The sequence below is a fragment of the Neobacillus niacini genome (assembly GCF_019749295.1).
Classification (GTDB): domain Bacteria; phylum Bacillota; class Bacilli; order Bacillales; family Cytobacillaceae; genus Neobacillus; species Neobacillus niacini_D.
The window spans coordinates 147,084-204,754 of sequence record NZ_JACWFG010000002.1; the positions used below are offsets into that span (position 1 = coordinate 147,084).

55 protein-coding genes and 2 pseudogenes (1 of these 57 only partly in view) are annotated in these 57,671 nt (G+C 34.9%); 11 read left to right on the top strand and 46 right to left on the bottom strand.

What is annotated here, in order from left to right; translation table 11 throughout:
• Window positions 1-240, bottom strand: a pseudogene (locus tag H0184_RS04370) (hypothetical protein); the annotation flags it as partial.
• A gap of 2 nt (window positions 241-242) precedes the next feature.
• Window positions 243-1,885: pseudogene (locus H0184_RS28070) on the bottom strand (SpoIID/LytB domain-containing protein); the annotation flags it as partial.
• 376 nt (window positions 1,886-2,261) lie between these two features.
• Between H0184_RS28070 and H0184_RS04380 the strand changes: the two are divergent.
• Window positions 2,262-2,684 (top strand): hypothetical protein, encoded by a 423-nt coding sequence (locus tag H0184_RS04380; protein WP_221821758.1) that lies wholly within the window; start codon window positions 2,262-2,264, stop codon window positions 2,682-2,684.
• Window positions 2,685-2,872: 188 nt separating this feature from the next.
• Here the strand turns inward: H0184_RS04380 and H0184_RS04385 are convergent, their stop codons facing one another.
• A complete protein-coding gene (locus H0184_RS04385) occupies window positions 2,873-5,683 on the bottom strand; it encodes a S8 family serine peptidase (protein WP_221821760.1) in 2,811 nt (936 codons plus the stop codon).
• 454 nt (window positions 5,684-6,137) lie between these two features.
• Here H0184_RS04385 and H0184_RS04390 point away from each other — a divergent pair, with 454 nt between their 5' ends.
• Complete coding sequence (locus tag H0184_RS04390) at window positions 6,138-6,410, top strand: hypothetical protein (protein ID WP_221821762.1); 273 nt, start codon at window positions 6,138-6,140, stop codon at window positions 6,408-6,410.
• A gap of 176 nt (window positions 6,411-6,586) precedes the next feature.
• Here the strand turns inward: H0184_RS04390 and H0184_RS04395 are convergent, their stop codons facing one another.
• On the bottom strand, window positions 6,587-6,760 hold the full coding sequence (locus H0184_RS04395; RefSeq protein ID WP_260631427.1) for a hypothetical protein: 174 nt from the start codon (window positions 6,758-6,760) through the stop codon (window positions 6,587-6,589).
• A 320-nt stretch (window positions 6,761-7,080) separates the two neighbouring features.
• Between H0184_RS04395 and H0184_RS04400 the strand changes: the two genes are divergently transcribed.
• Both H0184_RS04400 and H0184_RS04405 read left to right on the top strand, forming a co-directional pair.
• Complete coding sequence (locus tag H0184_RS04400) at window positions 7,081-7,350, top strand: helix-turn-helix domain-containing protein (RefSeq protein ID WP_221821781.1); 270 nt, start codon at window positions 7,081-7,083, stop codon at window positions 7,348-7,350.
• Window positions 7,351-7,432: 82 nt separating this feature from the next.
• On the top strand, window positions 7,433-7,684 hold the full coding sequence (locus H0184_RS04405) for a hypothetical protein (RefSeq protein ID WP_221821784.1): 252 nt from the start codon (window positions 7,433-7,435) through the stop codon (window positions 7,682-7,684).
• On the opposite strand, the gene H0184_RS04410 is transcribed toward H0184_RS04405, so the two are convergent.
• The 3 genes from H0184_RS04410 to H0184_RS04420 form a co-directional block, all read right to left on the bottom strand.
• Complete coding sequence (locus H0184_RS04410; protein WP_221821786.1) at window positions 7,681-8,040, bottom strand: hypothetical protein; 360 nt, start codon at window positions 8,038-8,040, stop codon at window positions 7,681-7,683. The genes H0184_RS04405 and H0184_RS04410 overlap by 4 nt on opposite strands.
• A gap of 327 nt (window positions 8,041-8,367) precedes the next feature.
• Window positions 8,368-8,757 carry a YkvA family protein gene (locus H0184_RS04415; protein ID WP_260631448.1) on the bottom strand — a complete coding sequence of 130 codons (390 nt, stop codon included), beginning with the start codon at window positions 8,755-8,757 and terminating at the stop codon, window positions 8,368-8,370.
• A gap of 544 nt (window positions 8,758-9,301) precedes the next feature.
• Window positions 9,302-10,099 (bottom strand): lipid II flippase family protein, encoded by a 798-nt coding sequence (locus tag H0184_RS04420; protein WP_221822441.1) that lies wholly within the window; start codon window positions 10,097-10,099, stop codon window positions 9,302-9,304.
• 666 nt (window positions 10,100-10,765) lie between these two features.
• Between H0184_RS04420 and H0184_RS04425 the strand changes: the two genes are divergently transcribed.
• Window positions 10,766-10,987, top strand: a complete 222-nt coding sequence (locus H0184_RS04425; RefSeq protein WP_221821788.1) for a hypothetical protein — start codon at window positions 10,766-10,768, stop codon at window positions 10,985-10,987.
• A gap of 640 nt (window positions 10,988-11,627) precedes the next feature.
• On the opposite strand, the gene H0184_RS04430 is transcribed toward H0184_RS04425, so the two are convergent.
• The 4 genes from H0184_RS04430 to H0184_RS04445 form a co-directional block, all read right to left on the bottom strand.
• Window positions 11,628-12,143: a type 1 glutamine amidotransferase domain-containing protein gene (locus H0184_RS04430; protein WP_221821790.1), complete on the bottom strand. Its 516-nt coding sequence runs from the start codon at window positions 12,141-12,143 to the stop codon at window positions 11,628-11,630.
• 246 nt (window positions 12,144-12,389) lie between these two features.
• Window positions 12,390-12,935, bottom strand: a complete 546-nt coding sequence (locus H0184_RS04435) for an REP-associated tyrosine transposase (RefSeq protein ID WP_221821793.1) — start codon at window positions 12,933-12,935, stop codon at window positions 12,390-12,392.
• Window positions 12,936-12,961: 26 nt separating this feature from the next.
• A complete protein-coding gene (locus H0184_RS04440) occupies window positions 12,962-14,470 on the bottom strand; it encodes a YifB family Mg chelatase-like AAA ATPase (protein WP_221821795.1) in 1,509 nt (502 codons plus the stop codon).
• A gap of 790 nt (window positions 14,471-15,260) precedes the next feature.
• A complete protein-coding gene (locus H0184_RS04445; RefSeq protein ID WP_221821797.1) occupies window positions 15,261-15,407 on the bottom strand; it encodes a hypothetical protein in 147 nt (48 codons plus the stop codon).
• A gap of 1,155 nt (window positions 15,408-16,562) precedes the next feature.
• On the opposite strand from H0184_RS04445, the gene H0184_RS04450 reads away from it, so the two are divergent.
• Window positions 16,563-17,015, top strand: coding sequence for a hypothetical protein (locus H0184_RS04450; RefSeq protein ID WP_221821798.1), 453 nt, complete (start codon window positions 16,563-16,565; stop codon window positions 17,013-17,015).
• Window positions 17,012-17,752, top strand: coding sequence for a hypothetical protein (locus H0184_RS04455; protein ID WP_221821807.1), 741 nt, complete (start codon window positions 17,012-17,014; stop codon window positions 17,750-17,752). The genes H0184_RS04450 and H0184_RS04455 overlap by 4 nt, the downstream gene beginning before the upstream one ends.
• Window positions 17,753-18,344: 592 nt before the next feature.
• Here the strand turns inward: H0184_RS04455 and H0184_RS04460 are convergent.
• The 5 genes from H0184_RS04460 to istA all read right to left on the bottom strand — a co-directional run bounded on the left by H0184_RS04460 (window position 18,345) and on the right by istA (window position 22,884).
• Window positions 18,345-18,665 (bottom strand): hypothetical protein, encoded by a 321-nt coding sequence (locus tag H0184_RS04460; protein WP_221821833.1) that lies wholly within the window; start codon window positions 18,663-18,665, stop codon window positions 18,345-18,347.
• A gap of 137 nt (window positions 18,666-18,802) precedes the next feature.
• Entirely contained in the window at window positions 18,803-19,210 is a 408-nt protein-coding gene (locus tag H0184_RS04465; protein WP_221821835.1) for a hypothetical protein, read from the bottom strand.
• A 20-nt stretch (window positions 19,211-19,230) separates the two neighbouring features.
• Entirely contained in the window at window positions 19,231-20,307 is a 1,077-nt protein-coding gene (locus H0184_RS04470; RefSeq protein ID WP_221821837.1) for a hypothetical protein, read from the bottom strand.
• A 274-nt stretch (window positions 20,308-20,581) separates the two neighbouring features.
• Window positions 20,582-21,355 carry an IS21-like element helper ATPase IstB gene (gene istB, locus H0184_RS04475; RefSeq protein ID WP_221821839.1) on the bottom strand — a complete coding sequence of 258 codons (774 nt, stop codon included), beginning with the start codon at window positions 21,353-21,355 and terminating at the stop codon, window positions 20,582-20,584.
• Window positions 21,352-22,884: an IS21 family transposase gene (istA, locus tag H0184_RS04480; protein WP_221822443.1), complete on the bottom strand. Its 1,533-nt coding sequence runs from the start codon at window positions 22,882-22,884 to the stop codon at window positions 21,352-21,354. The genes istB and istA overlap by 4 nt, the downstream gene beginning before the upstream one ends.
• Window positions 22,885-23,468: 584 nt before the next feature.
• Here istA and H0184_RS04485 point away from each other — a divergent pair.
• Complete coding sequence (locus H0184_RS04485; protein WP_221821841.1) at window positions 23,469-23,702, top strand: helix-turn-helix domain-containing protein; 234 nt, start codon at window positions 23,469-23,471, stop codon at window positions 23,700-23,702.
• 42 nt (window positions 23,703-23,744) lie between these two features.
• Window positions 23,745-23,984, top strand: coding sequence for a hypothetical protein (locus tag H0184_RS04490; protein WP_221821849.1), 240 nt, complete (start codon window positions 23,745-23,747; stop codon window positions 23,982-23,984).
• Window positions 23,985-24,463: 479 nt separating this feature from the next.
• Here H0184_RS04490 and H0184_RS04495 read toward each other — a convergent pair whose 3' ends face one another.
• From H0184_RS04495 to H0184_RS04610, 24 genes are all read right to left on the bottom strand, one after another.
• A complete protein-coding gene (locus H0184_RS04495) occupies window positions 24,464-25,249 on the bottom strand; it encodes a hypothetical protein (protein ID WP_221821851.1) in 786 nt (261 codons plus the stop codon).
• Window positions 25,250-25,447: 198 nt separating this feature from the next.
• Entirely contained in the window at window positions 25,448-25,894 is a 447-nt protein-coding gene (locus tag H0184_RS04500; protein WP_221821853.1) for a VanZ family protein, read from the bottom strand.
• A gap of 24 nt (window positions 25,895-25,918) precedes the next feature.
• Window positions 25,919-26,992, bottom strand: a complete 1,074-nt coding sequence (locus H0184_RS27960) for a glycosyltransferase (RefSeq protein WP_221821855.1) — start codon at window positions 26,990-26,992, stop codon at window positions 25,919-25,921.
• Window positions 26,993-27,049: 57 nt separating this feature from the next.
• Window positions 27,050-28,438 (bottom strand): sugar phosphate nucleotidyltransferase, encoded by a 1,389-nt coding sequence (locus H0184_RS04510; protein ID WP_221821857.1) that lies wholly within the window; start codon window positions 28,436-28,438, stop codon window positions 27,050-27,052.
• Between the two features lie 71 nt (window positions 28,439-28,509).
• Window positions 28,510-29,829 (bottom strand): UDP-glucose dehydrogenase family protein, encoded by a 1,320-nt coding sequence (locus tag H0184_RS04515; protein ID WP_221821859.1) that lies wholly within the window; start codon window positions 29,827-29,829, stop codon window positions 28,510-28,512.
• Window positions 29,830-30,211: 382 nt separating this feature from the next.
• Entirely contained in the window at window positions 30,212-30,748 is a 537-nt protein-coding gene (locus H0184_RS04520; RefSeq protein WP_221821869.1) for an acyltransferase, read from the bottom strand.
• A 91-nt stretch (window positions 30,749-30,839) separates the two neighbouring features.
• Window positions 30,840-32,606 (bottom strand): asparagine synthetase B family protein, encoded by a 1,767-nt coding sequence (locus H0184_RS04525; RefSeq protein WP_221821872.1) that lies wholly within the window; start codon window positions 32,604-32,606, stop codon window positions 30,840-30,842.
• A gap of 3 nt (window positions 32,607-32,609) precedes the next feature.
• Window positions 32,610-33,752 carry a CapA family protein gene (locus H0184_RS04530; protein ID WP_221821882.1) on the bottom strand — a complete coding sequence of 381 codons (1,143 nt, stop codon included), beginning with the start codon at window positions 33,750-33,752 and terminating at the stop codon, window positions 32,610-32,612.
• A gap of 13 nt (window positions 33,753-33,765) precedes the next feature.
• Window positions 33,766-35,052: a lipopolysaccharide biosynthesis protein gene (locus tag H0184_RS04535; protein ID WP_221821885.1), complete on the bottom strand. Its 1,287-nt coding sequence runs from the start codon at window positions 35,050-35,052 to the stop codon at window positions 33,766-33,768.
• A gap of 350 nt (window positions 35,053-35,402) precedes the next feature.
• Window positions 35,403-35,990 carry a glycosyltransferase gene (locus H0184_RS04540; RefSeq protein ID WP_221821887.1) on the bottom strand — a complete coding sequence of 196 codons (588 nt, stop codon included), beginning with the start codon at window positions 35,988-35,990 and terminating at the stop codon, window positions 35,403-35,405.
• 540 nt (window positions 35,991-36,530) lie between these two features.
• On the bottom strand, window positions 36,531-37,610 hold the full coding sequence (locus H0184_RS04545) for a glycosyltransferase family 4 protein (RefSeq protein WP_221821890.1): 1,080 nt from the start codon (window positions 37,608-37,610) through the stop codon (window positions 36,531-36,533).
• Window positions 37,611-37,777: 167 nt separating this feature from the next.
• The gene (locus H0184_RS04550) at window positions 37,778-38,704 is read right to left on the bottom strand and encodes a glycosyltransferase family 2 protein (protein WP_221821892.1); all 927 of its coding nucleotides are present in this window, start codon (window positions 38,702-38,704) and stop codon (window positions 37,778-37,780) included.
• 35 nt (window positions 38,705-38,739) lie between these two features.
• Window positions 38,740-39,960, bottom strand: a complete 1,221-nt coding sequence (locus H0184_RS04555) for a hypothetical protein (protein ID WP_221821895.1) — start codon at window positions 39,958-39,960, stop codon at window positions 38,740-38,742.
• A 14-nt stretch (window positions 39,961-39,974) separates the two neighbouring features.
• Complete coding sequence (locus tag H0184_RS04560; protein WP_221821903.1) at window positions 39,975-40,517, bottom strand: acyltransferase; 543 nt, start codon at window positions 40,515-40,517, stop codon at window positions 39,975-39,977.
• 27 nt (window positions 40,518-40,544) lie between these two features.
• Window positions 40,545-41,417 (bottom strand): glycosyltransferase family A protein, encoded by an 873-nt coding sequence (locus tag H0184_RS04565; protein WP_221821905.1) that lies wholly within the window; start codon window positions 41,415-41,417, stop codon window positions 40,545-40,547.
• 18 nt (window positions 41,418-41,435) lie between these two features.
• Window positions 41,436-42,071: a glycosyltransferase gene (locus tag H0184_RS04570; RefSeq protein WP_221821907.1), complete on the bottom strand. Its 636-nt coding sequence runs from the start codon at window positions 42,069-42,071 to the stop codon at window positions 41,436-41,438.
• Window positions 42,072-42,073: 2 nt separating this feature from the next.
• The gene (locus H0184_RS04575) at window positions 42,074-42,883 is read right to left on the bottom strand and encodes a WecB/TagA/CpsF family glycosyltransferase (protein WP_221821909.1); all 810 of its coding nucleotides are present in this window, start codon (window positions 42,881-42,883) and stop codon (window positions 42,074-42,076) included.
• Between the two features lie 118 nt (window positions 42,884-43,001).
• Window positions 43,002-44,081 carry a GDP-mannose 4,6-dehydratase gene (gene gmd / locus H0184_RS04580; RefSeq protein WP_221821918.1) on the bottom strand — a complete coding sequence of 360 codons (1,080 nt, stop codon included), beginning with the start codon at window positions 44,079-44,081 and terminating at the stop codon, window positions 43,002-43,004.
• 19 nt (window positions 44,082-44,100) lie between these two features.
• Window positions 44,101-45,042: a GDP-L-fucose synthase gene (gene fcl / locus H0184_RS04585; protein WP_221822445.1), complete on the bottom strand. Its 942-nt coding sequence runs from the start codon at window positions 45,040-45,042 to the stop codon at window positions 44,101-44,103.
• A gap of 19 nt (window positions 45,043-45,061) precedes the next feature.
• On the bottom strand, window positions 45,062-45,700 hold the full coding sequence (locus H0184_RS04590; RefSeq protein WP_313771719.1) for a sugar transferase: 639 nt from the start codon (window positions 45,698-45,700) through the stop codon (window positions 45,062-45,064).
• Window positions 45,701-45,751: 51 nt separating this feature from the next.
• Window positions 45,752-46,645: a UTP--glucose-1-phosphate uridylyltransferase GalU gene (gene galU / locus H0184_RS04595; RefSeq protein WP_221821922.1), complete on the bottom strand. Its 894-nt coding sequence runs from the start codon at window positions 46,643-46,645 to the stop codon at window positions 45,752-45,754.
• Between the two features lie 311 nt (window positions 46,646-46,956).
• On the bottom strand, window positions 46,957-47,721 hold the full coding sequence (locus H0184_RS04600; protein WP_221821925.1) for a tyrosine-protein phosphatase: 765 nt from the start codon (window positions 47,719-47,721) through the stop codon (window positions 46,957-46,959).
• 105 nt (window positions 47,722-47,826) lie between these two features.
• The gene (locus tag H0184_RS04605; protein WP_221821927.1) at window positions 47,827-48,531 is read right to left on the bottom strand and encodes a CpsD/CapB family tyrosine-protein kinase; all 705 of its coding nucleotides are present in this window, start codon (window positions 48,529-48,531) and stop codon (window positions 47,827-47,829) included.
• Window positions 48,521-49,276: a YveK family protein gene (locus H0184_RS04610; RefSeq protein WP_221821929.1), complete on the bottom strand. Its 756-nt coding sequence runs from the start codon at window positions 49,274-49,276 to the stop codon at window positions 48,521-48,523. The genes H0184_RS04605 and H0184_RS04610 overlap by 11 nt, the downstream gene beginning before the upstream one ends.
• Window positions 49,277-49,587: 311 nt before the next feature.
• Here H0184_RS04610 and H0184_RS04615 point away from each other — a divergent pair, with 311 nt between their 5' ends.
• Complete coding sequence (locus tag H0184_RS04615) at window positions 49,588-50,343, top strand: SGNH/GDSL hydrolase family protein (protein WP_221821931.1); 756 nt, start codon at window positions 49,588-49,590, stop codon at window positions 50,341-50,343.
• A gap of 94 nt (window positions 50,344-50,437) precedes the next feature.
• Here the strand turns inward: H0184_RS04615 and H0184_RS04620 are convergent, their stop codons facing one another.
• Window positions 50,438-51,169: a DUF6270 domain-containing protein gene (locus H0184_RS04620; RefSeq protein ID WP_221821933.1), complete on the bottom strand. Its 732-nt coding sequence runs from the start codon at window positions 51,167-51,169 to the stop codon at window positions 50,438-50,440.
• A 213-nt stretch (window positions 51,170-51,382) separates the two neighbouring features.
• A complete protein-coding gene (locus H0184_RS04625) occupies window positions 51,383-51,535 on the bottom strand; it encodes a hypothetical protein (RefSeq protein WP_221821936.1) in 153 nt (50 codons plus the stop codon).
• Window positions 51,536-51,799: 264 nt separating this feature from the next.
• Between H0184_RS04625 and tagU the strand changes: the two genes are divergently transcribed.
• The gene (tagU, locus tag H0184_RS04630) at window positions 51,800-52,741 is read left to right on the top strand and encodes a polyisoprenyl-teichoic acid--peptidoglycan teichoic acid transferase TagU (RefSeq protein ID WP_221821938.1); all 942 of its coding nucleotides are present in this window, start codon (window positions 51,800-51,802) and stop codon (window positions 52,739-52,741) included.
• Window positions 52,742-52,769: 28 nt separating this feature from the next.
• Here tagU and H0184_RS04635 read toward each other — a convergent pair whose 3' ends face one another.
• The 4 genes from H0184_RS04635 to H0184_RS04650 form a co-directional block, all read right to left on the bottom strand.
• On the bottom strand, window positions 52,770-53,048 hold the full coding sequence (locus tag H0184_RS04635; protein ID WP_221821940.1) for a hypothetical protein: 279 nt from the start codon (window positions 53,046-53,048) through the stop codon (window positions 52,770-52,772).
• A 178-nt stretch (window positions 53,049-53,226) separates the two neighbouring features.
• Window positions 53,227-55,620, bottom strand: coding sequence for an N-acetylglucosaminidase (locus H0184_RS27965; protein ID WP_221821942.1), 2,394 nt, complete (start codon window positions 55,618-55,620; stop codon window positions 53,227-53,229).
• 186 nt (window positions 55,621-55,806) lie between these two features.
• A complete protein-coding gene (locus H0184_RS04645) occupies window positions 55,807-57,204 on the bottom strand; it encodes a right-handed parallel beta-helix repeat-containing protein (RefSeq protein ID WP_221821944.1) in 1,398 nt (465 codons plus the stop codon).
• A gap of 102 nt (window positions 57,205-57,306) precedes the next feature.
• Window positions 57,307-57,671: the final stretch of an ABC transporter ATP-binding protein gene (locus tag H0184_RS04650; protein ID WP_221821955.1), read on the bottom strand. Its footprint extends 1,255 nt past the window's final position; only the last 365 of its 1,620 coding nucleotides appear in the window; its start codon lies off the right edge, out of view; the stop codon is at window positions 57,307-57,309.

A 57,671-nucleotide genomic window follows, 5' to 3' on the forward strand; every position in this document is an offset into this window, starting at 1 on the left:
ATAGGTTGCGCCGTCTAAGGCGTGCCCGCCATAAGCAAAGTCAATCCCATTTAACTGAATTTTGACAGGATTGGAGTAGTTAAAGTTGTAGCCGCCTGGTATTTTCACTGCCGTGATTTTCTTCGGTGATAGTAAGCTCCACTTTATATACCAATCTCCACTAATTGCTACGGCCTGGACGGTTCGGCCCTCAATTACAAATACTCCATTTCCTTTATCACTATATGGAATCTTCAATGTNNCAATTGATATAGGTTGCGCCGTCTAAGGCGTGACCGCCATTAGCGAAGTCAATACCATTCAACTGAATTTTGACAGGATTGGAGTAGTTAAAATTGTAGCCGCCTGGTATTTTCACTGCTGTGATTTTCTTCGGTGATAGCGAGCTCCACTTAATATACCAATCTCCGTTTACAGTTACAGCCTGGACGGTTCGTCCCTCTATAACAAATACTCCATTTCCTTTATCACTATATGAAATCTTCAATGTCTTTAATGCATTCCAATTTACATATGTGTGACCGCTTATAGAGTATCCCGTGCTAAAATCAAACCCATTTAATTGGACTTTAACAGGTGAATAAACAGGTGCCTCTTGGTGTACCTCATATTGCTTGACTAATTTTGTACCCGGATAATAAAAAGCTAAAATATCACGGTAGTTATGCCCAGCATTAACTCGATTATTCGCACCATGTTGACTCAACCCGACACCATGGCCGAAACCTAATCCGGAAAAGGAAAAGGCAGTGCTCGTTTCGTTCACTTCCGTAATTAGGGTGCTCTTCATTTCAGTCGTTCCAATGTAAGAACGGATCCTATCTGCAATAACATTGGTCATAGCTCCATTCAGAAGCTCGAGTTTACCAGTCGAATCAAACTTATCCTTTACAAGGAATTGGAAATCCAGATCTCCTCGTTGAACGCGACCACTTTCAGTTTCGTCATAGAATGATAGATCTGAGATGCTAATGATCTTTATTAGTTTATTAGAATAACCATTTTGGTTAAGCCATGATTTAATGTTGTCTGTAAAGTTACTATCCTTCTCACTTGTACTATTCCACCATAAATCAGGTTTTTGAAGGTCTAGCCCAGTTAAATTAATTTGCTGCTTTTGTATACTGGTCTCCCAAGCTAGCTTTTTATCATAATCATCTCTTTGAATAGGAAAATAAGGTAATGCCGGACTGCCGAATTCGTTATAGTTATTTTCTGACATGCCTCCATTTGATGAAGAAAATAACGCATCAATCGCACGTCCATTGTAGGTAACAATCTCACCTGTGGTCTCTTCTACAGCTTCTGAGGAATTTTCATATAGCATATCTGCCCCACCATATACTTGGTAAGAAGTTGTATCATTAATTACCTGGCCTAAACGGTAATAAGCATAGGTTCTCGCCGCAACAGCCTGCACCTTTAGAGCCTCTTTGTTCCATGAGGGATACATTTCTGCAGGAACCACTGATTTTAAGTATTCCTCTAAATAAATATTGTTAATCGGTCTTACGTAACCACTTTCAACAATAAAGTTAAAACTGCCATAATATTCCCGACTATTAATAAAGGCCGTATATTGTTCTCTCTCAGGCGTAATGGAGATATCCTCAGCTGTAATCAGTTTGATGCTTCCATCATAAAGGCTTATCTTTGACTGCTCAGCCTTTACACTATAGGTCTTGCCACTTGTAAGTTTGGTCGATGTACCGTCTAAAGTGTAATTTCCAGAAACACGTAAAGAAATACTCTTTTGGTTCCCTAAATAATTCACTAGTTTTACCTGTATCTTTGGTTCTACTATACTAGCACTAGCTTCCATTCTCATTGGCAATAAACCAAGTAAGAGAATTCCAATTAAAAAAATAGTTCCCAGTTTCTTCATTAATGACTCCCCTCTAAATCTATAGTCCTATTAATATTCTAATCTATAGATACAAAAAAAGACAGTCCTACCCATTATTTGACAACAAACTCTTACTAATCAAACGTTTGATTAAATAGCCAAAGAACTCTTTGTTAAGAGCATTATTGCTTTGTGTTAAGTGAGGAACTTATCGAAATATACTGTTCATTTTTACTCTTTCTACTCAAAAAGGACAATAGAAACTAGTAAAATACATAACCAGATAAAATTCTACTATAAATTTACCAACCAAACGTTTGATTAGAACTAGGAAGAATCCTTTTGAAATATGAACTTTAAGTGATTTTCATGAAAATTTATTGCCGACTAAAAATATAAGAATGGAGTGAGGTTGATGAAAAAGGAAACAATGGTATGTACTGATTTTTGGAGTGATTCTGAAGGTGTGATGATGACCCCGCAGGATAAGTATTTTTATTTATATCTTCTTTCGAATTCAAGAACAAATCATATAGGAGTCTATAAAATTACGAAAAAACAAATGGCTTTTGATTTAGGCTATACGATTGAGACGGTTCACTTGTTAATGGAACGATTCATTCAGCACCACAACCTGATACGTTACAACCTTGAATCAAGAGTAATTGGTATCAAAAACTGGGGAAAACATAACCCTTATGACAATTTTAAACACGTATTGGATTGTATGTACTCCGAATTAAAGAATGTATGTGATACCTCACTGATTTCATATGTTTCACAGTCCATTCAAGGTCAGGAGATTCGCAGCCTGTATGAATCTTTTTGTAATAATTAGAAATGATAGCCTTCGGAGAAACAGTGTGGAAGGAGTTCAAAAGATAATTTAATAAGTTTTGGTCCCTATCTGGAAAGAATAAATCCCGCCTATGTAAACAATATGTTTTTTCATACTGTCTACATAGGCGGGAAAATATCTATTTCTATTTAGCAGAAGTAAGCTTTTTTGCCGTTTTCCGGCTGCGTTTACTGAACTTTAATCACTGCTGAATTCTTTGATACCGTTTTTCCACCACTATCTTTCGCGTATACCTTTACATAATAGTCCCCTGCTACTTTTGGTGTCCAGGTTAGTTTATTGTTGCTCGTATACCAGATGGTAGCCACTTTTGTTGTCCCTTTATAGACATAATAGGCATACTGTAATCCCGTTCCTTCTGCATTAACTGTCCAGGTAATTGGCTTGCCTGTGGTGGATGTTCCCTGTACATTTGCCGTTACGCTATTGATCTTGAGGGCAACCGACACTTTAATCACTGCTGAATTCTTTGATACCGTTTTTCCACCACTATCTTTCGCGTATACCTTTACATAATAGTCCCCTGCTTCTTTTGGTGTCCAGGTTAGTTTATTGTTGCTCGTATACCAGATGGTAGCCACTTTTGTTGTCCCTTTATAGACATAATAGGCATACTGTAATCCCTTTCCTTCTGCATTAACTGTCCAGGTAATTGGCTTGCCTGTGGTGGATGTTCCCTGTACATTTGCCGTAACGCTATTGATCTTGAGGGCAGCAGCCGACACTTTAATCACTGCTGAATTCTTTGATACCGTTTTTCCACCACTATCTTTCGCGTATGCCTTTACATAATAGTCCCCTACTTCTTTTGGAGTCCATGTTAAAGTTTTATTGCCCGAATACCCAATTGTTTCCACTCGTGTTGTCCCTTTATAAACATAATAGGCATACTGAACTCCTGAACCTTCTGCATTAACTGTCCAGGTAATTGGCTTTCCTGTGGTTGATGTTCCCTGTACATTTGCCGTTACACTATTGATTTTAAGAGGTATCTCTTTTTCTCCTCTAATTTTGATATCATCAATATAAATTCCGGGATACGTTATTAAGAAATCAGAATTTAAACCAAATCTTATTTTGAAATTATTGACAGCATATGAGGCATCTAGAATAGCTGACTTATTTTCCCATGCAGCTTTGTGCCCTGTACCAGAGTCTATAACTGCCCAAGTTAATCCTCCATCTTTACTAACCTCCACACTGCTGAAGTCCCAGCCTGTCTCTGTATTCAGCCATTGGCGCCAAGAAACGAGAAGTACAGATTTGACACCTGATAAATTAATGACAGGTGACTCTACATAGCTAACTTCATTCACATTGTAATTACCGTCAAGGTTTGTTCCCCACACTTTTGTTGAACTATCAAGAATGTCTGTAGGTATACCCCATTCCCAGGAATTGTTCGTGCCAGACTTCGTATATTGGCCATTAGTAGCTTCGAAGTTTTGTGAGTATAAATCAACAAAATTCTTTGTATCTATTATCCATTGAAAATCGATTCTAGGCTTTGTAAGGCCATTTGTATCTGTGACAGACACACCGCCACTTTTAAGCTTTTGTTCAATATCTTCTACCGAAGCGTTTGGAAACTTCTCTTTCACCACTGCCCATGCTCCTGCAACATGTGGTGTTGCCATAGACGTCCCTGACATCCTCTCAAATCCGCCGCCATTTGAGGCTGAGTTTATTTCATATCCTGGAGCTAATAAGTCGACCATGGCTGCACTATTTGAAAAATCAGTCACGATATCAGAATTATCAGTAGCACCGACGGTCACTGCTGTTGAAATACATCCGGGAGCACCAATTGAATCTTTATAACCGTTATTCCCGGAAGCAATGACAGTTGCAATTCCTATCGATTTTAAATTATCGATAATACCTTGTCTCGGATCTTCACAAACACTGTAGAACCTTCCCCCGCCTAGACTCATATTAATTGAGGCGATTGAATACTGAGAGCTTAATGCATACACTCGTTCTAGTGCACTAATCTGGTCAGATGTATAAGAAAGTGCACATGGCGCTCCGTTTACACAAATGGATGTTGAGTTAAATTTAGTAAAGACCTGCATCGCAATGACTTTTGCATCCTTTGCTACTCCGGAAAAACTACTCCCCTTACCTGCAGCTATCCCTGCAACATGGGTGCCATGTCCACAGCCATTAACGTTTGTACAATCCAGCCCAGAATTGATAGCTGTTGATTCAGTAACACCGCCTGGGCACAATGATTGGCCACCATCAGTTGCTTGACTATTCGTTGAATAGCACGCTTCTGAGACCACCTTATTTGCTAAGAAAGTATGATTTTTATCTACCCCGGTGTCAAGAATGGCGACTGTCTGGCCTTCACCTGTAAATCCTTGTGACCAGGCTACATTTGCTTTAATTACATTCGTGCTATCCACTAGGCTTGGAGGATCAATACTGTTGCCTTTTTCTTTTTTACTGCTTTCGTTCGTACTAGGTTTTTCTGCTGGCAACCCTACTGGCATTGGAATGTCTTCAAGTATGCTTTTTACGTTTGGATTTTTATGTAATGCATCCAATCCATTTGCATCTACCTCCACCACAATAAACGGCACTGTTTTAAAAACTTTTATAGATTTTGCTTGTTCCGGTAATTTACTTTGCAAATCTTCTTTTACAGAATTTTGGATAGCTGCTATTTGTGCTCGTTGTTCCGATTTTTCTTCTTTTTTAAGTTTCCCTTCGGGTTGAAACTGTGTATTTAGTTCGAGGATTACCCTTACCTTTTTCTTATCCTTGAGCTTACTCATTAAGTTTTCAATTTGTTTCCCTTTTTTCTCAAGAAAGATATCATCTTGAGTATTTAAGACTTCAATCTCCTGGCTGTTTTCTTCAATAGGTACTTCTTCTTCATTCGAGTTGTTACCAGTCGCCCCAACATTGGGAGCTAGAAAACTTAAAAACATAAATAATAGTACTACCACCTTGAACAACTTATTCCCCATACAGCACTCCCTATCCTTTACGTAATTTTTATTACTCTCTCTATATATGCATAGTTAATTTTTAACAGTACCATAGCACCAAGTTTTTTATAATTTTTGTAAAACGAGACCAAGATGAAATTCATAGTGGAGATATACTATCTCTCAAACCTGTTAGAAGATATGCAATGACTACTAACACATTTAAATTAATCAAACGTTTGATTAAACCACGGATGACTCCTTTTGAAATATGAACTATAAGTGATTTTCAGGAAAATTTATTGTCGAATAGAATAATAAAGAAGGGCAGTAATGGAGGATGAAATGTAAAGGAAAACAATGGTATGTACTAATCTTTGGAAGGGATTCAGAAGGTGTGAGGATGACCTCATAGGATAAGTATTTTTATTTATATCATCTTTCGAATTCAAGGACAAACCATATAGGAGTCTATCAAATTACGAAAAAACAAATGGCTTTTGATTTGAGTTATTCGATTGAGACTGTTCACTTGTTAATGGAACGATTCATTCAGCACCACAAGCTGATACGTTACAAACCTGAATCAAGAGAAATCGGTATTAAAAACTGGGGGAATCATAACCCTTATGACAATTACAAACACTTATTGGATTGTATGTACTACGAATTAAAGGGTGTCTGTGATCCCTCCCTGATTCCATATGTTACACAGTCCATTCAAGGGCAGGAAATTCGCAGCCTGTATGAATCTTTTTGTAAATAAGGTTGAGGTGTTTGATGCTATGTACCAAACGGTCAGACCATTCACTAAGCTAGACACTATTTAAGTTCGCCATCCTGCAGCCAGCAATATAAATGGAGGGAGACTGTTCCATTCGTCTCCCCCCTTTTTCGTATCCTGAATAAGCTTAATTAGGAGACCGTAATAGGTCACACCATTTAATCGCAGAAAGCAAATGCACCTATAACGATTAATAAAATAAACAATACAATGATGATGATAAAATTATCGCACCCGCGTGTTTGAACACATGGAGTTCCATAGCCGTATTGCATTTGATACTGGGGAAGTACATTAGCCCCCATCGTATGTGACGGAATCATATTATCCATTGTAACACTTCCTTTCATTTGCATAGAGAGCCAGTAGGCGAATACACCATATCATACACAATTAAAGGAAATGTGAGCCCGTCTAGATAAAAAAAATGGGTTCATTCTGTTATGAGCTCGAAATATGAATGATCCTATCTAAAGCAATGGACTAACCAAATTCCTCATCAGTATTAGAGCCTTCCCTGTCCCAACATCACCAAAAGGTGAATATAAATTGACAATAACAAAAAAACTTTTTGCAATGAAGTAAATGAGAAGTTTTCTACGTGTCGCATTTTTAAGCCTCATTATCTAATGGTGTTAAAAGGAGAAAACCATTGAAGGATAATGAGAACACCGAAATTGGAGAAGTGTTGGCAAGATTAAGAAAGGCCCAAAATAAGTCACAGGATCATGTTGCATTTGTATGTAATATAAGTAGAAAGACCATGTCTAACTTAGAAAGAACTGAACATTTTCCGAATCTATTAACATTCGGTAAATATGCTAAGGCACTAGATATGAAGCCAAGTAAACTATTGGAAGAACTTGAGGAAAATAGCAATTTCCTTTTGCTTATTGACCAAGATACGAATGATTTAGACTGAGTTTAACGAATCCTAGCAGGATAGAAAGAAAACACCTAATAGTCTCTAGTTGAAATATTCTTACGTAAATGAGGGTTGGCAGATGATCAAGAAGAATATTGATATTATTAAAATGGATATTTGGAGAAATTTCGAGAATAACGGTCAATTGTACTACATAGAGGTCTTCCATTATACAGATGGCACCATCCAAGCGTTTGCAAATAAGAGGCCCGGTAAGGTCCAACATATCTTTGAAGATTTTCCAATAGGCATCGGTCGGAATGACCATGATCCAACTAAGGCTGCTATTCAAGCTATTGCCAACATTCCAAATCAATCATTCTCCCACTAAAACAATACGGCAAAACATGGTGATGAATAGCACCTATTATACTGACAGTACTTTTCTTTCTTTTCTTCAATGGTGCCATTGAAATAATCTAAAATACTATCAATTTTCATATAGGACAGTCCCACTGCCTGTGGATTCTTAAACAAATAGTAACTGCTCCAAGGGGAGTATTCTGGCTTCTTGACCATTTTTACCTCCACAGGATTTAAGTGAATATAACGGCTAACTTCTAGCATCCCTTCTTTATCTTCAATCATCTTTTCATATAATCTTTTTTCATAGACATGGACATGTCTTGTTAATTGATTACATAAGAATGTACCATTTATGCCCCAATTTTTACCGGTATTTGCCAAGAAGTTTATCATTTGCTGTCAAAGTGTTACCAATAGAAAAACGTCAACAATATTGAAGTGAAAAAGCCTAAATCCTTTTTATTTTATTACCGAGGATTTAGGCTTTTGGTTTTCCTCCTCAATCACGCCTATTGTGGAATATCATTTTCTTTTGAAGAGTATCGTTGTACTGCATAACAAATGAATTTGTTTTGGCAGCTTATTAGTGATTCGTCTTACTCTCCATGTATTTAAACTCCAATAAAACGTTAAAGTTCTTACAACAAATCCTTCAAAAGTAAAGTCTGCTCCCTAAAAATTTGGAAACAGACTCATAATATAATATCATTATCTACCTAGTTTATTATCAATCTCAGTTGTATCTACATTCTCGCCAAATAAATCTCTTAGTTTATTTTTGGCTTGCATTTTAACTTCATCATCCACATATAAAGCTACTTGAATTAAAGCAAAGATTACAACACTTAAGTCATCAGCATATCCTACACCAACTGCTAAGTCGGGGATAATATCTAGAGGTAAAATAAAGTACCCTAAAGCCCCAACAATGGTTGCTTTAACTTTTAATGGTACATCTGGCTTTTGAAGTGTGTAGTAAAGTAATAGAACTGCATAGACTATAGAAGTTCCAGCTCTTTTAGAAAATTTTTGAACCTTAGTCCAAAACTTTTCCTCTGAGAAATGCTTTTCGTGTTGGTTTATATCTTCAACATTCAGTTTTTCTGCTTCATCTTTTAAATCAGCAACTAGTTCTTCTTCAATATCAATTTCAATTTCGTCGACTTCAATATTAGATGAGGATAATTCTTCTAGATCTGTTTTCCTCTTAAATAGATTTTTTAACATAAAATCACTCCAAGGATTAGTAAATTACAAATACATTTTACACCATAATTATCCATTTATCATCATTTAATATAAAACACTAGTACTTCAAATAATAAGTATGCATGTTAATCTAATGACGCTATAAAAATACAAGGACCTGAAGAGGTTTCAGAATCTATTGGACCAGTGTTACAGTCTAGATTGGGAAGTATATTCAAAATCATTGAAAATCCATGAAAATGTAAACTATCAGGTCCCAAAAAGGAGGATCAAAGACAAAAGAATTCCCATAGGCTCAGGCCGCGACTCCATTCTTCACTGGCAATCAAAAATTTGCGTAGGATCTTCAGCCTAGAAAGGCCTCTTACACTGCAATCTCCTAGAGGCCCCGATACGATTTTGATCGTGAAAGGATGTCTATAAAACATTTATATCACCCCATAATGCCACTTATCCAAGAAATCAACCAAGCAGAAGGAAGCAGCAGAAGATGGGCGAGTAAGGTACCGAAAAACCTTGCAATCATTAACCAGCCATACGTCTTAGCTATTTCGTCTGCTCCATTTTCTTTAATTAGGGCCCGTTCGGTCATAAACGCGATTTGGGGATCCAACAAAAGCGTTAATAGAATCGTTGCGAATCCATTGACGACGCCTGTTGCCATGTTTGCGGTTGTACTGTGTGCTGGATTCAATATCGAAGCATATAAAGCTGACAATACACCCGTTGTATATATTGCAGTTACCACCATATTAATGAGCATAATGCGTTTTGGAATTCCGCCAACCCGAAGGATATGTATCATTTGAAACCTTGGACGTCTTAAATAGGAACTTGTTCTCTTTAATTTATATATATTCGATGTTTTCATTAAAGCGATGGCTGATCCTTCTATTTCCAATCGTTCAATCATTAACATCGCTAGACGCGAACACGTGGGATAAAAGAATAGTGCGAGCAAAGTACCGATTGAAGCTGAAAATAATATGAGATGGAATATCGCTAGTACATCAATGGTAGGATCAACTTTCGCTCTATCAACGATTACACCAATGACGGGAGCTTGAAACATATTTGAGGTACGCGCAATTAGTAAAACGATCCCCGTAAGAGACAACGCAACAGCAATCTTCTTTAATCTGATGCCCCCCAAACGAATACTATAGGTCAACGTCTCGGTTGCGTGGATAATGATGGTTAAGATAATAATAATGATTATTTGTACAGTCAATTTGTTCACCGTCTATCCCTGGTTTTATAACCCATCCCATATTATACCAATCTAGTAGTTTATTCTAAACCTTTTTTCTTCCTGACAATCCATTTTACAAGCCTATTAGTTACCAATGAACTCGCATTTCCCTAGTCGTTTTGGCGTTAGATACACTTTCAGAAATCATTAATTGTATCTCGAGCGTTATTGTCACCCAACAGAAGTAGAAGCATTAAATCCTTCACATAATCAAAAAAAGTACTGCTGGCTAATAAAGCTCGCAATACTTTTCACTTTTCTCCTCACAATTATCTTTATCTACTACTACTGTTTACAATCTGTCTGTGTATGGTTTAAGCAACCTATCTTTCGTAGAAATACCCCTTATTTCATAATTCTGCAATATGTTAAAAAGATATATATTAGTACTATCTTTCAACATTCTTTAAGAGTTAAACCTTGTGGTTTACTATCTCCTTTTAAAAAGCTAGTACATTGGGGATAGAAATCGAAATCCAGTTAATTTTCACCACTTTCCCCACTTATTTGCCAGTAAACCCTAGTAAATCATTCCCTAACAAGGATGTCTAAACAAAACGGTTTGATAATAACTTCTTTAATACACCTGCTAATTGATATAGAATCATTACTTCTAGTTGGGCTTAATTCTTTAGAGGAGGAAGAATGGAGAGGAAGTTTCAGCCAGCAAGCTTTTTCCATACCCTGGTGAACCGCTCATTCATACTTTATGTCCACCAGCAGCAGCAATTTCTAATTCTCGTTTCGCCTGCCTATTTAGCAACAAAGCAGGACAAGCCCTTAAAAACATTTCAAATCCTGCCGAACCAAAAAATTTACACACTAATTAGAACTTCCCTTGTTCCATATATGTATACCATCAAATAAAACACTTCAACTACTGGTTCTTTTGTGATGGAGTAGTTCCAAATAAGTAAATCAGGCCTCTACTCTAAGACTTACTTTATGTCATAGAGTAGAGGCCATTTTCTAAAATACAGTTTACCCAGCACTGGAAAGAAGGAGGAAAGCTTAAAGGCGTGTACCACGCCAGTTGTGATATCTCTTCCTCTGCATATATAGTCTCCCCCATATTTTACATCACCCTCTTCTCGACAAAATTTTTTACCACCAATCGGGATAAACTTAGGTTTTACAGCATTCAAAGCTTACTTAATCAAACGTTTAGTTAACATAGAATGCATTCATTAAACGTTTGATTAAATCGTGCATAAGCCCTTTTATCAAACGAACTTTTACTTGTTTTCAAGAAAGTTATTTGTCGTATAAAGGTTTTGCCTTACAAGAAATTATCTTCAAAATTGACAATAAGAACTAGCAAGGTACAAATTTATGCAAATATTAATCAGTTTGATTACCAACTAATCATTTGATTAGTTTGAGGAAAATCCATAACCTTCAAGGGTTTTCTTAAATAGCATGTGCAAAAGTTGTCATCAAAAAAGCAACCGGAACCGTCCCCTATGTTCACAAGCGTTAGGCAGAAGGAGCACCTTCTGCCTAATTGTTATTCTATTATTCTTAATGATTCTCGTACAAATGCCGGTATGTCTTCCGGCTGTCTGCTTGTGACCAGCTGGTTCTGGCAAACGACTACTTCCTTGTCGTGTAAATTAGCGCCAGCATTTTCTAAATCAACATGAATCGATTTATAGCCTGTTATGTCACGCCCTTCAAGCGTTTTCGCTGTAATAAGCAGCTGAGGTCCATGACAAATGGCTAATACAGGTTTTTTAGCCTCCATAAATGCTTTTGCGAAACGAACAAAACGTTCGTCGGCTCGAAGAATATCCGGTGAAAATCCGCCTGGAATGAAAAGTACATCAAATTCCTCATGGGATACATCATCAATGCTTTCATCAATAACGACTTCGGTTTTCCCCTGCTTTCCTTTCACGGTTTTTCCCTTTTCCATCTCGATTACGGTTACCTCATGCCCATTTTCCTTAAAGGCCTGTACAGGTTCTGCATATTCGGAATCCTCAAAATCATTCGTAACTAAAACAGCAATTTTTTTATTCATTATCATCAACTCCTCAACCATACAGTACCCACATTTTCATTGGATGAAACAATTAATAAAGTCTTTCTAGCCTAGCCCAATAATCCTTTAATGAAAAAACGTTTCTACATAAGAAATGTATCCAATAACATCACTCTACATCTTTTATAATATAGCTAGATATTGACGATATGAATCAATCATTACGTTTGAAAAAATCAGGACTAATCGAACATCCATAAAATTGAGGAGTAACAGGAACCGGTATTAGATAAGTAAAGTTTGGCAGTACTTTTCTTTCTTCTCTTCAATGGTTCCGATGTAATAATCTAATATACTATCTATATTTATATAGGACGGTGCTACGGCTCGAGAATTCTTATAAAATTGATAGCTGCTCCAAGGGTAATATTCAGGTTTCTTGACCATTTTTGCCTCTACAGGATTTAAGTGAATATAGCGGCTGACTTCTAGCATTCCTTCTTTATCTTCAATCATTTTGTCGTAAAATCGTTTTTCATAGACATGCCCTGTTAAACGGTACTTGGTATTGTAATAGTTGGCATAGCGCTTGTTGATGAATCCCATGAGCTTTGAAAAGGAAGCATCCTTTGAGCGAATGAGAAGGTGATAATGGTTGGTCATTAAACAGTAGGAGGCAATTTCAAACGGAATTTTTTCATGGAGCTGTTGGAGGATATGGAAAAAGGCATGAAAATCTGAAGCGTTGCGGAAAAGCGGGTCACGGCGATTACCACGACAAACAATATGATAATAACGATAACTAATCCAAACTCTCTGTGGGCGTGCCATTATGATTCCCTGGCCATACTCTGTTGTTAAGAAGAACCTGAACGGCGTAGTGTCATCGCTTCCCAAATGGCATTGTCAGTAATTCTGCTCTCTCCAGCTAAGTCTGAGATTGTTCTAGCTAAGCGAATGATCTTGATTTGAACTCGGTTGCTCCAATTTTGCTTAACAGTCACATTTGTTAGCATTCGTTGCTGCTCATTTGTCAACGGAGTAGTTTGGGAAATCACTTCAAATGGAACTTTAGCATTTGTTATTTCAGACTGATAGCGTTCATATTGGCGCAGACGTGCATATACAACCCGATTACGTATTTCAGCGGAGGTCTCTTGTACCTTGGCGGGTTGGTCTAAATTTATCGACATTAATGATAAAAGGATATCAATCCGATCTTGTATCGGTCCTGATAATCGATTACGATAGGTCTGAATTTGTTTAACAGAGCAAGTACAGTAATGAGTATTGGAATCAAAATAACCACAAGGACAAGGATTCATTGCACCAATGAGGATAAATGAGGATGGGTAGGTTACGGTTGAATGAGCCCTGCTAATCGTCACCTCCCCTGTCTCGAGGGGCTGTCTCAGCATATCCAGTGTCTTTTTCGTGAATTCTCCTATCTCATCAAGAAATAATACGCCACGATGTGCTAGTGAGATTTCACCAGGTCGCGGACTGGATCCACCACCTATAATGGCCACGGATGAGGCGGAATGGTGAGGATGTCGATACGGGACTGTTTGATAATAACTGCGTTTTTCACCTGCAATTTGATAAAAACTCATCACTTCTAGTTGAGCTTGATTCGTGAGAGAAGGAAGAATGGAGGGAAAGGATTCAGCCAACAAGCTTTTTCCACAGCCTGGCGGACCGCTCATTAATACATTATGTTCGCCAGCAGCAGCAATTTCTAATGCTCGTTTAGCCTGCTCATGACCAATAACGTGGCAAAAATCCTTTTGAATGGCTTCAGAAAATTGCGGTGCTTCCTTACTAGTCCTAGGTATAGGAAGAAATGAAAAAGTTTGTTGTCCTTGTAAGTGCTGAACCACTTCTTTAATATGACTTACCACAACTAATTCCAATCCATGCAGCATGTTAATCGGAATGGTTGGATCATCAGGGATGTAGATAAGCTTTAGACCAAGTGCTTTCGCTGCGATTAAGGCAGGCAGCAGTCCTTCCGCACTCTCGATTGTCCCATCTAGTGATAACGTTCCAATAAACGCCGTATCCATCCGGATTTCTTCCTTAATAACCTTTAGTTCTCTTAATGCCGCAATCGCGATCGCTAAATCAAACAAAGGTCCATTCTTTTTTTGTTCAGGCGGTGAAAGATTAACGACAACCTTTTGATCTGTCACATCTTCTCCAAAGTGACTAAGAGCAGCTATCACCCGTTCTCTTGACTCCTTGACAGAAGCATCTGGCAACCCTACAATGACCATTGATTCCTTACCTGCAGATATCCTCACTTGCACTTGAACTCGATAACCCTCAAGTCCTTTTAAACCAATACTTGAAACATTGACCGTCATAAAACAGCCTCCAAACATAATTTTTTTATTGTTAGAAAATCGCTCTCTTCGGAGAGATTGTTGCTATTTTTAATATATTCTCAATAAATGTTTTTAATAGAGTAATTAGACTAAGGGCTACTATCACAAGGAGTTGTGTTGTTTGTCGGTTTCGTTATAGGATAAAGTCCATTCTTTGCGATGGGGTAGCAACCAGAGAATTCTACTAGCAAATCATGGGAGACGATTACGAAAATAGATATATTAGAAGCAAAGGGGCTTTTCCTGCCCACCTAACAATTGGAAGATTGAAGCAGGCGATATTTATTCAATGTTTAGGAAAAATTAATGCCATGAATTTACGAATTGTGCTTATATTAGTAGCCACCTTTTTTAGTAAAGACAACATTCTATGCGAATAGAGCTTAGAAAATAAATACAGGATTCACACAAAATATCCAAGGGGATATGGTTGGATGATGAATGAAATAACAGCGGTTTAGCGATGAAGATATTGAGGATATAATTGAAGAATTATACGAAGTATTTCTTTTCTATAATTCTACAAAACAATCGGAATTCCTGCATAGACGATGGAAAAAATAAAATAAAATGGCACTTACATAAACGTTTCTTTTTTAAAGAGGCTATCAATCCTTGAACATAATATGAGGATTCACAGTGATGGAGACGAGGTTGAGTCCCTTCTCTACTGGAATAATTTTGTGTATAATGGACATATAATAAAAAAGAGAAGTACTGGTAACACTTCTCCATGCAGCTTTTACCCCAGGGTAGTGGTTGTCATTGTTTATATTTTATCTGAACCACTCTTTTGCTTGCGACGGCGTAGGGTGGTTTTCCTGTCTTCTAGAACATTCTTCCGAAAAAAATATGCGCAAACTTCGCGCACCATTCCCTTCAGAACTTCTCGTAGAATTTCAAGAAATGTTTCCATGATTATCACCTCCTTCCGCAATTACGGAAAGAAGTCGACAACCAACCACCCCAACAATATTCAACTGCAACTACATTCTAGTTACCTAAATCCCTATCAATCTTCGACAAATATCGGGGAGTGACAGGCACTGATATTTAATAGTTGTTTATTTATCACAAATGCTATCAATCCTAAATAATAATCTGAGGAGTGACAGTGCACCAGAATGAGCTCGAATCCCTTCTCAACTGGAATAGTTTTGTATATAATGGACATATATAAAAAGGAGAAGTGCTTGTAACACTTCTCCTTGCAACCTCTACCGTCAGGGTGGTGGTTGCTCGAGAACCACCCTTTGGCTTGTGACAGCGGGTGGTTTTCTTGTTTTCTAAAACGTTTTTCCGAAAGAAATATGCACTTACTTCACGCACAATTCCTTTAAGAATTTCTCGTAGTATTTCAAGAAAAGTTTCCAGGAGTATCACCTCCTTTCCTGATAAAGGAAAAGAAGATCGACAACCCAACCACCCTCACAATATTCAGTTGCAACTCCATTCTATCATTTTCTACCTACCTAAAAACCTATCAATCTTCGACAAAACTAGGGTAGTGACAGGAACCGATATTATTGGAGATCTCTTCTACGGATTTTTCTTCAGAAAGCTAATAGCTCTCGTAGTAGTTCCTTTTATAAATTTACAATTTTCAACTCATAGCATCGTTAGAGTCAACAATAATAGAATGAACACCCAAATAGATGCACAAAAGTTTGTAAAAAGATCCCTAATAGATATATGGTGAAAAAGTAGACTCTTTTATATACTCATAACCTATGTTATTATGGTATGATTTTCCTATGATTTCTCCAAAATGTGTAATTATGAGATTACTATAACTTAATATAAACTGCAGTTATGGTAATAGTTTTATGAAAAGTAGGATTTTATGCCCCAGGGCAATATTGGTTATTAGTCTTTAGATTAATGGTTCGCAAACAAATAATTGGGGTTCAGGGATATAGAAACCGTATGTTACTTCTTTAGCTAAATCTGGTAATATTCAGTTACTTCAAGGAAACCCTAATTATTTGATATTGATAATTACTCAGCAGAAGTCTTGATGTTCCCGAGGTATGGCACCGAGAAAACAAATTTAATGGAGTGATGTATTCTAATGAGGGAAAATGGAAATATGATATTAAATATTTATGAAAAATTACCTGACTTCAAAGCTAGATTTTATAGAGGCTATAACGTATATATAAAGGAATTAAATAGCTTAGAACAGGAGAAAGACCTAGGGATTTCTATAAAGCAAAAAGAATTATTACTGGCCGTCCTTGAATTGAAGGTACTTTATGAAGAAATACTGTTTCCTATGTTTGGTGTTAATTTATTTTACGAAACATTGAACAGTAGTAATACTTCTAAAGAAGACGTTAGGGATGATGAAAAAGTAAGTATTCAAATAAACAATTACTTATTTGAAAATGAACAATTTGACGAAATACTGGAAATACATAATGCGTTTATCAAAATGATTGCGGCATTAGATATTCCTATAGATGTCTCAAGCAAAAACTCTCTTCAGCAAGTTATCCAGATAATTAGGGGAATAAGTAAATGAGTGATACACCATTTAAAGATATACGACTATTTGTTAATGAAATAGATAACTTTTTAAACAACTATAGCACTAAGATCAATAAATATGCATCTAAAGTTAGTGATTTCTTTGAGATTGCCTGTTACAACTATGTAGTTAAATTTTATGAGAAAGATGGATTTGAAGTAAAGGTAAAAGGCTTACAAAAGGGTAAATTTCGGTACAAAATAAGTCCAATAGGTTACCCTGAAAATTTTTCTTATGTAGAGATAAAAAAGTCTACAAAATCTACCCCAACAATTTTTGAAGTAAGGCACAATATTCCTATAGCCTCCTATGAGAATTCTTCTGATATTTATATCGCAGCGGATATTGCAGTTATAAAACCCGGGGGAATTTTATGGGATTCTACTCATAAATATAAGGGCAAGGGTAAGTATTATTGCTATATAACAAATAAGGATCTACTGACTTTTTTTGAGGTGAAAAATTATAAACCCTCTCCTGAGTTACTAGTAAACTTTACGGGCATGGCAAATGAAATTATGCCACAATCAATAAAAGGAGAAAATCCTTATAAAAATCCAAAACACCTAGCACCTTCATTACTGGTATCAGGAAGCCATACAATACATACAGAATCTATTGCAGATATTTATAGTAAAAGATATAACTTAAATATTGTTGTTGATTTATTTAATATTCCTGCAAAAGCATACCTATTTACATCTAATCTTAATAGAATTGGTACTAAATAATATATTTATAGGAAGGGAAATAAAATTAGAGACATAACTCTGACCTACTCTACCCTTCTAATATTAAAAACAAAATGGTTTGATGTTCTTATTTGAGAATTCCATCACGCTAAGAGTGATAGCTGCACTCATAATTAACTAGCAAACCAGGAAATTGGCGACAACTATCTTGGACAAACACCTCTTCCTGGTTTGAGTATACTATTAATCTCTACCAATTACATATGCTAGACAACCAATAATAGGTGCATCTTGTAATGCAATTCTATGAAACAAAGATATTTCGGGGAATAACTCCGATATTCACTAACTAGAAACGCGCCCTTGATATTTCAACATTTTAAAAATGATAACAATCACAGATTGTAAGTATAGAATCTTTCAAACTTATCTTACTGAAACTGTTTGATTATAGTTCTTACATTTTGGTACTGGAATGGGTAAGGAAAAATCAGATGAAAAGTGTTAAAAACTACTTGCCGTTTTCAGCGCTTGGTATTTTTTGACCGACTTCCATCATAATAGGGAACCTAACAGCACCTATTAACCTATCAATCTTCGACAAAACTCGGGGAGTGACAGGCACGAAATTTTAAAGCACTATACCAAATAAGCTAGCAATAGAAGCAATCGACCCTATATTTCCTAATGTCCCTTTAAGGAAACCGAGTAATTTTTTCCCCTCTTCTTTATCTTGCTTTTGATATGCTTCTTGTAATTTTTCTGCAAAAAATTTCATCTGTTCACTTGTAGCCCCATTACACTTTTCACTAATATCTTTGAACAGCTGCTCAAAAGCTTGCTCAGATAATCCTTGCTGTGATTTATTTATTTGTACAGCATCTTCACCAGTATTAATGTTATTATTTCCAGACACATTTCCACCAATAATTATATTTCTTCCGCTCTCCATTTTTCCGTCCCCCGAAATTATTTGTATATTCTCTACATTTTCTATTCTAATTTGTGTTAATGCAGGTAATTTCCCGAAGGGTATATCGGGTTGATTATTATTTATGACTGCTTGTACTGCTTTCCTAACTTCTTTTCTTAAGACATGTTTATTTTTAAGCGATTCGTCTTTTTTTTTAAGTCTTCCCTTATTAAATCTCTAAACTCATTGGTTATTTTGAAATAAGGATAGAGATCAAATGGCGCTATAGTAAACTCATGTCCACAAATATCACACATTACTTCTTTATTAAGAATTGAATTTTTATCTTCAATATCATTTATTTTCCGCGCACATATCATTTTTTCATTAGTGCACTTAACTTCCCATGCGATTTTTAATTCCCCCGATTCAACACAATCCAATAAAAAATCATAAACATCTTCAAGGGAAGAAACTTTTGTATATTTTAATGCAGCAGTCGGGTAAAACTTTTTAACTGAACTAAAAGCTAAAAGTTCTAAAAAGTTATTTAGTTCTCTTTTTTCTTTTAAATTTACAGTCATTTTTTTACCCCCTTTTTTTCTTAGTTTATTATTTGTTGACGCACAAACTGAATAACCTCTTCAGTTGCGGGTGTAGTGAAAAAGATACTATCAGTAGTTAAACCTACTCTTATTGTAAAGGATTTTTCAACCCCATTTATAGGACGATTAAATTTAATAAATCCACCTTGATGTTGTAAATAAGGTCTTAATGTATCATACAAAGGTTGACCCCTTAAATCTCCCTCATTGACCCTTAATCCTACTCGTTCCATTCCGTTTAATATTAAAGCTGTAAACGGAGCAGTTAACAAATGCTCACCAAATGTTTCAGATGCATTTTTTAAATTTTCAATTAAGTCTTCTTCATTTTCATCGTCAAAGAAGTCATTTAGGGCATTCAGTATATTTAAGACAGCAGCAGTTTGTTGTTGGTTAAAATCTTCAAACACAAATTCAGGTGTTGATGTTGCATCAATTAATTCCCCATTAAGAGCATTGGCAATTTGCTCTACATTGTTCCCAAAAGGGGCAAGTATCCTAGCTTGTTCCAATGTTATGTGCTGACCAATCATAGTAGCAATAGAGGAAGCTATTTTTATTGCGTTCCTCGTATCAGTACGTACTTCTATAATATCCTTTTCCGTATCAATATAAACAGTGGTAATCTCACTTTTTGGGACTATATGCACTTCTGTTCCATTTACCGATCTTCTGTTACCACTATTATAAGCGTATCTTAAAAAGATTTCATTATCATTAATTCCTTCAGCAGCTGCAATTAAAATAGGCTCCGATGTTAAGTCACCTGCTTGAATGTATTCGATCGTTTCAAATCGATTTGACTGTGACTGTTGTAGTAAGTCTTTAAATCCTCTTAAAGCACCTTCATTTTCAATTTTAAACCATGTAACAGAAGATTTACCTGCCAATAGTCTATTTTCAGCGGAATATAATCCTTCTCTATTCCCATTGTTTATTCTATCCCATACCCTTTGGGCTAAATCATAAGATGTTCCGCTTGTATCTAACCTTAAATCAGTGCAAACTTCTTTTAATATTACTTTTGGAAGCTTTATTACATCTGGAAAAAAAACAATATTAGATATTCTATGCAAGTGTAGGGTCCCCCAGTACAAAATTTATTCTATATATTAGATTCTATAGCAAAAAAGTCTTTCCTGCACAAAAAAAACTTTCTGTCATTTTCCATTCTTTTACATAAACTTTACACAAATGCAATTAACCTCAAGTTAATTCTATTTACCTAGCCCATACGGACTTTGAAAACCACCAGCCAAACACTAATTATTGATTTCCCATAAACACTGGTGTAACCGTCAAGTAGAAATCAACAGTTTTTAGTAAATAAGATTAAACAGTTTTCATCAATTAAGATTCAACACCTTGATTATCAAATAATGCTTTTCTGTATTTCATTCTGATGCTGTCTTGTTCTTCGCTGAAAGTCAAAATTTCACTTCGATGTAGAAGACGGTCTAGAATCGCTGTCGTAAGTGTCGTATCGCCAAGGAACTTTCCCCATTCACCAGGACCTTTATTAGATGTAAGGATGAATGCAGCTTTGTCATACATCTCATATATGAACTGGAAGAATAAATGGGCATCCTGTGGTTCATATGCCATATACATGACATCATCGATGATAATCAGGTCTGATTTGATAATACGGTTGTATCTCGTCTTAGATTTACTGATATACTCTCTTGATTTCAATACATAAATTAAACGATCCATTGATATAAAAGAAACCTGGTATCCACGCTCTATAGCGTGAATACCTAGGGCAGTAGATAAATGAGTTTTGCCGACTCCCGTTGGTCCCATCATAATTAAGGTAAAATACTCATCCACCCATGATAGTTGTTTTAATATATTCAGTTGTTTTTCTCCAATTGCTGTCTGTTCTTCAAGACGAAAGTTCTCAAATGTTAAAGCTTCTGGAAACTCTGCCCACTTCATTAGTCTTTCACTGTTTTTCCTTTCTCTACAACGCATTTCATGACTAAGGAACTCATGCATGAACTCATGATATGTCCATCCCTTTGCTTCTGCTTCCCTTAGAAGAGAGGGTAACTCCTTGGCTGTTTCAGCCAAGCGTAAAGTTCTACATTTTTCCTGCAGTAATTCGTAAGGTTGGCTCATCGGTTTGTACCTCCCTGAAGAACACTTAAATAAATATCCTCTCTTCGTTCGGGGGCAACTAGAGTCTTGTATTTCTCATTTAGAGTTACAGTTTCTTTATGTTTCTTTCGGCCTTGTATTTCTAATGAAATGGCAATATCCCGAAGATCATTTGCACTAGTTAACCGTAAACGTCTCATTTCTTTAAGTGCCTCGTCGATAAAAGCCGGATATTTTAGAATGACAGCTTGTACCACTTTAAGTTGATCTATCAGATGGCGTGGATATTGATTAGAGAGAGTTTCAATAAGCCAATTTGCAGCTTCTTTATCGTATAACATTCCTTTGATTTGCTGTATTAATAGGTCACGTTTAGATTGTTCACGTTCGCGATGAGATGGGTCTGAGATGACAGCACCACTGCCTTGTGCAATTTTATGTTTAGCTAGTGGCTGCCCAGTTTGCTGCAGGCGTATGTATAGATAATCATTATCTGTCTCGACATAAGCAATATTGGGGGCTCCTTTTCGGTAAGTACCGCGAGGTACGCTGTACCTATTCCCATCAAATCGGATAACATTGTCTTTGTTAATAGTTCTTGTTATACTAGAATCGAAGATATCTTCAAAAATGTAAGTACCGGAGATCGGTTGTAGGTGTGGCTTTTCCAGGGCGAACACCTCGACTGGTCTCTTTTTTGTATTATGATGTACTTTATAATTTCCTGTTCTTTTTAACCAACTCATACTAGATTCCTGCCAATCTAGTAGATTATCGAAAGTACAGTTCTTCGCAAAATTATTCTTCACGTATTTTACTACCTGCTCTATTTTCCCCTTGGACTCTGGATCAAATTTTCTGCAAAGGTAGACCTTAAACTTTCTGGTTTGTTGATATTTAGTGAATTCTACTGTCATGATAAGGTCTCCAGCATTTTCACTTACAGCCAGTAAACGATCTTGGTCGTAGACGATTTCACTGGACATTCCCCCATAAAACCGAAAAGCATTTTCATGCATCCTAATAAGATCTGATGCTCGAAACGGTCGGTCTAGCCATTCTACATATTTGTATCTAGAATGGGCCAAAACGAATCCAATAAAGTAGAGCCGTTTAAATATTCCACTCGTTGTAGGGACCTTTATTTGACCAAAATCTACTTGTAACTGTTGAGCCATTGGGAGATCGGGTACTGTACTATAATTTCTACCTGATACTATTTTTGGAATATGATAAGCTTCACGTATCTCATTCACATAATTCCTCACAGTTCCTTCTGTAACAGAACTAACGTCTAATTTCTCCCCCAACCAGTCCAATACTTGAGCTCCTGATAAATCAGGATGTTCTTTTAACCACCCAATGATTTCATCCCGAAAGGGATCTAGCTTTTTACTTCTGCTTTGTAATGAGATAGCAAACGAATAAAACTCTTCTGGCGACATCTTTGCGTATTCTATTACTCTATTCCTAGAAATCTTTAATTTCCTTGCTATCGCGCTATTTGTAAAACCCTCGCTGCGAAGACTATGAACCTCGTTGTAAATCATCAATCTTTCCACTCCTGTTTATTCCTCACTTTCCATAGACTGCTTTAAGTATATAGAAAGTGGGTCAATTAAGGTAAACTGTTGAATCTTATCTGTTGAAATCTGTTTACCCTTATTTGTGGAAAACTGTTTATTCTAGTTTATCGTTTACAACTGGAAAACTTCCATGATAATACAGACCTTAGCAGCAACATTTTTAATACCAATCTTCGACAAAACTCGAGGAGTGACAGGCACGGGAATAAATAGTAATTATACCCATACTATTAAAAAAACATTATTCTAAAGGAATACGATAAAAGCTCCTAACTCCACGATTTTGATTAAACAACTGAACATTAGAAGTAACGCCTGGTGTCGTTCTGAATCTTTCTAGTAACTCGGATTGTTAAAAGATGGCTTTCCTTATGAAAGGTCACCATTCTAAAACAAAAACCATTTAGTAACTGGCACTTATTTTGACCCTTTGTGTCCTTTTATGCTCTTTTTAATATTTATTTCCTTTAAACAGCTTTTCGCGTACTACAGTACGTGGATGGTTTTTGCTAGTCAGTATGTAATGGTCTTAAAAAGGAGAATCCCTTTTGAAAGAGACCAAAGTTTATATAGGAATTGGATTAAGAAGATTAAGAAAAGAAAAAGGATGGACGGTTGAGGATCTTGCTTTAGAATCTTATTTAACACGTAAATACATCTATGAACTTGAGCATAATTTGAAATCACCATCTAGCACCACTCTCGATAATCTTGCAAAAGCATTTGAGATGAGGTTCGGGGAATTTAATACTGAAATTGAAAATGAGATAATCCGAAAGTAATGTTCTAGCTAAAATTAATCTTACTTAAATGAGGGTTGGCAGATGGATAAAAAGAATAGTGAAATTGTTAAAGTGAATATTTGGAGGAAGTTCGAAAACGAAGGTCAAATTTACTACGTAGAGGTTTTTCATTATACAGATGGTACCATCCAAGCGTTTGCCAATAAAAGGCCAGGGAAAGTCCAACATATATTTGAAGATTTCCAAATAGGCATCGGTCGAGATGACCATGAAGCAACAAAGGCTGCTATTCAAGCTATTCATAACATTCCAAATCAATGAATCTGTAAGAATGTTCAATCATATTTAGCATGAACTGTTAATCATAATCTAGTTGTAGGATAAAACCAGATGACATTTTGCCAATATACGCAAGTAAAAACACTTACATGCACTTAAAGCTCTTGTATGTCCCTAGAATTTGATCTTTATAGAAAAGCAAAATACATGTTACTAGTTCTAGGCGAAACTTTAATCGGGTCATTTTTACTCCACCTCTCCTTGTTATCGTCATTGAAAACAATGTTTACAAGTCTGATGAAAATGACCCCTACTTTCTTACATACTACAACTTTAATTGATGCGTCTTATTATTTTTATTAGGGATTATCAATTGGAAAAGCTTTACTTACTCAAATCTGGAACCTGCTTTCTAATATAAGGAATATAAGTTACTTTTCTTCATCATGATAGTCATACAAAAAGCCTATTACTTACCAACCAACTAGAAAGTTGTGATGTACAATTTAAAGTTAATCCCTTTATTGAGAATTTTCTTTTGTAAATTTAAAGTGTTTATCAGATGATCGATCGTACAAGAATATTTCTTTTTGTTCATTATCATTTGGTTTACGAAATATTATTCTATCTTTGTCTAGAGCGTAATGAATCACTACCTTACCTCTATTAAAATCCTCTTCGCTTATAATCTCACAAATATATCCATGAATACTTTTATTCCGATAGGATCTATAAAGATATAATATCAGCATAGGAAAGGAAAAGAGAATGAGTACTCCTATTCCAATCAACTTTACATTCTCGTATAGAAAATAATAAAAGAGAGATGCGTAAAACGGAAATGTAGCATAATAATTAATGTTAAATGAGTGCTTAACCACTTTTTTCTCATGGAATCTAATAAACCAATTAAAACCTTCTGCCCTTTCTCTCCCAAACAGTTCTATAGTAGCCACTCTAAGCATGATGGGTATTAAGGAGAGTATAAAAATTGCCGATGTTAAAATAAAAATCCATATACCAAAAATATTATGTAATAATGAAACGATAATAGATAAGGCTAATCCCGAAACTAAATAAAGTAATGAAAAAGTAATATATTCGGTGATTTTAACTATTACTTGCTGTATACTTCTCTCATTCTTTGGTAAGAATAACCGATCAAATTCGTTTAATGATATAATTTTGTGAAATTTTATAAAAAGAGAATAAATGAAGATTACCGAGGCTACTATGAGCATTATTATTTCTTCTGGCCCATTTATTCCCTTTTTAGTAATTTCAATTATTTGTTTAATTAAGTCCATTAATACTCCTCACTAGGTCTGTTATTTCTCAATCTTCCCAATAACTTTCGAATTACTATCAAAGACATTTTTATAATTACATCATTTATTTTAAAATAGGCAGTGCTGACTTTGAAATCTGTTTGAGTCGAGTTTAAAAAAGGAAAATGTCATAACCAATGGTATTGTGCAAAATTACTTGTTAACAATATGTAATGGTTATTTGGATAGATTTACACGATTTTTCCTAATCATATACAATACGGCTAACGCAACAAAAGCTCCAAAAGAATCAAATAAGACATCCCTATATGTAGCTACTCTCCCCGGCATAAAGGACTGGTGCCATTCATCCAATAAGGCATAGAGAACAGTTAGCATCCACGCAAGGATATATGAAAATCGGTAGGATTCGAATGCTTTAAAGAGCAAGAATGCGAGAATCCCAAAAACAATGAAATGTGTAGCCTTTCTTACAATGAGGTTTAGCTCTTTTATATCGACAGGGTCAGGACTTGTATATTCGATAGACATAGTATCAGTCACAACTGCCTTTTGAATTACTTTTGCAGTATTCTGGCCAGTGAAGTATGGCAGCTGTGTAACAATGAAAATGGATATCATCCAAACGATCGCTGCAACTAACCACCATTTCCTCTTCCCCATACGCTTCCCTCCCTAAAAATACTATTAGTAGATTCCTATTATCTTTAATAAATCCTTAGCAATCTTCCCGGCTTCATTTGTATGATTCCTATTATGCTCAGGCGTTTTTAATTTTCCAAATATGAGTGGATCAACTTGATACTTTTCAAAATCATCCCACTCTATCGTTTCACACAGCTGATGTTGTTTTAAATATTTGATAGTATTTTGATCTTCCCTCATGGACGATCTATTAAGAATTAGAAGTGGAATATTAGCGCTTAAAGCCTCTCCAATCATTCCCCATCCCGCTTTTGAAATAACTAAATCTGAAGCAGCAATATAGTTCTGTGATTCCAAATAATCACTTGGAATTTGAAATACATTGGGCCGGTCTACCTCTACATTAGAAGATACAATAAACACACAGTTTGGACTATCCCAAATAGGTAATTGATCGAGTGTTCCTACATCTATCTTCATACCTAATCCTAAAAACACAATTTGCTGTCTACCAACTGGATCAATAGAGTTCCTAATTCTTTTAACCTCTTCTAAATCTACAGTTCTAGAAAAGAAGCCATATTCATATGATTCTATGTCCCACTGTTCCTGACTTCCCGATAAGGAATAGTAGTAGGTCATTTTTTTATAGGCTTCTTTAAACGTGATTAACTCCTTATCATCAATTAACCCCTGATAGGCAGTATACCAAGTAAAGTTTGATAGGCCTACAGAAGATATACCTAAACTTTCAGCAGCTTCAAATGGCAATGGTGATATGTCCGATATAACCAAATCAATATTATTACCCAATAAGAACTCTCTTTCTTGTTCCTTATAACTTTCCCAATCTGCTACAAAGCTTTTATACTCCTTGAATAATAGAATTTTATCAGGATGGATTGAATTCTTTTCCAGTAAGTAGCCTATATCTGTCTTGATATTTCTATAACTTACAAGGCTTGATTCTAGAGATTCCTTAATAAACGAAAGAGCAAAGGAATGGCAGACTATTACTTTTACTTCAGGCTCTTCGAGAAGTTTCCTAATAACCGCAATACTTCTAGAAGCATGTCCATATCCATAATTGGATATATAATAGGCAATGTTTTTCACTATTTTCACCTCAATAAAAAAAGTGGGGAAAGGACCTAAGCCCTCTCCCCTAAAATATTATAGAATCACTTTTGCTTTTGATTTTTGGAAGTGGTTAATGACATCATCCCATTCAAAATACAAGCGGGTAAAGTCTTCATCACTAATACCGATACCTGTTTGAACTTCTATAAATTCCAACTCAGAAAATGCTTTAATACCATGTTTCTTTCCTGCAGGTAGGTGAACGATATCCCCTGCTTTTACTCGAGTGATATAGTCATCCAAGGCCAATTCGCCTTCTCCACGAACAATCGTCCAAACTTCATCACGTAAATTGTGATAATGATAGCTCGAATTCTTTCCTTCATGGATGCAAATTCGTTTCGTTACCATTTCATTTCCGTCATCATATTTAGCATAATCAAGTACACGAGACCAGCCCCAAATTCGCTCTTCATACATTGGAGGCTGTTCAAATCCGCTAATCAATTCCTTAATTCTAGGGCTCGAAGCTTTATCTGCAACTAAGATGCCATCTGGACTCGCTGCAACAACAATATCCTTTACACCAATGACAGTTACAGGAATATCAAGTTCATTTATCAAATGAGTATTTTGCGAATCATCACTTAAAATACCTTTTCCAATTTGAGAAGTTGCCATTTCCTCTGTCAACGTATTCCAAGTTCCAAGATCCTTCCAATAACCATCATATGGAAGTGCCATAATATGATTTGCTTTCTCAACTACTTCATAATCAAAACTAATCTTAGGAAGATTTTTATACTGCAGTGAAAGTTTATCATAATGAAGAGGCAAACTTTTTTCTAGCAAAATATCTAGTAAGTACTTTAATTTAAATGCAAATACCCCACAGTTCCAAAGAGCATTCATATCAATAAGAGTTTGTGCCTTTTCTTCACTCGGTTTCTCAGTGAAATGGTTCACTGAAAAATATGAATCTCCTGTTACAGGATCCTTTGGAACAATGTAGCCATATTTAGCAGATGGATAAGTTGGGTTCACGCCGACCAATGCTAAATCTGCTTTAGAATCTAGTAAAACACTCTCAATTTCTTTTACTTTTTCAAAAAAGCTATCCTCAACATACGGGTCAACTGGCAGTACAACAACTACTTCATCTTCTGATACATTTTGAATAGAATACAGATAAGAAGCTGCTAATGCAATAGCTGGGAAAGTATCGCGACGTTCAGGCTCAATAATTAAAGGTATATTCATTCCTAATTGTCTATGAATCATATCCCTTTGCATTTTAGAAGTTGCAATGACAGAGGATTCAGCAAGTCCAACTGTTTCCAACTGTCCCCATACACGCTGAACCATTGATTGCTTTTCTTCATTATTACTCTCTAACACCTTTAAAAATTGTTTTGATCTTGTATCATTTGATAAAGGCCATAGTCGCTTACCCGATCCTCCAGATAATAATACAAGCTTCATAATATCCCTCCATTAAAAAACCAGGCCACTTGGACCTGATTCGATTTATAATACTTCAATTTGCTACTATACTATACAAGAGAGTATTCAAAATTATTTACAGTTTCTCTACCAATGGAATCATAAGTCAGGTTTGCCTTTTTAACACTTACAAGTTCATAACAGTTTCTTCCATCAAGAATTATTGGTTTTCTCATTAGTTTATTGTATTTTGTTAAGTCAAATTCTTTGATTTCATCCCATTCAGTAAAGATAAAGCACACATCTGCATCCTTAATTGTATCTTCAATCGAATTGCAGTAAGTAATTTCATCGGGATAGATTTTCTTAAAGTTATCTACACCTACAGGATCCCATGCTTTTATATTAGCGCCATCCTCAAGCATAATTGGGATATTCACGAGTGTAGGTGCTTCCCTTAAGTCGTCAGTGCCAGGTTTGAAAGTTAATCCAAGGACTGCAACATTGAGACCTTTGAAACTATCAAAATACTTACGGGATTTTTTTATCAATTTAAGCTTTTGATTTTCATTCACATCAATAGCTGCTTTAATAGTTTTTAACTCATTATCATGGAAGTTTGCTAGCCAGTGAAGCGCTTTTGTATCTTTAGGGAAACAAGATCCACCGTAGCCTATACCAGCATTTAGAAATCGATTACCTATCCTACTATCGTAACCCATTCCATGAGCAACATCCTCTATGTCAGCTCCAATTATTTCACAAAGGTTTGCTATTTCATTAATAAATGATATTTTTAAGGCAAGAAAGTCATTGGAAGCATACTTGATCATCTCGGCACTTTTCCTATTTGTAATCACAATCGGTGCGCCAAAATCCTTGTAAACTTCTTTTAAAACTTCTCCTGCATATGGTTCTTCGACTCCTATGACAATTCTTGAGGCATGTAGTGTATCCCTAACAGCAGTACCTTGTGACAAAAACTCAGGATTAGAAGCTACATATACATTTACATCATGTACCAACCTAGATTTAATCATATCTTTAATCTTATCATTTGTACCTATTGGTACTGTTGATTTAACAACTACGACACAATCTTTCTCAATACTTTCAGCAATTTGTTCGGCTACACCATAAACATAACTTAAATTAGCCGAACCATCCTGCTTTTCTGGAGTACCTACACCAATGAAAATAACATCTGCATCTTTATACGCTTCTTTATACTCAGTTGTAAAATTCAATCTTTCTATATTTTTAGCAATTAATTCTTCAAGTCCTGGTTCATAGATAGGGGAGATCCCAGCCTTCATTAAAGCTACTTTTTTATCATCTATATCTACACAAGTAACAGAATGCTTATGGTCCGCCAGACAAACTCCGGTAACTAAGCCAACATATCCAGTTCCAGCAACAGCAATTTTCATCTTTCACACACCTTCACTATATTAAAATTTCTTTTTTAATGTACTTTGATACTTGATAAGCACTTAAACACAATAACTATAACAATAATAATACTATATTTCAGCCATTCCTAATAAACCCAATATGTTCCTTCAAGTGGAGCTAATTAATGACTAAAATTAAATGTATCACTATCATCATGAATAACGGTTACAGGCACAGAGATTAGCTATGCATAAAACCTTGATATATTGACTTTTGAAATATAAAAATACACTCATTTATTAACCTCTCAAAGGTGCGCTTAATTGTCCAAGGGGATAGAAACCATTGTTCATAATCTTGTTATAAGTCAGATTTTTAGAAATTGAAGGACACCCAAAATGAGTGTCTTTTTTAATATTACGTAATGACGCTTTCTTGTAATTCTTTTATTTTATTTAACTTATTTGTAGCCCATTCTCTTGTATCACCAATTTTCACAGCAGGATTACCAGCCATGATACTAAAAGGTTCTACTTCGCCACGCACAACACTACCGGCACCTATAATTGAATTATCACCAATAATGGTACCCGGACAGATAACACTTCTTATACCAATAAAAACATTATTACCAATTTTAATTTGTCTACGTATCTCGTATCCACGTTTCATTTGTTTGCCTAACCCATAAACGGCGTTATTAATTGAATAGTCATGAGTTAATAGAACTACCTCTCGTGAAATTACTACGCCGTCTCCAATATGAATTAAGTTGTAAAGATAATCAAACCATACTGTAAAATCTATCCAACTTGATTTACCAACAATATTTACTCCTAATTTCCTTAAATAGTTATCATACGCTTGTACATATTTCCCCGGTTTTGTTTTATACAAAACGAATAAAGCAGAATGTTTGTAAGCGATGTTGAATAATTTCTTCAAATTTACCATAGTAGCCTCATCCTTATAATTACTACAAAATATTTTGCAAATATATTTTATGGAGCTAGTTCCATAATCCAAGCGGACAAAATACAGCGTTTTATTTCAGTATATTTTGATTAATATACAAAGTCTGTAACAAGTTTATTTTTTGATTCTGATTTAATTTATTTCCTTCAAACAATTCCTTTACATCTCTCTCTTTTAAAGCACTGGATATTAGATTTATTCCGTCTCTATAATTATCAATAGCATGTTTCCATTCTGTGCTATTCATAACAACTTTCCATTCTCCCCAAGGTCCTTGATTCCCCTTAATCAGACCTATTTTAGAACCGATTGTTCGGAAGAACCAAATAACAAATTGAATAAAGATATTAATATACCAAGAAAAGTATGGTAACCGACCATCACCATGAAGCAACCACTTTGTTGGTTTTAGCAATGGTTTTGCAGCTTTTTGGAATAGCTTTCGATTAAGTTTCCAATCTTGTGGCACAGTAGCACTCATTTTTACAACATCTTTGGACATAAACGGTTCATAACTCCTAAATAATCTTCTGTTAACGTGAATATTAGGTATATTCACATTCATTGAGCTAGGCCATAATTCAAACCATTCTTCTGCTGACTCTTTTCGAATACTCTTGACATATTTCAGATGCGCCTGTCTCCTCTTTGTTAATTCCTCTAGAACCTCAGTTTGAAAATAATCATTTTTTAATGGAGTAGCTGAAGAATAATTAAGTCTCTTTATTTGTGGTAGGAATGGAAATCTATCTAAACTAGATAACTTTTTAATGCGTGCTCCCTTTAAGAGTGCATCCGAAAATAATCCACCAAATACAGCTGAATATTCATTTAACTTACAGCTTTTATGAAATCCAAAAGTATGTGCATGAATATACTGCGAACCCGCCCCTACTAAATTAACACAAGAAGAGAGTATCTCTAAATAATGTAATTTGCTCCTTGTTCCTATTTTAAATTTTGCTCCGTATGAGTTCGCAGCTTTTTCAGCTACTTTACCTTCACGATTCATATGGTCAAGGAATATAAATGCATCTTGATTACATTGTTTTGGTAATAGTCCTGAAAGAGTACGTGAATCTTCTCCGCCACTAATAAACTGTGCAATGTTATACATATTACCAGCAATGCTATCCACATATTTTTGCAAACTATTCCTTAAATCATTTGCTGCCTGATCAATATTGTTATACTTATATTTTTCTTTGGGAAGCCAATAATTTTTAGTCAATATCTTTATTTCATTGGCTTTAATAATATGGGTGGATGCTGGTGCTATCTGTCTTATTTGATTGTATGAAGTATATGGATAAGTAACTATGCCATGTAAAATAAAATCTACTGCTGAAACAATGTCAATATTCTGTTTTTGTCCAGATATTCTTGCTACAACATCAACATGTGACGAAAGGATAATGTTATTGGAATCAGAATATGTGTAGATTGGTATAAATGACATAAGATCAGTTATACATTCTACCTCAGAAGTATTTTTGTTTACTAATATTATTGCAAAGGGACCACTAAGGTCTTCATCCCATTTAATTATCCCCTTAATATATCGGTTAAATATTGCTTCCGTACCACTAGAACCTGATGTCAAATTTAAAAACTGATTTTCCTGATAATCTAATAAAGGTCCACCTAATACAACACAAATATGTTCATCTATCTCAAATGGATTAAATCCATTGTAAGGACTATTACTTACAGCTAATGATCCCCAATCTCCATGAAATTCTTGCACTATAGGTTTCTCTTCACGATATATACTTTGTAATTCTATTGTTAACTTCCCTTTTTCTATTTTTTTTTTAGAATAAATGAAATCGCTCATTTTTTACCGCCGTCCTTGTTTTCCCTTTGTAATTAATTCTAATGCATGTCTTGCAGCATAGTAATATGCCTCATTCCTTAGAAAATGCAATGTTTGTAACTCTTTATGGTCCTTTCTTTCCCTTCCAAGGAGTGCTTTAACTATATTTTTAATAAAAGATTTCATACTCCCATCATAGGGTATTGGTAATAGTGAATAAAAGAGGGGAAGTTTTATTTGCCTATTATACGCTTCAAGTGACATTGAATCATGAAGTTTATCGTATACAGGGCCTAAATTAGTATTTAGTTGTTTTAAATCAATCTGTTTCTCGATTGGAGAGAGTTGAACATATCCATCCTGTTTATGATGAAATATCGGCTCGAATTTGACTTGTTTATTTTTCTCTAAATGGAAAAGGACCGAATATGAGTTATCTTCTTTATTAATATAATTTTTTGAATCAAAATAAAAGTTTCCAAGACTATAAAAAATAAATGAATTATTATATTGTTCATATCCCTGTGGAACATGAGGATGTGAACCAACCACTATATCTGCACCTAAATCACAAAGATGTTTATACCTGTGGCGCCATTCCTTTTGTGGTACATTATAATTTTCTAACCCTGCATGAGATAGTACAATTACAAAATCACATTCTTTTTTTAACTCTATTATTTTATTATCAATTACACTGTGATTAATCCATGCATATCCAGGTTGATTTTTATCTGCAAAATAATCTAAAACCCCAAATTGAGCCTCACTTGCGTTTATTAATCCGACATCTATTCCATTAATTCTTTTAACTAAAGGTTTATAAGCTTCGTTGAAATCCACTCCTACTCCCAAGGAATCCAAACCTATATATTTTGATTCTTCCATTGTAGCAATTAGTCCCTTACTACCAAAGTCCATAATATGATTATTAGCCATACAAAGTAAGTCGAATCCTTGTTTATATAAACCTTTTATTGTAGATTTCCTCTGAAAGTGATGTGGACCTGATTTTGAAATAGGATTTCCGAACCCTTCAATTGGTGCTTCAAAATTACAAATCGAGTAGTCAGCGTTAGCAATTATCTCAGCCAATGAATCTGAACAAACCAACCCATCATTTTTTTCGTAATTTACAATATCACCACAGACAAATATTGTAGCCATCTTTATTCCTCCGTCATTGATGTAGCTTCTTACTTTTTTGGAGAGTAAACAGAATTAAAATAATATTAAGTATTGCACCAGATACCCCGAATAATGCGATAGCAATAATGTCACTTAAAAAAACATAATATCCTAAAGCAAGGAGGGCTATACGTGTGATTAAAGTGATGAATGTGAACTTTAAATGAAACGATTGTGCAGACAAAACAGGTAATGCCTTAACACTCGGCTGGTTAATAAACATAAAAAATACCCAAAGTGCTATCCATCTAGCATATTCCCCTGCTTTGATCCAATCTGAACCGAACACAAAGCCAAATAACCACGGACCAAAAATAATCACAATTCCATAAGGTATAATCCCAATAGCCCCAAGAGAAAGGGTAGCCCTTTTAATTAACAGAGTAAGATCTTCCCCTTTATTGGCAGCTTCTGAAATTCGAGGATAAAATACATCCCCTACGGATTTACCAATGAGTTGTGATGGAATACTTAGCACAGTCCTACCTAAAGAATAAAACCCAGCAGACGCAGGACCAAAAAAACTTGTTAACATCAAAATGGGTAATCCTTGAGAAACTGCATTTAAAAATACCTGTGGGGCTCTAAATAAAGGAAAGTCTTTATGTTTTTTAGCGAGTTCCTTAATAGATAATGACTCAGCATTATCACCTTCTAACTCTTGCTTAATATTTGAACCCTTTGCAAATAATATCATCATTGAAACTCTAAGAAATTGGCCAATAACTGTTAAAATAATAAGTCCTGCTGCCAAAGGGTGGAAAAACCCTAGTCCGACTTTACTTCCATTAATAATAAAAGATTGTAGAATTGTCACTTTAGCAGTTATTCTAAATTGCTTTGTTCGAATAAGCCAATACTCTGTAACTTCTTCAAGGGCAGAGAAAAAAGTTACTAATGGTAATAAATATAAAAATGGAGCAATGCTTTCTATATTAAACATTCTAACAATTGGTTGTTTCAATACAATTAAGGTAATGGCGACTATCATTGCAAAACATGCTGAAATATATATTGAAAGACGAATTAATCCCTTTGCGTCATTATCACTCTTGGGTAATACTACAGCAATGGGATATGTTAGTGCAGCTATTGGTGAAATTATTCCAATAACTGCTGTGAATGCACCCAAAAGACCAAATGCTTCGGGTCCATACAAACGAGTGATAATTGGGGATAATGCCATTGACACAGCTTGAGCTGCAGCAGTTCCAGTTGCCATTATTAATACATTGCGTATAAACGGCTTTTTAGATAGTTCTATTATATTGCGTTTCATGCTATACTCCCTAATATTATTGTTTTGCACTAGGACTTCATAATATCATTGTATGATGGAAGGTATTGTCCAATCTACTATATTCAAATTAAGACTTTCCCAATTAAAATTTATGCTAACACATAAAGTTCCAAAATTTTTAAGTGGGAATCTTCATATTTTAATTAATTTAAAAACTGAGACCTGCCACGATGTGCCGACCTCAGAATGATAATTTATCAAAATATTCATTTTTTCCTTATGCATCAATGGTTCAATATTGCCTTTCTTGATGCGTTGTCATAACAAGTAAAGTTTAAGAAAGAAAAGCTCTGTGAAAGGGTATCTAGATATTACCGGGAGCACAATTTTTACTTCATGACCTGTTCATATATACTACTTAATATTTTTATGTTCATTTCAGCAGTAAAGTGTCTTTGGAAATATTCGAAGGTACTTCGGAACAAATCCAATTCATATTCAGTTGCTTCCACCAATCTATTAACTGCCTCAACCATGGAATCTGAAGAACTATGTTCAAATTTATAACCAGTTACCCCATCAATCACTAGATTACCCACGTTACCAATATTGCTTCCTAGAACTGGCGTGCCATATCCGAATGCTTCAACAATAGTCATTGGAAAGCCTTCATACCATTGAGTTGGCAATATTAGAGCCATTGATTCAGAAATAATTTGGACTACTTTCTTATTTTCAATAAAACCCATCATTTTCGCATTAGATTCAAGGTTATTGGAAACAATAAAGTCTTTGCACCACTGCTCCTCAGGTCCAGTTCCGCAAATTATAAGTTTTATGGTTTGATTGTGGAAAGTACAATATTTTTTCCAAGCATATAATAATTTATCTATTCCCTTAGTATTATCTATGCGACCTGCAAAGATTATCTGTTTTTTCCTATTCTCTATATTTATATAATTTGTCCTTCGATTCATATTTTATCACCCCTTTTTCTAAAACAGGTAGTTGAGTAAGAATACTCATTCTATTCCAACTAAAATATTTCAGAGGACAATTGCATTTGGATTGATTCTATATATTACTCAAATTATTTCTTTTTTATCTTTTATTTCGAAACTAATCCAAAATAACAAATACACCTTCTATTTTTTCTATATAAATATTTTAGAAATTAGTTCTCTTACATATTCCACCTTCATTGCAGCTTTCCCAGCTACGAAAGAATTATCTTCTTCTTTCCGCCGGGCAACACTGATCCCACAAAACAATTTGTTCTTATTGTAGTTCCAGGAAGATGACTTCTTATTTCGATAAACATATTCTCACCAATTATTATCGGTCTTATAGAACAAAAAGGCTTGGGAGTTATCTCAACTGTTAATTCAGTATTAGTAGGTGATTAATCAAGAACAACAAAACACATTCTCGAGAAGTCACAAAATATTAACTTACTATAATCAAAACATGAAACCATATTACTTATATACCTCTCCGGCTTCGGTTGCCACCATTTTTTACCCATCATAATTTTCATTAAACAAGTTATAGTACTTTTTCGCTACCATATCCCAAGTGTTATTCTTTGCAGTAGTTATAGAATACTTACTTAACTGTTGTAATTTGTTTTTATCATGTAAAACTTCCTGCAAAATATCTAAAATTGTTGTGCCTGTCCCTTTATCTAAAGATACTATATAACCGTTTTCGCCATCTCTAATAATATCCTTTGCTCCACAGCAATCAGAAACAATACACGGGCAACCAACAGCCATAGATTCTAGAACCGCAACATTAAATGTATCGTATAAACTTAGACATAACTGTAAAGTTGACTGTGCATAGTAACTAAATAACTTTTTCTTATCCTCTATTAATCCGTGATATGTCACATGATTTTCAAGTTTATTATAGGTTAAATATCGTTTATATTCTTCCATAATTTTTTCGTTTTCCACAGAACCATATATATCTAAATGTATATTAAGATCAGAATTATCAATTATATACTTTACTGCCTTGATCGTTTCAAGAATCCCTTTCCCTCTCTTTATACCGCCAACAAAAATTAATTTGACCTTGTCAGAATCTATAATATTCTCTTTTGTAGCATCTAAAGGATTAGCCTGAACTCCATTGTTTATAACGTATACATTTTTACTTCTGCCGTAAATAGAATTTATATCATTAGCAAGTTTATAAGAAACACAAATTATATTATTAAACTTTTTATATAAAAACTTTTCTAACATTAAATAACGACTTTTACTAATACCTGAGATAGTGGAATCTATTTTATATATTCCATGAACAGTAAGGTAATAAGTGTTTGTTCTGTTAAATAAGCTTACCAAATAGACAATCAATACCATTATAAACCCATCTGTATGAACATTTACGACTAAATCTTTCTTAAACAAAACCTTTGTAACAATATCTTGAATTAGCCTAACAAAGGAAGTAGATTCATTTTTAAGAATACACTCAAAATCTACATTTAATCTTGAGAACGATTTTTCTAAATGATATATGACATTACCTGGTCCATTAAGCTTATTTCTTTCATATAACTTGCCAATTGTTATTACTTTCTGCATATTATACTTTTGACCTTCCTATATTGTTATATCCTTTTTAAAAGGATTACGCACTACAAGTAAACTATTAAATCAAATTCTTAACTATTTTTATCGAGATAACTAACCCATTTCTCTTTGCTTTTAATTATGTTAGTGGAGTCTTTTATGAAAGAAGCAATTCGCTATTACCCCCTCCTAACAAATGATTTTTTGCTTATTTTGCCTACGATTAAATTAATAAATGTATTAACGACAACTTTTATAGTTTTTAACAGATGAATTTTGCACATCATTACTAATTCCTTTGCTGCACTTTTATATTCTTTTTTCTTCAAATACAAAATCATCAACCTATTTGCAAAACTATATTCAATTTCACGTATTTGATTTGTTGAAAATTTCCCATAAACTTCTCTACCTAAATTTCTGTAATTAATTTCTCCCAATATTGTTTTTCCTTTATTACTAATCCTTAGTCCCTCATAGTCGTAGTAACGTGTTAGTACTTTAGAAACACAATCTATTTCAAAATCGTTTTTTAAAATATTTAACATCAATATCGAATCTTGTTTACACGGAACATCCTGAAACATCCCCACTTCTAGAAGAACATCTTTCCTACACATCCATTGACTTGTTGCCGCAATGCAATTGTGAACTAGTTGTTCATATAGACAGTTACCACTAAAATTATGCTTAACAATAATACGCTTTCCACTATCTGTGACTGTTTCCGTATAGCCATACACTAGAGCTAATTTGGAATTCTTACTTTTTTTAAAAACTGATAATTTTTCTTGAATGTTTTCCGGAAAGTACTCATCATCATCATCTAAAAAGGCAACAAACTTACCTCCAGCATGCTTAATGCCAACATTACGTGCCCGGGCACCTCCCATATTTTCAGGATTCTTAATATACCTCACTTTATTGTTTAACTCATATTGCGACATCATTATTTCTGTCTCTCTACGGTGATCACTTCCGTTGCTATTATCATCAATAACCAATATTTCGATATTAGAATACGTTTGATTTAAAACACTATCTATTGCCCTTTTTAACATATCATTTCTAGCATAAGTTGGTATAACAACACTTACAAGATCCATACTAATTTTCCTTTCATATTGGGAGATATAGCATCTTAATTCGATTCTATTTTTTTATTATCCATTAATTTCAAAGTCATAATAAACAGTAAATACAATAATACAACATCTGTGACTACCAAATACCCATTAAACATATTTATTTCTATAAATATCATAATAATACTAAATGCAATAAAGCTATTCCCATTTTTAATAGCCTTCATGCATGGTTTAACTACTATAAAATACAACATACCGATAACATTAATAAATCCAAATTTGTATAACAAAATTAAAAAAGGATACTCCTTTGCAATTGCTGTATTCACGCTGCCAACCATAGTTGTTAAAATAGCATCAATAGACTCGCCATATCCAGTAAAAATTCTTAATTTTAACTCATTCTGTGCAAAAATCATGTTCCAAACTTCATTTCTACCAGTGGTCAAAGATTCATTACTTAATCTAGAAAACACTAAATCAAATAAACCAATATAATATAGTAATAGAGTGCATACTATTAGCAATATAAGGTTTCTTATTCTATTCTTTCCCTTCGAGTTAAACCAAAACATACTAATCAGCATAATAAATATTCCAGTCTTACTTCCTGTACTTAATACCCCAATCATACAAATGGCCATTGAAATTCTAGGGTTAACAATTGGCTTTTCATGTGTCCTGCTATAACACATATTTAGTAAATAAAACATATTATAAATTAGAGCATTCATAAGATAGTGTCCCATAAACGAAGCGTACCTATATGAAAAAATTCTTGCAGAATTAGGAACCCAGTCTGAAATTCCAGGAATCACTGTACTTGTTAAGAGTTTCATAATAGCGAAGTTGGTTAAAGTATCAATTACATATATTCCAAATATAATATAAACAAAAAAATTAAAATACTTTAGTAACTTATTAAGCAAATTTTTTGCCAAAACAGAGTCTGGATTTATTTCACTTATCACTACTATTAATGGCAAAAAATACATCATAGTACTGTATATAATTTGTTTAGTAGAAACATCATTCAAAGTATTTATAATTGCAGCATGCAAAATCATTATTAATAGCAAGAACAATTCCTTACCGTTTAACCAGATTTTTTTCCCTCTAAAAACCATTAACAGTAAGCTAAGGAAAAACAAGTAATTTATATTCGCTAAAGAACCCATGAAAGCGATTCTCATATAAAAGCATGTTAAAAATAAAGAGAATATCAAACCTATAGCAATTAATGTACTTATTTTTATTTTTTCTTGATATATCATATTGCCTCCAAATACTATAACTTCTTCACCATCTTTGCAGGAGAGCCCGCATATACACCTGGCTCTAATAAATCGTTACTTACCACCGAATTTGCAGCAACTACAATGCGGTTACCTATCGTTACTCCCTTAGTAATTACCACATTGGCACAAACCCAAATATCAGAGCCAATCTTTACAGATGCCGATGACATTCCTTGCTTACAAATTAAATCATTAGGGTTACTGTACTCATGTTTGTGATCAACAATAACCACATTAGGCCCAAAGAGATTATTATCCCCTATAGATATATCATTCATCGCAATTACCCTACAATTCGTATTAAAAAAATTATTATATCCTAGCCTTATGTTTCCACCATTTGCTTCAAAGGAACAAAAATCAGAAAACCATGTCTTAATACCGATATCGCAATTTCCACCAGAATGAATCCAAAACTTGACGTTTTTACCAATGAAGTATTTAATACCATTAGTCTTCAATCTTCCTAAATTAATAATCATTTTATTAAAAAGTTTTAGTAGCCCAATGCATATCATTATATACTTTCTCATTTCTGCTTCTCCCAAACTAATAAGTTTTTATTTTAGCCTTACTTTACGTGACAGGTAACGAATGAACCCTAGCGGATAAGCCAATATAGTATAAAGTAGAGGAAGCTTGTATAGCCTTTTTCTTGTAAAGCAATAAAAGCATACCACATTAACTGCTGACCTAAATTTTTTGACAAACCCCTTAGAATAAATAAATCTATTGTAATAGTAAAGCATAAACCCTTTAGGATTTTTCTCCATGATACTAAATAAATTTTTAGTATATCCGTCTTCCTGATATTCGCAGATTATTAAGATTTCAGGACAAACCCATAATTTGTATTTAGTATCTAATAAATCATAAACTACACCCTCTGGGATAACCTTTTCATCATTGAATACCAGAAATGGATTCTCCTTCATAACATCAGTACGTATTACCAAAGAAGTATCCGCTCCAAAACCACTTTCATATAATTTTGTTAAATTTGAGTAACAATTTTCCTCAGGGAAATTATTACTAGGTAGGTACATTCCCCCCAATACTTCCTTATATGCGACCATCCCCCATGCCTTACTATCTAATGCTTTGTCCCAATTTCGAATTATTATATCAACTGCATTATCTGAAAGATAATCATCTGAATCAACACACATAAATAGAGGTGTCTCAATCATGTCTACCCCTTTATTGTGTGCTCTCATTTTTCCACCATTATTTTGGTAAACATATTTAATTTTAATTTTATTTTCTTTAATAAAACCCTGAACGAGCATTTTTGTATTATCGCTAGATCCATCATCCACTATAAGCCATGAAAAATTCCTATTGTTCTGTCTACACAAACTTCTATATAGGTTTTCAATTATATAACCTCTATTATATGTGGTTGTAAGTATGGTAATTTCTTTACAATTCATTTACTATAACCTCATTACTTATTTGAAATTCGGCTTAACAAAAACCTTGTTTGGATCAATTAGCTGTTTTTTTCCTTTATTTAGCATTAGCAATTTCTCTTTGTTGAACTCTGTTAGACATATATAATTAAGTTTTTTATACGTTCCTAAAAGCCGATGAAGTTTTAATGTAAATACACAACCAAGTGTTTGTAACCTACTACCTCTATAACATTTATTGGAAACAGCACATTTTAGACCTTTGTCAACACAATCCTCACATATACGACCTTCACGATAGAATGTAGCTGCTGGACATAATAACCTGAAATTGTGTATCGTCTGAATAACTGGTTTATTTTTGCTAAATGCTGCATAATACACCGAAGGACTAATGAGATTAAGCGTATTGTGAACATGAACCACATCAATTTTTTCCTTAATAATAATATTTTTGACCTCACGGTATGTTCTAATTGAAAACACTGTAGAAAACGGGATACATAGCTTTTGTAATTTAGCCATCCCTTTTAGTTCATTATTGTTTCGACTATATAAAACAACTTGATGGCCATGTTCCTCTAACAACTTTTTCTCATTAGCGACAACAGTATCTTCTCCACCTGGAATTTGATAATAGTTGTGAACTATAAGAATTTTCTTTTTCTTCTCCATTTTTATTTTCCCCTTATCATCGAATGCCATATAAACTTAATATTCGTATTCCAATATCGCTTAAACAGCCTACGTGGGTCCTGCACCAATCGATAAAACCATTCCAAATTACTCTTTTGCATCCATTCAGGTGCTCTATAGATATTTCCTGCAAAGTAATCAAAACCAGCACCCACACCAATCATTAATGCATTTATCATTCCTTGATGGTCGAACATCCATTTTTCTTGCTTTGGAGCACCAAGTCCTACCCATACAAAATCGGGTTTAGTCTCATTTATTCGTTTTACTATTTCCGCATCTTCTTCAACAGTCAGCGGTCTGAAAGGGGGACTATACATTCCGATTACTTTAATACCTGGATATTTCTTTTCCAATTCTCCGTACAATTTTTTTAATGTTTCTTCTGTAGACCCATAAAAATAATGTCTATAATCATTCTCTACAGAAACTTCAAACAACTCACCCATTAGATTTGGGCCTGTAGTTCTACTCATATTCAAATGCCCCCGTCTTCTACCAACTGTAGACAAAGGTCCGCCATCCGGAATTGCCATCAGGCCACTATTTTGAATTTTGCAGTAGTCTGCATCCTCAAAAGAAGTAACAGTAGTATGAACGTTAGAAACGCAGATATAATCACCAGCTAAACGGTTGCCAGATTTACTATTCACATTTGTTTTCAAGTATTTTAAAAGCCATCCCATATTAATAGCAGCAATATTAACACCAAGGATCTTGCAGTTAGGGATCTTACTCTTATCTACCTGGCGTGTAAATTCTTTATGAACTGTTTCTTCACCTTTGTTCATCCTGTGTTGCTCCCCCCTTTTTAATAATCTAATAGTTTTATATCATATTAGGAATTTACATATATTAATGAAAAAAACAGAAATGAAATATAAATCAATTTCACTTCTGTTTTTTTGCTTAATCAAACATTTTTTTTATACGATCTTCTTTTGAGACTTTCTCTAAATCATGAGTCACCATTATCCTTACTAATTCTTCAAAAGATGTTTTAGTAGGATTCCAGCCTAATAATGTCTTTGATTTAGTTGGGTCACCTAGTAATTGGTCAACTTCTGCGGGACGAAAGAATTTAGGGTCTACATCAACAATAATCTCGTCAGTTGACTTATTAATACCTTTTTCATCAACTCCAATACCAGTCCATTCAATTTCAATGCCAACATGTTTGAATGCTAATTCAACAAATTCACGAACGGTATGCATTTCACCTGTAGCAATGACGAAGTCCTCTGGCTTTTCATGTTGAAGGATTAACCACATACATTCAACATAATCTTTTGCGTAGCCCCAGTCACGTAAAGAATCTAAGTTACCCAGTGATAATTTCTCCTGTTTTCCTTGAGCAATTCGTGCTGCTGCTAGAGTAATTTTTCGAGTTACAAATGTTTCTCCACGACGTTCTGATTCATGGTTGAATAATATCCCATTAACTGCAAACATATTATAAGATTCCCGATAGTTCTTAGTAATCCAGAATCCATAAATTTTCGCAACACCATATGGAGAACGAGGATAAAAAGGTGTTGTTTCTTTTTGTGGAACTTCTTGAACTTTTCCATAAAGTTCTGATGTCGAAGCTTGGTATACTCTGGTTTTTTCGGTTAAACCAAGAATTCGCACAGCTTCAAGAATATTTAGTGTACCTTTTGCGTCTACATCTAATGTATATCCAGGCATGTCGAATGATACACGTACATGTGATTGTGCTGCTAAATTGTATATCTCATCAGGCTGAATTTCACCAATAATACGAGTAACGTTTAATGCATCTGTAACATCACCATAATGAAGATGGAAGTTAGTATTATTTAATAAAGCTTTTGCTTCTTCTTCTGTAAGAAGGTCTTCCAAACGCTCTTGGTTATAAGAAGAACTGCGACGAATTACACCGTGTACTTCGTAACCCTTTTCTAATAATAGTTCTGCTAGGTATGAACCGTCTTGACCAGTTACACCTGTAATCAATGCCTTTTTCATTTTGTCCTCCGATATATGTTTAATTTACTCTTGTAAGTTCGTTTTCCAGGAACCAGTTATAAGCCTTCTTTAGTCCTTCATCTAATGAGATTGAAGCTTTCCACCCTAAAGAATTCAACTTTGTTACATCCACTAATTTTCTAGGCGTTCCATCAGGTTTAGATGTATCAAATTTGACTTCTCCTGTAAATCCAACTACTTCTTTTACTTTTCCTGCTAATTCTTTAATAGCAATATCTTCACCAACACCGATATTGACAATTTCATTACCAGTGTAATTGTTCATAAGGTAGATACTAGCGTCTGCAAGATCATCCGCATACAAAAATTCACGTTTTGGTGAACCAGTACCCCATACTTCCACAAATGGAGCATTGCTTTCTTTTGCTTCATGGAACTTATGAATTAATGCTGGTAATACGTGAGAAGTGTGTAAATCGAAGTTATCATTCTCTCCATACAAGTTCGTTGGCATTACAGATATATATTGTGTTCCGTATTGTCGATTGTATGATTCACACATTTTGATCCCTGCAATTTTTGCAATCGCATATGGTTCATTTGTTGGTTCTAACAAACCAGTTAATAAATACTCTTCTTTTAATGGCTGGGGTGCCATTTTTGGATAGATACATGTGCTTCCTAGGAATAAAAGCTTTTCTACATTGTTGCGATAAGCTGCATCTATGATATTTGTCTGAATTAGTAAGTTGTCACGTATAAAGTCTGCAGGATATTCATTGTTCGCAACAATCCCGCCAACTTTAGCAGCAGCAAGGAATACAAATTCTGGTTTTTCTTCTGCAAAAAAGCTATCTACTGCAAATTTGTCTCTTAGATCTAATTCTTTACTTGTACGATACACAAGGTTATTGTAGCCTTTTTCTGTAAGCATCCTAACAATCGCTGAACCAACAAGACCACGGTGGCCAGCTACATATATTTTCGAGTCATTCTTCATCATTTTTAGTACCTCTTTTCTAAAATGCGTCTTTTGAGCCAAATAATACTAAAACCGTCTTAAATATAATTTTTATATCAAAAAAGAACGTTCTTCTTTGAATATATTGAAGGTCTAATTCTACCATTTCATGAAAACCTATACTATTTCTTCCACTTACCTGCCAGAGACCTGTACACCCAGGAGTAACCAATAAACGTTGCTTATCGTAAGCAGTGTATTCTGCAACCTCTCTTGGAAGAGGTGGTCGAGGACCAACTAAGCTCATTTCCCCTTTTAATACATTAAACAGCTGAGGCAATTCATCGATACTCGTTTTTCGAATAAATTTCCCCACCTTTGTAATTCGAGGGTCGTCCTTCATCTTAAACATAGCACCATTTATCTCATTGTATTTTAATAGTTCAGCCAGTTTCTCTTCAGCGTTTGATACCATGGAACGGAACTTATACATTTTAAACTCCCTGCCATTTATCCCTACTCTCTTCTGTGAGAAAAAGATAGTCCCTTTAGGATCCTCAACTTTTATTAAGATTGCAATAACCACAAAGAGAGCACCTAAAAGGATAATCCCGCAAATAGAACCGAAAATATCTACTAATCTTTTTGCAAAGAGATAGATTCTTCCATCTTTTACATTCGTTGTTTGCTTTTCAATATAGCCAACTTCTTGATTTGCTAAATTAGACAACCTAGACCCCTTCCTTCTCTATAACACTACTTTTTCTATATCTAATGAAGAAACTAGGTTCTTCAAATAATCAATCATGTCATCATGGAGGTCTTCGTGCTGCAAAGCAAATTCAATCGTTGTCTTTACAAACCCAAACTTTTCACCAACATCATAACGTTGACCTTCAAAGTCATAAGCAAACACTCGTTGAATTTCATTTAGTCTTTGAATTGCATCTGTTAACTGAATCTCGCCGCCTGCTCCTTTTTCCTGACGGTCTAGGAACATGAAGATTTCTGGAGTTAAGATATAGCGTCCCATAATGGCTAGATTCGAAGGTGCCGTACCTGGTTTTGGCTTTTCTACAAAGTTACTTACCTGGTAACGACGTCCCTCTTGTGTAGATGGATCGATAATCCCATAGCGGTGTGTATCTGAATCTGCTACTGTCTGAACACCAATTACGGAAGAAAATGTATCTTCATACTGGTTGATCAACTGTTTTAAACATGGTGTTTCACTTTGAACGATATCATCACCTAAAAGGACAGCAAATGGTTCGTTTCCAATAAAGTTTCGGGCACACCATACCGCGTGTCCAAGACCTTTTGGTTCTTTTTGGCGGATGTAGTGGATGTCTGCTAGTTTTGTTGGATACTGAACTTTTTCTAATAAATCATACTTTTCTTTATCGATTAGATTTTGTTCAAGCTCCATCGCATTATCGAAATGATCTTCAATTGCCCGTTTCCCTTTTCCTGTTACAATGATAATATCCTCAATACCGGAAGCAACTGCTTCTTCGATTATGTACTGAATCGTCGGCTTATCCACGATAGGTAACATCTCTTTTGGCATTGCTTTTGTTGCTGGAAGGAATCTCGTTCCTAACCCTGCAGCTGGAATAATGGCTTTTCTAACTCTTTTCACTATTGCTTCCCCCTCTATATTTTCTTTCGTTTCTCTAAATATTTCGGCAAAAATAAATACCTAATGGAAATGCAAGCGTTTTACACGCTTATCCTTTCATTAAGTATTTAGGTTTTATTTAAAAATCGGGCATCTAACCCGTCCTCACATCATGCTTTTGACGACATGCGTCTAAGGATTGGAGATAAATTTCCCCTCCCACAGCATAACCGAGTGCTCCCATGGATAACGGACAGGGAACGTCGCCGTTCAGGGTTTTAACCCTGTTTGTATAGTCCTCGTTGAGCAAACTCACTGTATAGTAGGAATTTTCAAAATAAAATAAATATCCTCTTTCTTTTGATTCGTTCTGGGTCTTCTTTATAGACATTCTTCCCGCCAATTAGGAGGGCAGCATTTTCATCAAAATAGTACACCGTATCTATTCCATACTTTTTTTCAATGACGCCAAAGGCCTCTCTCATTTTAAATGTACGTTTGGTTGTATTATGGGCATCAGAAGCGATGAAGTGTGTTAGGTTTGCTTCTATTAATTGCAGGGAAAAGTTTTTGATTTTCTTGCCAAAGTCGCCGCTAATACTCGCAGCAGTAACTTGCGTCAATGCACCCTTTTTCACTAATTGATAAAGTATATCTGGGCGTTCAATGATTTCTTGATTTCTTTCAGGATGAACAATCACTGGTATAAGTCCATTCATTTGCAGGTCATAAAACAGTTTTTCTGTATATCTTGGTACATGATTTGATGAAAACTCTACTAATACATAGGGCGTGTGATTGACCGGCAATATTCCTCCAGCCTGGTAACCCTCTAACATTTCTCCATGAATCCGTACTTCCTGACCAGGTAAAACGTTTAAATGAATTTTTTCTTCTATTAATATAGTGTTTAATTCTTCTACTCTCTCAATAATCGACTGTTTCGGATTTTCATATTTGCTATTCATATGATGCGGGGTAGCCACTATCGTATGAATTCCCTGTTCAACAGCTTTTCTTGCCATGTTGAGGCTATCAGAAAGTGACTGCGCCCCATCATCAATCCCTGGCAATATATGACAATGTAAATCGATCATGGACAACAACACTCACTTTCCAATTAGCTGTTATTTTTATACGACAATATACATTGTAACACCGTCGAAAGTCTTCCGAAAGGGTGGTATTTTGTCGAATTTTAGTTATTTTGAACCATAATAATAGTAATAGTCATTATCCTTAACTTCTTTATTATTAAGCACGACACCAACCAATTTACTTTGTGCATTCACGAGCAATTCTTTTGCTTTTGTCGCTTTGTCAATTTCTGTTTTGCCGCTATAGACAACAAAGATCGAAGCATCTACTTTATTTGCAATAATTTGTGGGTCAGCTACCGCTAATAATGGCGGTGTATCGAAGATGACATAATCAAATACTTCTTTTGCTTCTTCAATGAATTGTTCCATGAATTTTGAGCTTAGTAACTCCGCAGGGTTTGGCGGTACAGGACCACTAGTTAATAGATATAAATCCTTTTCTTCTGTATCAAGTACTGTTTTTTCTAACGTTGCTTGCTTTGTCAGTACGGTTGTAAATCCAAACAAGTTATTGACGCCAAACGTACGATGAGCTGTCGGTTTACGCAGGTCAGCATCTACTAGCAATACCTTCTTCCCTAGTTGCGCAAATACAACTGCAAGGTTAGCCGCCGTAGTTGATTTTCCTTCTCCTGGTCCTGTTGAGGTAACCATAATTACTCTTAGTTCCTTATCAATAGAAGAATATTGAATATTTGTCCGAATCGTTCTGTATTGTTCAGATATCGGTGACTTTGGGTCAAGTGTTGCAATTAACTTTCTTGCTGGATCTGTTGTTCTTACTGTCTTCTTACGCTTAAACGCCATAAGTCTCACCTCTTCCTGCCGTTCTGCTTCCTACTTTACGCTTCTTCAACTCTTCCATCTTTTGGTCATCAATTGTTGCAATAACACCTAGGATTGGAAGTTCTAATAATTTTTCAATATCTTGTTCGTTCTTAATGGTGTTGTCAAAATACTCTAGTAAGAATGCAAGTCCCACTGCAGCCATTAAGCCAACAACAATCGCAATCGCAACATTTAATAATGGTTGTGGTTTAATTGGAGCCTGATTATCGTTTACCTTAGCTGGTGCAAGAATACTCACATTATCAACTCTCGCTCCCATAATACTACCAATGTCTTTTTGAAACACATCTACTGTTACATTTGCAATTTTTGCAGCCATATTAGGGTCTGGGTCTTGAACGGATACACTCACTACCTGTGAGTCCTTTTGACTGCTAACCGTAATTTTCCCTGCTAGTTGACCAGGGGTCATATCCAGACCTGTTTGGACAATAACCTTATCAAGGATACGAGAACTTTTTATGATTTCATTATAGGTACTAATTAATGATAAGTTTGTTTGAACTTCACTCTGACTGTAGAATTGTTGCTCACTCTGTTTCTGGTTGACGAGAATTTGTGTCGAAGCTTGATAGATTGGGGTTAGAAAAAAATAACTTACGATTCCACTTACTAAACCAGCTGTCATCGTAATGAGTATGATCATAACGAACCGTTTCTTTAACGTCGCTAGTAACTCTTTTAAACTAATTGTTTCTTCCATTAGTAATTAATCCTCCTGTATATGTTTCGATGAAAACAAAAAGTATTATAACATGTTTAGATGTCGCGTTTTGTCACTTCGTGTCGAAAAATGATATTTATTTTATTCATTAGGTATTTAGTACCTTTTTATATTTTTCAATAGACAAATATAACTATCATTTAATGATGTAATTTGTATTCTTTTGTCAATTACCTAAACAATGATACCATGTTTTTTGTAAAATAATGTAGGTTTTCCACAACTGGTATAATTTTCTTAGCAAGACCTTTGCTATAATAATAGAAAATATGTTTTTTGGGGGTGAAAAAATGAAGTATTTTTTAACAGCGGTATGGGGATTGGTCTGTTTAGGCGTGCTTGCTTATGGGCATATTCACTGGAATCAACAAGTTGCTGTAAAAGCAGTTGAACCTGTAACCACTCAGCAGATTACCGAGACAGACTTTAGCAGCTATTTGGAAATGGCAGCAAATTGGCCAGATACGGCGAAAGATCAACTAAAGCTTGCGTTAGAGTCGGGACAGCCATTTAAGATTCTCTTTGTTGGATCTTCATCCATGGAATGGGAGAAAAGTGTTACTCAAAGTATAAGTGAAAGCTTTGGAAGTGATAAGATTGTTACCGCACTTCATACATACGATCAGACATCTGCAGATTTCATCGGAGAAAACAAGCAGCTTGAGCTTGTTGCAGAAAAGGCACAGCTTGTCGTGCTTGAGCCGTTTCTGTTTAATGACAATGGCAAGCTTAAGATAGAAGAAACGTTAGCTAACGTAACGAAAATGATTGAGGATATTAGAGCACAGAATCCAGACACTACGTTTATACTGCAGCCATCCAATCCCATCTATCTTCCACAGTATTATTCGGAACAAATAGAAGGATTAAAGAACTTTGCTGCAGCAAACAATTTGACTTACCTCGACCACTGGATAGCTTGGCCGGCAACCGATAATCCAGAACTAGAAAATTACTTAAATGAAGATCAAAGTCCGAACGAGCTGGGTTACCAGGCTTGGGCACATTTTCTAAGTGCATATTTTGTAAAAAATAAGGAAGACTAGTGATATTCGCTAGATGGTGAACTTGGTATTTAGAATGCCGTATATAGAACAAATTGGTTTGTATATGCAAAAAATGTATAAAAGCCATCCAGGATTAATCCTGGATGGCTTTTATTTCAATTTTCAGTTGTTCCATAAAATATTCGTAATAAGGAAGCTCATAGTGAAACGGGGTCAATCCCCATTTGTGCGATTCGTCTGCTGGAAAACCAGTTGGTTCTATTACTTTTAAATTTGGCATGTTTCGTTCTATAAATTGATACATGTGATTTAATAGAGCGTTTTTAGAGTTAATTCTTTTTACCCTTTCAGGATCTGTAAAAGGGATTATTTCGCCATCCTTAGTTTTATAATTAGTCATATATAAAGACTTGTGAAGAATGATCTTCCTAAATGGACGTTTCTTAACATCGTGGATAAATTTTAATGCGCTAAGTTCCCAAAGATCTAAAAATTCTTCATTAAATTCCATTACTTTATAATCAAGTAAAAGCTTAAGTTTAGAATGTTTTAATTCATCTGAATGTGTAATATAAGTATTATTTGTTTTTAATACTCCTAATCTTTCATCCATAAAGTCAATGATTAAAACATCAGCTACAGTTTGTTTTATATGATGGAAAAACTTTTTTGTCATATCAAAATAGACTAATCGCTGTTGATATTCAGTTTTAAGGTTAATACCCTCTTTTTTTATATAGATGGGTGGTGAATAAATACTTATCAAAGAAGATCGGGGATAGTATGATTTTAGTTCATAATTGTGTTGGACAAATGCAAAAGCATCTCTCGTGACACAGCTTCCAAGAATATCTATTGTTGTCAAGTAAATCACTCTCCATAGGTTTCTATAAACAAATTAACACAAGGATGACATTTGTAAAAGAGGGGAATACAAGTTGGAACCTAATTTACCTTAATAAAGATAAAACAGTCCAGAGGAGCAGAGTAATCCAGTAGGGCACAGTTTCTTGTTGAATATTTTGTAAACAAACAAGGAAGACTAGCGATATCGCTAGTCTTCCTTGTTTGTTCTATATTAATTAATCATACTTTTCAAATCAGCTTTTAATTCTTCCATGATCTTTTCAAGGGTCATGCCGTTTTCGTTTACACCCTTTTCGTAAGCCTTTTTCACTATCCGTGTAAAATCAGCTTGTTTCGAGTTATTGCCTTTTGACTTAGCACTCACTTCCCAATGGCCCCCTTCAATTTCCTCTTAATTAAGTATTTTAATAAATTACTAGCCAATTGTAAATACATTTCCATTCCAAATTTGTGGAAAATGAATGAAATTCATAGATTTGTGTAGACATTTTTCATAAAATTCTACAATCTTTGCTTAAATCTACATTATTCCATATTTTATCCACAAAGTTACATCTATCTATTTTCCTAGTTTTTTGGTATTCTATCTGTTGTGGTCAAAATTTGTAAATTTTTCGGAGGAAAAAACATGAGATCAAAAGATAAAAAGAGTAAAAAATGGTTAAAGATTACTGGTATCATCCTTCTTGTTCTAATCATTGGTGCAGGTGCTTATGCTTATTCTGTATATAACTCATTAAAAAGTGCTGTCGATACCATGCACGAACCCATCGAACGCAAGCAATCAGAAAAGCGCGTAGAACCAGTAGAATTAGTCGAAAAGGATCCTTTCTCTGTTTTATTACTTGGTGTTGATTCGACAAGTGATAAAGGACGTACCGATACAATCATGGTACTAACAGTTAATCCAAACACAAATTCTGCAAAATTGCTGAGCATTCCTCGTGATACACGTACTGAAATTGTTGGAAAAGGATTTAATGATAAAATCAATCATGCCCACGCTTTTGGCGGCGTTGAAATGGCGATGGATACCATTGAAAACTTCCTTGATATCCCGATTGATTATTATATGAAGGTAAATATGGAAGGGTTTAAGGATATTGTCGATGCAGTAGGAGGAGTAACAGTGAACAACACACTAGACTTCACTTATCAAAATGTCCACTTCCCTGTCGGTGAAATCACGTTAAACGGTGAGGAAGCATTACCATATGTCAGAATGCGTAAGCAAGATCCTCAAGGAGATTTCGGACGTAACACAAGACAGCGTCAAGTGATTCAAGCAGTTGTTAAAGAAGGGGCGAGCCTATCAAGCTTAACGAACTTCCCTGAAATCTTTAACGCGATCGGAACCAACATTAAAACAAACCTAACCTTCGATCAAATGGTCGATATCCAAAAGAACTATAAAACTGTTGGAAACAACATCGAACAGATGAAGATTACCGGACAAGGCACTACGATTGATGGTATATATTATCTTCAAATACCAGAGGCTGAAAAGGTACGTGTTCAAACTGAGTTGAAGGCACAGCTTGAACTAGATCAAACAACAGCACAAAACTGATTGGGGACTCTCCCAATCAGTTTTTTTGTTATGATACCATTCTTTTATTCAGTTGAATTTCAATATCGTATAGAGCATTTTTGAAATCCTCTCTCAGCCAATGATAGGTTTTCGTCTCTTTGAATTCACTCATACAGCTTATTAAACGTTCCTCCACCTCTGGTGAAGTCTCCAACCTTACCCTTCCCACACTGCTAGGGATTGACTCCACAAACTCTCTTAGTAGACTGTTATCATAATGAGGGAGAGTCTCTAAAGAAATAGAAATAGATGCTTTGAAACATAAAGGATCCCTTACAAAAAGCATTATTACAACCCCTTTCTTTTATATAACTCTATTCTTCCACAACTGTCTTAAATAATTTGCTGTAATTTGGAAATTACCAAAAAATACTTTTGTCGAAAAGTAAATTTATATAATATATTCCCTGAAGATCCATTTTTCAAACAAAAAAGGTTAAGAGAAATCTCTTAACCTTTTTTATTTAACGATACTTAGGAGTATCGTAATATAGTGTATAGTGATCTAGCAATTGATATAAATTATAAATATTGTCTACCTGTTTGTACGCCCAGCCAATATCCGTTGCGTATTGGTGCCATGATTGTAAAGGATTCCAACGCATTTTATAGAGTGTATCTTGTTGGAATGTACCGTTATAGATATAATCACTGCTGATAAATTGAGCTCCCCCAATAATGGCCGCTTCAGGTGTGAACCATCCATTATCATAAGCGGTTTGTGCACCACATGTAAGTGGGCATGAATCTGCAGCACCGTAACCAAACATATTATAGACTTTTTTTCCGTTCACCTCAACACCGTTAGCTAGCTTAGAACTACCATTACCTGTTTCTAGCAGTGCATGTGAAATCAGGTACACATCATTGATATTATACTTCTTCGCCGCTTCAATAAATGCCTGACCTTTACCAGCTAAAATTCCCTTTCCCTTTAAGATCTTTTCATTTACCTCGCTAGCATTTAGGTTTGCTGGCTTTGATAACTTAAGGAATTGGAAATAACTCTTGTTATTGATGGAGAAATTATTTGGATTTAAGTAATGTTTAACATCCGATGCAAATGCATTTTGCCACGTCAATCTAACTTCTACCCATTTATCTGTTTTTCCTATTATCAATACTTTATCACCATTGTTTAACTGTTGGACAATATGACCATCTATAGACGGTGAAGTTCTCAAATTAACACCATTACCTGTGATGATCTGTTTCTTTATATCTACAAAATCGGAAGAGACAAATCTTCGATCATTACGGTACATATCCGTTTGAGGATTATTAGCCATTTGTTTCTCAAGCATACTGTTTAAAGTTAGTCCATAATCCGTGAACATAAGCTGTGGACCATTTTTTGTTTTAACAAGATTTGTAGTCCAGCCAAATAAATCTTTTATCTTGTCAGTGGCTGTCATAGCCTTATCATAACCATTGAATGGCTGCGAAACAATTTGATAGAAGGATCCTTGTCCTTTTGTTAAATAGGTTGCGTACCAATCATTCTTTTTAAAGAATTCTTTTGCTTTATTAACAGCCTTTAAGTCTAAGAGTGGTTCTGACACAATACGGTAGCTCTTATAATCACTTTTTCCAGTTTGACTGATATTTACATACCACTTATTCTTGTCAAAGAAACCTTTTGCCTTCGCTACTAGTGAAGAACCCAATAATGGTTCCGTTTTTATTTTATATACTGCATGCCCTTGTTTTCCTGTAGTTCTTGTTGAGATATACCAATTATTTTTAGTAAAGAATCCTTCAGCTTTTGAAAGCATCGTTGTTCCTAGGATTGGAGCAGTCTTTATTCTAAATCTTTCATATCCTGTTTTTCCCGTTTCTGCAGTCTTCGCATACCATTTATTCTTAACAAAAAAGTTCAATCCCTTGTTTGCCATAGTTTGGCCTAAAACTGGTACTGATTTAATACGAAATCTTTCAAATCCTTCTTTACCTGTCGGCGTACTGCTAAACCACCACTTATTTGTGGCAAAGAAGTCAGCTGCCTTACTTAAACTTGTTCCTAAGATAGGAGAGGTCTTAAGCTTGTATGTATTATTTCCTGCATTGATATAAGTGGCAGATATTCCAGTTGCTTTAGTAAAGTCTTTAAGAACTTGGACTATTCGATCTTTACCAATAAACCCGCCAGATAAAACAGTATAGTATTTCTGCTGATCCCCAATGCCTTCATAGGTTGCATTAATTCCAGTAGATGATTTAAACTCTTTAAGAACTTGTTTGACTCTATCTTCACCTATGAAACCACCAGAAAGGATTTCATAGTATTTAGCTTTATCACCGAAGCTCTCATATGTAGCATGAATTCCAGTAGCAGACTTGAAATCTTGTAAAATAGCTTTGGTATAATCTTCCCCAATAAATCCTCCTGTAAGAATCTCGTAATACTTTTCGAGCCCCCCCACACCAATATAATTGGCCTGAATACCAGTAGACTTCTTGAAATCTGCTAGAATTGATTTAATTTGAGCTTGATCTCGAAAACCTCCTGATAATAACTCATAGTACCGTTCACGTGGTCCGATCCCCTCAACGGTTCCACCTATTTTCGTAGAGGATTTGAAATCTGATAAAATTTCCACTGCTGTGTCTTTTTCAACAAAACCGCCTGAATAAACCTGATAGTACTTTTCTGTTTCTCCCAATTGTTCTATTACACCTGACCAACCCGTTTTGTTTTTAAAACTCGCTAAGTTGGTTTTTGCGTCAGCTTCACTTTCAAACCTTCCTGTCTCAATCTTATAGGATGACATATCCGTATATGCCTCAGCAGGAAGTAAATTGAAATTGAAACTCACACATAGGAGACACAAAATAATTATTGAAATTCGTTTCTTCACCTTTTCTCCCCTTTCTACTCTATCCTTTTTATTGCTAGTTTATTAAATTTATAATATCTCTGATAACTAGGTGAGTCAACAAAATTTGCCATTTTTGTATATCTTTCTTCATATTTCAACATAATTCTTTATAGCCACATTTTATTCAAAAAAAAAATCAAAGAAAAAAGATTCTTTGACTTTTTACTATTTTTTCTTGTATTTAACATCATTTTCTTTAATTGAAAAAGATTCTAAAAGCCCGATTTTACCCTTAATAAAAGGACCATCTAATGCTTCTATTACATTTTGATTTGCCTCTATCTTGCCTTTGTAATTATCGTATACAAGAATAAACATATCTAAAGCACTATTAAAGCTACTTTGATACTCATTCTTAATAACTTTAACATTATCTCCAAAAGTAATAGCAATGAAGCTTATACTACGTCCATTTAATGTATTTCCTTCCACCGTGATATCTCTTCCCCGGACTAGGAATCCATAATTAAAATCCTCGACATAATTATTACGAAACGTGATGTACTCTGCTGTTGAATGCGTTCCAAATCCACTGTTTCCGCTTGCTAGTTTACCCTTGCCATAACCTAATGATTTAGAGTTCTCTACCACACCGTATCGTGAAGGAGTGTCTCCTGAAAAGTCTACACCACGTCTGATCCTCTTAAAGGTACTATCTGTTATGAAGGTCCCGGTCCCTCCATAATCCTGAATTCCATATCCAGATGTAACATCCTTGGTTGTTTGTAAATCAATAAGTGCATTCGTTACTTCCGTTTGATAGGTGGTATGAAGTAAAATTCCTATTCTTTTTGAATTCTTTACCGTTACATTTTGCAGTTTGGAATTCATTGTATTATTTACTTTCACCATGATAGTATTATATGGCTCTGGATGCGCAAACTCTATATTTTCTAAATATAAAGCAGCACTGGGATAAAGTGTTACAGTCACTTCCTCTCCCTTACCTGCCTGGTATCCTTCCACTAACGGCCTTTCTAAATAGACTTTATGACCATCCACCTTTGTAACTTTATGGAGTTCACCCTTCGTAAGATACCCCCTATCATCCCAATACCAGGGCTTATCCGATTTTAGATGAAGTAGCATTCCAGGGCTAATTCCTTTAGTGGAGTGGAGCTCAATATATAACTGTTTTGATGAGATTGGCTGCGTGACTGCGGTTGTAAGAATGGATTTATTATCGAAAATAAATGCACTATCCTTAGCCTTTTGGAGAATCGTTGCACTCTCATACTTGTCAGTCTTAATATGGATAGTAAGATTGCTCTCTAAAGGTTTATCAATAATATATGTTGCTCCGCTTTTAAGAACGATTGTTCCGCCCTTATTTATCGCTTTTTGAAGTGCTGTTGTATCTGCTTTTTTATCAAAACCATTCGCTCCAAATTCCTCAGGTGTATGTACTGATGCTTGTTCAGGAACCGTTGTAGTTTCTATTATGTGTGTATCTTTCTTTTTACTAGTAGTACTGATTAGAAGTAGGAAGGAGAGTAACACAAAGGCAAATATGCATAATAGTAATAGTAACTTTTTATTTTCAATTAATATTCTTCTCTTCATTGTCAGTCCTTTCCCTTTCAGATTGCCCTTTAGAAAAGGGGTATATAATATATTATGTCTTAAAGCAGAAAGACACGAGAAATGTCTCATGTCTTTCTAACGTTATTCTCCTGCTATTATGGTCACGGACTGATTATTTAGATTAAAAATATACTCATAGTCATTCGAAAAAATTGAGAATATCTTATTATCCTTACTAATAATAGCAGCATTCTTTATAAGCTCGTCCATATTGACTTTTTGAGGGTCAAATTCATTTACAATGATTCCTTCTGACAAGTGATCACTCTTTAACTTATATCTTATACTGCCAAAGACAAGGTGCTTGTTACCCTGCTCATCTAACTCTTCACCCGTTTTTCCACGGATCTTACTTTCGATTTCTTGCTGTTCACTATTGATAAACGCCAAATAATACTGATAAGAACCAACGAAAGAAGCAGGCAGTGCATCAAGATAACCCGCTA

Coding starts and splice junctions, on each gene's coding strand:
- H0184_RS04380 (WP_221821758.1), top strand. CDS start 2,262: ATGAAAAAGGAAACAATGGTATGTACTGATTTTTGGAGTGATTCTGAA.
- H0184_RS04385 (WP_221821760.1), bottom strand. CDS start 5,683: ATGGGGAATAAGTTGTTCAAGGTGGTAGTACTATTATTTATGTTTTTA.
- H0184_RS04390 (WP_221821762.1), top strand. CDS start 6,138: ATGGCTTTTGATTTGAGTTATTCGATTGAGACTGTTCACTTGTTAATG.
- H0184_RS04395 (WP_260631427.1), bottom strand. CDS start 6,760: ATGGATAATATGATTCCGTCACATACGATGGGGGCTAATGTACTTCCC.
- H0184_RS04405 (WP_221821784.1), top strand. CDS start 7,433: ATGATCAAGAAGAATATTGATATTATTAAAATGGATATTTGGAGAAAT.
- H0184_RS04425 (WP_221821788.1), top strand. CDS start 10,766: ATGGAGAGGAAGTTTCAGCCAGCAAGCTTTTTCCATACCCTGGTGAAC.
- H0184_RS04430 (WP_221821790.1), bottom strand. CDS start 12,143: ATGAATAAAAAAATTGCTGTTTTAGTTACGAATGATTTTGAGGATTCC.
- H0184_RS04435 (WP_221821793.1), bottom strand. CDS start 12,935: ATGGCACGCCCACAGAGAGTTTGGATTAGTTATCGTTATTATCATATT.
- H0184_RS04440 (WP_221821795.1), bottom strand. CDS start 14,470: ATGACGGTCAATGTTTCAAGTATTGGTTTAAAAGGACTTGAGGGTTAT.
- H0184_RS04445 (WP_221821797.1), bottom strand. CDS start 15,407: ATGGAAACATTTCTTGAAATTCTACGAGAAGTTCTGAAGGGAATGGTG.
- H0184_RS04450 (WP_221821798.1), top strand. CDS start 16,563: ATGAGGGAAAATGGAAATATGATATTAAATATTTATGAAAAATTACCT.
- H0184_RS04455 (WP_221821807.1), top strand. CDS start 17,012: ATGAGTGATACACCATTTAAAGATATACGACTATTTGTTAATGAAATA.
- H0184_RS04460 (WP_221821833.1), bottom strand. CDS start 18,665: ATGGAGAGCGGAAGAAATATAATTATTGGTGGAAATGTGTCTGGAAAT.
- H0184_RS04465 (WP_221821835.1), bottom strand. CDS start 19,210: ATGACTGTAAATTTAAAAGAAAAAAGAGAACTAAATAACTTTTTAGAA.
- istB (WP_221821839.1), bottom strand. CDS start 21,355: ATGAGCCAACCTTACGAATTACTGCAGGAAAAATGTAGAACTTTACGC.
- istA (WP_221822443.1), bottom strand. CDS start 22,884: ATGATTTACAACGAGGTTCATAGTCTTCGCAGCGAGGGTTTTACAAAT.
- H0184_RS04490 (WP_221821849.1), top strand. CDS start 23,745: ATGGATAAAAAGAATAGTGAAATTGTTAAAGTGAATATTTGGAGGAAG.
- H0184_RS04495 (WP_221821851.1), bottom strand. CDS start 25,249: ATGGACTTAATTAAACAAATAATTGAAATTACTAAAAAGGGAATAAAT.
- H0184_RS04500 (WP_221821853.1), bottom strand. CDS start 25,894: ATGGGGAAGAGGAAATGGTGGTTAGTTGCAGCGATCGTTTGGATGATA.
- H0184_RS04510 (WP_221821857.1), bottom strand. CDS start 28,438: ATGAAGCTTGTATTATTATCTGGAGGATCGGGTAAGCGACTATGGCCT.
- H0184_RS04515 (WP_221821859.1), bottom strand. CDS start 29,829: ATGAAAATTGCTGTTGCTGGAACTGGATATGTTGGCTTAGTTACCGGA.
- H0184_RS04520 (WP_221821869.1), bottom strand. CDS start 30,748: ATGGTAAATTTGAAGAAATTATTCAACATCGCTTACAAACATTCTGCT.
- H0184_RS04525 (WP_221821872.1), bottom strand. CDS start 32,606: ATGAGCGATTTCATTTATTCTAAAAAAAAAATAGAAAAAGGGAAGTTA.
- H0184_RS04530 (WP_221821882.1), bottom strand. CDS start 33,752: ATGGCTACAATATTTGTCTGTGGTGATATTGTAAATTACGAAAAAAAT.
- H0184_RS04535 (WP_221821885.1), bottom strand. CDS start 35,052: ATGAAACGCAATATAATAGAACTATCTAAAAAGCCGTTTATACGCAAT.
- H0184_RS04540 (WP_221821887.1), bottom strand. CDS start 35,990: ATGAATCGAAGGACAAATTATATAAATATAGAGAATAGGAAAAAACAG.
- H0184_RS04545 (WP_221821890.1), bottom strand. CDS start 37,610: ATGCAGAAAGTAATAACAATTGGCAAGTTATATGAAAGAAATAAGCTT.
- H0184_RS04550 (WP_221821892.1), bottom strand. CDS start 38,704: ATGGATCTTGTAAGTGTTGTTATACCAACTTATGCTAGAAATGATATG.
- H0184_RS04555 (WP_221821895.1), bottom strand. CDS start 39,960: ATGATATATCAAGAAAAAATAAAAATAAGTACATTAATTGCTATAGGT.
- H0184_RS04560 (WP_221821903.1), bottom strand. CDS start 40,517: ATGAGAAAGTATATAATGATATGCATTGGGCTACTAAAACTTTTTAAT.
- H0184_RS04565 (WP_221821905.1), bottom strand. CDS start 41,417: ATGAATTGTAAAGAAATTACCATACTTACAACCACATATAATAGAGGT.
- H0184_RS04570 (WP_221821907.1), bottom strand. CDS start 42,071: ATGGAGAAGAAAAAGAAAATTCTTATAGTTCACAACTATTATCAAATT.
- H0184_RS04575 (WP_221821909.1), bottom strand. CDS start 42,883: ATGAACAAAGGTGAAGAAACAGTTCATAAAGAATTTACACGCCAGGTA.
- gmd (WP_221821918.1), bottom strand. CDS start 44,081: ATGAAAAAGGCATTGATTACAGGTGTAACTGGTCAAGACGGTTCATAC.
- fcl (WP_221822445.1), bottom strand. CDS start 45,042: ATGAAGAATGACTCGAAAATATATGTAGCTGGCCACCGTGGTCTTGTT.
- H0184_RS04600 (WP_221821925.1), bottom strand. CDS start 47,721: ATGATCGATTTACATTGTCATATATTGCCAGGGATTGATGATGGGGCG.
- H0184_RS04605 (WP_221821927.1), bottom strand. CDS start 48,531: ATGGCGTTTAAGCGTAAGAAGACAGTAAGAACAACAGATCCAGCAAGA.
- H0184_RS04610 (WP_221821929.1), bottom strand. CDS start 49,276: ATGGAAGAAACAATTAGTTTAAAAGAGTTACTAGCGACGTTAAAGAAA.
- H0184_RS04615 (WP_221821931.1), top strand. CDS start 49,588: ATGAAGTATTTTTTAACAGCGGTATGGGGATTGGTCTGTTTAGGCGTG.
- tagU (WP_221821938.1), top strand. CDS start 51,800: ATGAGATCAAAAGATAAAAAGAGTAAAAAATGGTTAAAGATTACTGGT.
- H0184_RS04635 (WP_221821940.1), bottom strand. CDS start 53,048: ATGCTTTTTGTAAGGGATCCTTTATGTTTCAAAGCATCTATTTCTATT.
- H0184_RS04645 (WP_221821944.1), bottom strand. CDS start 57,204: ATGAAGAGAAGAATATTAATTGAAAATAAAAAGTTACTATTACTATTA.